This window comes from Thiomicrorhabdus sp., from assembly GCF_041583835.1.
Lineage (GTDB): Bacteria > Pseudomonadota > Gammaproteobacteria > Thiomicrospirales > Thiomicrospiraceae > Thiomicrorhabdus.
In genome coordinates this window covers 1-57,671 of sequence record NZ_JBFHFC010000009.1, presented here as the reverse complement: position 1 = coordinate 57,671, position 57,671 = coordinate 1, and the positions used below count along the sequence as shown (strand labels likewise).

The window sequence follows — 57,671 nt, the reverse complement described above, 5'->3', positions numbered from 1 at the left end:
AGTCTTTAACTTCCATTGCCACCTTTTCATCTGCTAATGAAAGGCTACGGTGATCGCGATCTAAAGCAACGCTGATATTTTGTTCGCTCATGTCTACTTAATCCTTTTAACCCGATTCAACGCCGGATAATCGGGTTATCTTTAAAATACTTTAACTAAATTCAACTTATTTACAAAAATTAATTGTCTAGGGATTTATATTTTTCACGTAACTTATTACGAATCATAATAGCCCCTAAGTTTAAGCCTAGAATAATCAAAACCAAAAGTAATGAAGTGGCATAAACCAATGGCTGTGAAGCCTCAACGTTAGGGCTCTGGAAGCCAACGTCATAAATATGGAAACCTAGGTGCATAAACTTACGATCTAAATGTACGAACGGCGCCACCATATCCAATGGCAATTCAGGCGCCAGCTTGACTACCCCGACCAACATCAGCGGTGCAACCTCACCCGCCGCACGGGCGATCGCCAAAATCAATCCCGTCATGATCGCAGGCATGGTCATCGGCAAAATAATACGCATAATCGTTTCGGACTTAGTCGCACCCAAGGCTAAACCACCTTCACGGAGCGCACGCGGAATTCGAGACAAACCTTCTTGGGTCGACACGATGACCACCGGCAAGGTCAACAAGGCCATAGTCAAGGAAGCCCATAAAAGACCCGGACTACCAAATGTAGGACTCGGCAACGCATAACTATAGAAAAGTTCGTCAATCGACGACCCCATAATATAGACAAAGAAACCTAAACCGAAAATACCGAATACGATTGAAGGAACACCTGCCAGGTTATTAATCGAAATCCGCACCATTCTCAGAACGATACCTTCTTTGGCATATTCGCTCATGTAGATTGCGGCGATGACCCCCATAGGCGTTACAAAAACGGCCATCAACATAACCATGGTGACCGTACCGATAATGGCCGGGAACACCCCGCCTTCCGTATTCGCTTCGCGCGGATCATCCAACAGGAAGTTACCGACCGAGTTAAAGAAGAATCCAACTCTTTCCATCAGACTAAAGTTGTTCGGCTGCCAGAAATGTACGATTTTCTTAACAGGAACGGTCAAAGTTTTGTTACCGGCAATCGCTAATTCGACAGAGCCAAGCGTATCCGTCTGCTTGTATAAGTCCTGAGCGGCCTGATGATGTTTATCAAAATCCTTTTGATACTCAGCACGTTCTGCGTTTAATCGAGCTGCCTCTTCGTCATTGAAATCACCGTTGGCACGTAGCTTCTTCTCTTCTAAACGCAAGCCTTCAATCTTGTAGTTAATCGCACCGATTTCAATTTTTTCAATGTATTTGATTTCGCTGTGTAACTCGGTTCCTTTTTTGACTTGCTTTGAAAGCAACGCCAAACTCTCTTGCGGATCGGAGACGGTTTTACCATCAATGGTAACAGACTTGATATGTCCGTAAACGTTGCCATATTCATAACGTTCGACTACGACAATGTCTTTCTCAAGCGTGTCGATACCGCCAACGATGTCCGCACTGCTCACCCATCTAAAATCGATACCGTAAACGTCACGGTTACCCACCTTAAATAGATACTGAGGAATTTCTCTTTTGCCGTGCGGCGCAGCAACATCGTCGATCTCTTTGACCTTAGAATCGTGCAACTCGCCGATTACGACTTCTCTATCGCCGTTTTCATGCTGAACTTCAACATGGTAAACGTCATGAGGCCAGAAATGAATCAAGCCTTTATAGGAAATCATTGCCAACAATCCAAACACCAATACGACGCTAATACTGACAGTAGAGGCACTAAACCAGATCCAATGTTCGCCTTTTTTAAACCATTCTCTCATGCCATAAACTCCTAAAGCGATCCGTATTTGCGACGCATACGTTGACGAACAACCTCTGCCAAGGTATTGAATATAAATGTGAAAATAAACAGTACCAGACCGGACAGGAACAGTACTCGATAGTGTGAACTGTCAACCGCGGCTTCCGGCATTTCTACCGCCAAGTTCGCCGACAACGTTCGCATCCCTTCAAATAAGTTCGTTTCCATCAACGGTGTATTACCGGATGCCATCAACACGATCATGGTTTCCCCTACACCGCGTCCGAAGCCAAGCATAATGGCAGAGAAAATCCCCGGACTGGCCGTCGGCAAGACAACACCAACCAATGTCTGCCATCCGCTCGCACCCAGCGCCAAAGAACCGTTGATCAAATAACTAGGCACGTTATAGATTGCATCTTCAGTCACCGAGAAGATCGTCGGGATCAAAGCAAAGCCCATTGCAAAACCGATAACCATCGCATTACGCTGGTCAAAATCAATTCCGGCGTTGAACGTTAGCCAGTGACGCATATCACCATCGAAGAAAGCATTTTCTAGCGGCGCACTGAGTTGCAATGATATCCAACCGAGGAAAATAACCACAGGAATCATCAATACCGCTCGTTTACCCACAGGCAATCTTAAGCGAATCGATTCAGGTAACTTAGACCAGGCAAGACCAAAAGCCACGATCCCTATCGGCACGATAATCAACAACGAAAAGAAACCTGGCAGATGCGATTCCATATAAGGCGCCAGCCACAATCCCGCCAAGAAACCAAGGATTACGGTTGGAAGCGCTTCAATCAACTCAACAGAAGGTTTAACCCATTGACGTGTCTGCTTATCCATAAAGAATGCGGTAAAGATTGCTGCCAATACGGCGATTGGAACCGCAAATAACATCGAATATAAAGCCGCCTTGATCGTACCGAACGTCAATGGCGTCATCGAGAATTTAGGCTCGAAGTCCGCACTGGCAGAAGACGACTGCCAGACGTAAGCCGGTTCGGAATAACCTTCATACCAGACTTTGCCCCATAAACTTGAAACCGATACATCCGGGTGATGATTTTCGATCAAGTAATGTACCAGCTGGCCGTCGGAAGTTTCCACTAAGGCACCGTTAGCACGGTTGGAAATCATGACAAAACCGGTCGAACCGTTTTCAATTACTTGTGTACTATTAAGATGACGATCCGCAGTAGAGTGGTACAGATTGAATTGGCCCGAAGCATCGGTAGTCGCAAACCCCTTACGGTTCTTTTCAATCGCTATGCTATGAATCGGCGAGTCACCGACCTTAAAGCTGCGAATCTCATGAATGGCAAAATCATTGTTGTTATCGCGAACCGGGAACCATTGGATCACGTTTCCTTTATCGGTTCCTAACATCAAGGAATAGTCACCCAACAAGAAACGGACGGTGGTCAGGTGTTCGCCGGACGGTAGCATATTCACATGCTGAACCAGCGCAGGACTTTCGATATCGCTTAAATTATAGTAGTCGGCCACACCGTCTTTTGAAATGACGTATAGGTTGCGCATACTACCGTCCAATTCAAGCCAGTCGGCTGCATTTTTACTTTCAAACGCACCGACATATCCCTCTTCCAAAGTGATCGTATCGGAAAGCATCGATTCAATTTTAGAAAACTGCTTAATAACGATTTGATCCGAACCTAACTCTTTATAGGCAAACACCAAGTCAGAATCATTTTGCTTCACCGCCAGCTTTTCGATCGGCGCCGAAGCCAACTCGATGGCTTCCTCGCCAAACGGATATTCGACCTTAGGTGTGATCGTACGGACATTGTTTGGATAACTGACGTCGTATCCATACTTGGCAATAAGTACCGTCCCATCGGATAATGAAAACGCCAAAACATTACCAATTTCCGAAACCACCGTAAAGCTCGTAATGTGCTGACCGCTTAAAGGCAAAGAGTCCAAAGAAATCTGCTTACCGTTGGCGACATCAAATCCGAACAACTTCCCCGATGCCGTAAAACGCAAGGCCGTTTCCTGATATTCATCCATGCCGTAATACAGCGTTTTTTCGTTTTGAGTGCCGGGAATACCGTACTGAGCATGTTTTTCAACCGTCGCCGGAACAAAAAGCGGTAACACCACATACAACAAGAAAAACATAATCAACAGAACGGACAAAATAACACCGATTCCGCCAATACTTATTCCAAATGTTGAAGCTGCATCCTTTGCATTTCGACGCCTAACGCGTTTCTCAAATTCAGGACCTTTTAACGCTTTATCCAACGCTATCTCTGCACGACTACTCATATTACTTCCAACCTATAGTAAACCTATCAGGAACTGACATTACTCATCAATGGCGGTACTATACCTTTTTAATATGACAATTACATTTCAATTTATTGCGTAAAAGGGTATTTTTTCCCCAAGAAAACCCATATCATAAAACATACGATTCACCTCTGACAATGCACCAAAACTTAACGTCAGCACCATAAAAGTTCAACTTTTGTGCACACTCAACCCAGGACGCACTACCGCCTACCCCACCAAAAACAAAGACCAATCAATGACTTGAAACAAATATAAAAAAGATTGGAAATTTGGCACGGTTCAAGCTAATATCTCTTACAAGTTTATTTTCATAAAACCATGCTAGAAAGGACATAAATAATGCCACAAGCAATCTTAGACTTAATCAAAGAGAATGACGTTAAATGGGTTGACCTACGCTTTACCGATACACACGGTAAAGAACAACACGTTACCATTCCATCCAACAAAGTAGACGAAGACTTCTTCACTGACGGTGAAACATTCGACGGTTCTTCTATCGCTGGCTGGAAAGGGATCAACGATTCAGACATGCTTCTGATGCCTCAAACTGACGGTTATTACATGGATCCGTTCACCAATGATCCAACTTTGATTATCCGTTGTATGATCGTTGAACCGGCAACAATGGAATCTTACGAAAAAGATCCTCGTGGTATCGCTAAAAAAGCGGAAGCTTACCTAAAATCGACTGGCATCGCAGATTCAGCTTTCTTCGGTCCTGAACCTGAATTCTTCATCTTCGACGACGTTCGTTGGGGTGCTGACATGTCTGGTTGTTTCGTAAAGATCGACGGTAACGAAGCGGCATGGAACACTGAAAAAGTTTATTCAGACGGTAACATGGGTCACCGCCCGAAAGTTAAAGGCGGTTATTTCCCGGTTCCTCCAGTTGACCAACTTCACGAAGTTCGTGCAGACATCTGCGCAATGGCTGAAGAGATGGGGCTTAAGCTTGAAGCTCATCACCACGAAGTTGCGGCCGGTGGTCAGTGTGAATTGGCAGTTGCCGGTAACACTCTAACTGCGAAAGCGGATGAAGTTCAAATCCTTAAGTACGCTGTTCACAACACGTGTCACGCGCTTGGTAAAACGGCTACTTTCATGCCTAAGCCAATCGTTGGTGATAACGGTTCTGGTATGCACATCAACATGTCTCTATCTAAAGATGGTAAAAACATCTTTGCCGGTGATGTTTACTCAGGTCTTTCTCAAGAAGCAATCTGGTACATCGGTGGTTTGATGAAGCATGCTCGCGCATTGAACGCTTTCACCAACCCTGGTACTAACTCTTATAAGCGTTTGGTTCCTGGCTTTGAAGCGCCTATCTTGCTAGCTTACTCTGGTAAGAACCGTTCAGCTTCTATCCGTATCCCTTATGCTCCATCTGAGCGTGCACGTCGTGTTGAGCTACGTTTCCCTGATCCAACAGCGAACCCATACCTAGCGTTTGCGGCTTCTATGATGGCAGGTCTTGACGGTATCCTTAACAAGATCGACCCAGGCGAGCCTGCAGAAAAAGATCTATACGACCTAGAACCGGAAGAAGAAGCAACCTACAACACTGTTTGTGCTTCTCTAGACGAAGCGCTTGAAGAACTTGATAAAGACCGTGAGTTCTTGAAGTTAGGTGGTGTATTCACTGATGAAGCGATCGATTCTTACATCGCTCTTAAGATGGAAGAAGTTACACGTTTCCGTGCAACAACTCACCCAATCGAGTTCGACATGTACTATTCTTCTTAATCAAGAAGCAATGGAACACAAAAAAGCCCGCTTTATGCGGGCTTTTTTTTATTGCTCTTATTAAATATATCTTATTAAACATAGATATATCGTCACCTCATTTCCGTCAAAACGTTGCTATCCTTTTAAACCTAACAACTAAGTCGAACAAGGACTAACTAAACCAGGATTTGACGATCATTCTGCTTACGATTAGCTCTCCATCAACTTCTGCCAAATAGATACTACCCTCTCCCTCTCCGACGGATAACAATCGACTTCGACAATCGCCTTATGATTTTGCAACGCAAGACGATGATATTTCGAACGATAAACCTTATAGGATTTAACTAAACTATCAACCTCTTCAACAGACAATAAACCGACACGCTCAATCGCCTCTAAAATTCGAATATTGTCCGTGTATTCAGAGAGCTCTGGATAATCGTGCGAAAATGCCAACACCAGGTACTGGACCATAAACTCGATATCGACAATACCGCCTCGCCCATGCTTCAAATCAAAAGCATCCCCATTCGACTTATCCAGTGAATCACGCATCTTCTGACGCATTTCAACCACGTCTTCTTTCACTTTTTGCGGGTCACGTTGTTTTTGCAAAAACATGTGTCGGAACTCATTGAAGGCATTTCGCGCATGCTCGTCACCGACAACCGGCCGCGCTCGGACGAAAGCCTGATGCTCCCAGTTCCATGCCTTATTTTCAATATAAGACTTGTATGCCTCAAGATCGGTCACCATCAAACCGGATGCACCGTTCGGTCTCAGACGGGTATCCACTTCATACAAAACTCCGGCCGGCATCAACGTCGTCATTAACGAAATCACTTTCTGCCCCATGCGCACGAAATACAACGAATTTTCCAAACTTCGACCGCGCTCGTTTACCGCCGTCGCACTGGGACTCACCCCCTCGTACAACATGACAATATCCAGATCCGAACCATAGCCAAGTTCGATACCACCGACTTTTCCATAGCCTAAAATCAAGAATGGATTACGCAGATAAGATTCATCCAAACCACCCGGCATGCCGTTTTTATCCTGCATATAACGCCAAGTAAAGGCCACAACCCCATTCAAAACCGCTTCCGCAATCCAAGTCAAGTAATCACTGACCTTCATAATCGGCACATTCCCGGTCACATCCGCAGCCGCCACTTTGAACACTTGCGCATGGCGCCATTGGCGGATCTGTTCCATGAAGCGCTCCTCGTCACTGCCAACCTCTTCCAATAAATGCTGAACTTCACGATTCAATTGCAGCAAATCCAAAGGCGCATAAAGGCTACGCTCATCCAACAACTGATCCATCAGCGCCGGGTACTTTGCCAACATATCCGCCATCCAAGGACTGATTTCGCACAACGAAACCAAATGCTTCAAAGCGATCGGATTTTCCTTCAACAGCACGAGATACACACTTCGCTGAACGACATTTTCGACCACCTTAAGCACACGAACAAACGTCTGTTCGATGTACCCCTGTTTCAGCAAAGCTTCAATTAACAGCGGCATAAATGCATTTAGGCGCTCTACACCGTCTTTACTCAAACGACCGACTGATCGACTCAACTTGAAATCGTTCAAATGCTTCAAAAACGAAGGGACGTCAGCTTCGGAAATTTCAACATCATGCAACCCCTCTACCGAAGTCGTATCACCCAACCAAAAATTGGTCAGTTCCCCGACTTCTTCACTTGCCGCTTCCTCAGCAAACACTTCGACAAATTGCGCCTGCACATAATCGCGATGTTGATTTAAAACATTCAAGAACCCGGTGTAATCTTCAAAACCCATTGAATTCGCCAACACCAACTGCTGTTGTTCGCTGACCGGCAACTCGTGTGTCTGTTGATCCATCCACTCCTGCAATCGGTTTTCGGCACGACGCAAGAAGATATAGGCCGTCATTAATCCATCGTAAACGTCTTGGTCAATAAATCCCAACGACAGCAACTGTTGCATCATCGGCATTAAAGAACGCCCCTGCAGGTTGCGGTCCCGTCCACCATGAACCAACTGAAATGCCTGCACGATAAATTCAATCTCGCGAATACCGCCCGGCCCTAGCTTAACGTTATCCTGCATGCCTTTTTTCTTAACTTCGGCCGAAATCATCTGCTTCAACTCTCGTAAGGATTCCATCGCGCTAAAATCGACGTAACGACGATAAACGAAAGGCCGCAAAATATTAAATAACTGCTGAGCCTCTTGCTTATCGCCCGCCATCGCTCTCGCCTTGACCAAAGCATAACGCTCCCAAGCCCGGCCGTGAATTTCGTAATAATGCTCGATTCCGGCAAAACTCGACGCCAAAGGACCCGCATCACCAAATGGTCGTAAACGCATATCGACCCGGTAAACAAACCCGTCTTCCGTCACCTCAACCAGCGATTTGTTCAGCGCCTGACCCAAACGTACAAAAAATTGATCATTTGAAATACTTTTTCTGGCTCCTTGAGTTTCGCCGGATTCGGGATAGACAAAAATCAGATCGACGTCCGAAGAAAAATTCAACTCCTGACCGCCAAGCTTGCCCATACCCAATACGATCATTTTTTGCGGCTTACCGGACTCGGAACCGATAGGCGTACCATAACGCTCGCAGAATTTCTCATAATGCCAATCCAAGGCCGCCGATACCAACGCATCCGCCAGATCGGAAACCTCACTTATCGTCTCCTGCAAATCGGCCAAACCGGTCAGATCACGGATAGCAATGCGTGCCATCACTTGGTTTCGCTGCTGGCGCAAATGGCGCTTCAAAACCACTTCATCTTCTGACTGCCTGACTAAAGCGTAGACTTTTTGATACAACTCACCCTCTGCCATACGCTCTTGCCAGTATTCAGACTCGAGCACCTGTGGATAACGTCGCCCGACCATTTCAACAAAACGACTCCACTCCACGGCATTTTGCAAGCTGTATTCCATACCTATTCCTTTCATCATTCACAGTAAACTTTTCAATCTAACATTATAAGTCGATTCGGATAATTGATTACTCTTTTATACAAGTCGAGTACGTAATTCAATCCAATGCAATCACAGACATTAGCCCCTCCCTCCTCAAAGGAAAACGGGCCGTATTTACGACACCATCAATCCAAACGATAGATATACAAGCGAGTTTGCCGTGCATCGGACAGCTCCCACACCTCACTTGGCTGAACGCCTGAAACTGCAAAACTATTACTGACAAAAACGGAACCCGGAGACATTTCGGCCCTAACCTTCTCCCACAACCTCGACATCGGTTCGCTCGACAAAAAAGCGTAAACTAAATCGTAATCTCCCAGATCCACTTTCCATAAATCCGTTGCGTAGACTTCACCACCGCGCAACCACGAATTAAGCTTGGCAATAACGAATGGAATCGGAGCGGTCTCGACACCGACAGCACGATCCACATTGACCTGCTGACTCATAAAAACAACATTACCGCCCAGACCGCATCCCAAATCTAAAAAACGTACATTTCGAGTTCGCTTAATCAGCACTTTAAGCGCTTCACGTGTTGTTGAATTCGTTAAATATAAAGGCACACGCTCTTTCCCGGCGTTTTTAAAAACCAACCACAATAATATAAAAGCAACCAACCCGACCCACGGTGGCACTTCCAACAACACGGCAGCATACAAACCTACCGGCATGAAAAACTGAATCCATCGCCACCAACAGGGCAAGCCCAATCGACACGTCAAACCCGCCGCCAAGAGACCCTGTGCAATGACAAGCCCCCACACTGGAGAGGGAGGCGACACGATATATTGAAGTCCGTACACCATAGCCGCCAACACAACCAAAGCCAACAACTGAATAGCCAGCGCCCTTATCACTTTAAGCAACTTACCTCACCCCACATTAACATGCACCAGATTTAACAGAACTCGCACCATTAAACAGCAACAATACGAACAAATCCCACTTACTCTTTAAAAAAACCAACGATTATAGGTATAACATAATGATTAAACAGAGTTTTATACACAGATGGCACGCATATTGTTATAACCAATCCGAAACATCTATATCAATCAAATCAGAGAGGTTAGTATGAAACTGGTTGTTGCAATTATCAAACCTTTTAAACTCGATGATGTACGTGAAGCATTGCACGAAGTTGACGTGCACGGCATGACCGTTACTGAGTCAAAAGGTTTTGGACGCCAAAAAGGGCATACCGAGATCTATCGCGGAGCTGAATACGCAATAGAATTTTTACCAAAACTACGCCTAGAAATCGCCGTGTCTGATGACAAGGTTGAGAGCGTTGTTGAAGCTATCGGCTCAGCAGCACGTACGGGCAAAATCGGAGACGGAAAAATCTTTGTTATGCCGATTGACCAAGCGATTCGTATTCGTACTGAAGAAACTGGCGATATCGCGCTTTAATTAACGAGAGGGAAATGATTATGGAACAAATTACTCATCTCAGCTATGCACTAGACACATTTTACTTTTTAATGTCTGGTGCCCTAGTCATGTGGATGGCCGCCGGTTTTGCCATGCTGGAAGCCGGTCTGGTACGTACAAAAAACACAACTGAAATCTTAGCTAAAAACGTTGGGCTTTTCGCTATCGCCTGTATCATGTACATGCTGGTTGGTTACAACATTATGTATGGCGACAGCATCAACTCTTACATCCCTGGTATCAGCTTCCTTCTAGGTGCTGACAACGCAGTTGCGGATGTTTTGGCTAGCAATGGCGACACTTATTACTCAGGTATGTCTGACTTCTTCTTCCAGGTCGTGTTCGTAGCAACTGCAATGTCTGTTGTTTCGGGTGCCGTGGCTGAACGTATGAAGTTAATGTCATTCTTCGTTTTCGCAATCGTTATGACCGGTTTCATCTACCCAGTAGAAGGTTTCTGGAAATGGGGTGGCGGTTTCCTTGACGGTCTTGGTTTCCTAGACTTCGCAGGTTCCGGTATCGTTCACATGACTGGTGCTGCTGCAGCCCTAGCCGGTGTAATGGTTCTTGGCGCTCGTAAAGGTAAATACGGCGAGAACGGTGAAGTACGTGCAATCCCTGGTGCTAACCTACCTCTAGCCGCTTTAGGTACTTTCATCCTATGGCTAGGTTGGTTCGGTTTCAACGGTGGTTCTGAGCTTAAAATCTCTAACATCGAAGAAGCGAACGCAGTTGCAATGATCTTCGTTAACACAAACATGGCTGCGGCTGGTGGTGTTATCGGTGCCATCATCATCTCTAAGATCCTATTCGGTAAAGTTGACCTAACTATGATCTTAAACGGTGCACTAGCAGGTTTGGTTTCAATCACTGCTGAACCACTAACTCCAACTCCTTTGGAAGCGACTCTAATCGGTCTTGTAGGTGGTATCATCGTAGTATTCACTATCCTAGCAATGGATAAGAAGTTCAAAATCGACGATCCAGTCGGTGCGATCTCCGTTCACGGTGTCGTAGGTATCTGGGGTCTGATCGCTGTAACGTTCACTAACGCAGATGCTTCTATCGGAGCTCAGCTAACAGGTACTGCAGTTATCTTTGCTTGGGTATTCATCACAAGTTTGATTACTTGGAGCATCATTAAAGCGGTAATGGGTGTTCGAGTAACTGAAGAACAAGAGTACGAGGGTGTTGACCAGTCTGAATGCGGAATGGAAGCTTACCCAGAGTTCGTTAAACGTTAATTGAACTCAACTCTAAAAATCTTAAACTACTCCTCTGTAATTTAAGTTTAGCCCCGATTTATCGGGGCTTTTTTTATTTAACAATCCTAAAAAATTAAACCTTACATTCCAACCAAGCTTAAGCAGACAACTCATTTAGCTAAACACTATAAATTTCTGAGTTTATATAACCATTTCAAAAACAGCATCTTCAAACTAGGCTTCACTTCAATCGGATGCCGGTACTTCAACAATACGGCTTTCTCATTCGGATTATATAAAGGATGGTTCACCCACCCCATCAAGTCCTCATAAGCAATTCCCGAATCCAGTGCGACCAACTGCCACGGATAATTCTGCTCTCCATACTCGGGAACCGGGCCGCTCGAATTAAAAGTTAACGGAATCTTCTGTTCGAGAATTACGGGCTTTGCTTTTCCCGACTCCATCCAAATTCGGACAACCTCTCCCTCTTCCAACAAAGTTCCATAGGGTAAAAACTGATAATTCGCATTCAAACTCATAACCGGATTATCCACCAACGGCGGCCCTTCCGGGAACTTAAATTGACAGTAACCCCCTGAACAACAAGACATTTTTCTTTCCTTTGACCTTTAAAAGGCGTACAATTTATTTTATATAACGACCATTTTAGTTTTAGGAGTTAGGTTATGGCAATCGAATCTTTTGGACCGATTCCCGCAAGCGCTTACACATCGAGCCTATCGTCTGTCAGCAGCATGGCATCAGGCAGCCAAATAAACCAGTCCAGCGATAACCCTGCCGGTCAAGCGGTCGTAAGTACATTAACTTCGCAAATCAACGCTCAAGACATGGCAAGCCGCAATGCCAATGACGGTATTTCCATGATACAAACAGCGGATGCCGGAAGCCAAGCGATCAACAACAGTCTGTTACGCATGAACGAACTGGCTATTCAAGCACAAAACGGCACATTAAATTCACAGCAGCGCAGCATGCTCAACCAAGAATTCCAACAGAATCTTGAAAATGTGAACAGTATCGCCAACAACACCAGCTTCAACGGCATCAATCTACTTAACGCCGATACATCCAGTGTCGACATTGCTATGACCGATTCCTCGAGCACGCTGAATTTTCCGAATATGACCATCGACTCACTCGGCCTGAGCGGATTGGACATTTCTAATCCAGCCAATGCCGGTCTTGCTCTCCAGGGGTTGAACTTGGCCAACGAACAAATGCTGAACAACCGTAGTCAATTCGGCGCTCAACAAAATGGCTTAACCTCTGCGGTTAACAATATGAGCAATCAGAACTTGAATGCACTCAGTACCCGCAGTCAAATTAGCGACACCGATTTTGCCAGAGCTATTGCCGAACAGGTTCGTCAAAGCATTCTTAACGAAAGCACGGTAATGATGCAGGCACAAAACAATCAATCCCGCGGAAATGTATTACAACTTCTAGGTAGTTAATGTGCGTTAAACATACGCACAAAAATTAATCCTTCTTCCTCCTAGAAGCATTAACCGGTCATCATTTGACCGGTTTTTTTTGTCTTTTTTTAAAATATTCTTCCAACATCAAACAACCACCGCTGCTCTTTGCTATAATTTTGGGCTTATTACTATATAAAATTAAGAGACCGATGGAAAAGCATTTCGACCCCAATACAATTGAAACAAAGTGGTATCAAACCTGGGAAAATAAAGGCTATTTCAAGCCGAAATATGACGAATCAACGCCCTATTCAATTATGATTCCGCCGCCGAATGTCACCGGTAGCTTACATATGGGACACGCTTTCCAAGATACCATCATGGACACCCTCATTCGCTACAACCGAATGCAAGGCCACGATACGCTTTGGCAACCGGGCACCGACCACGCCGGTATTGCTACTCAAATGGTTGTAGAGCGCCAACTTGCGGCCAAAGGACTTAGTCGCCACGATGTCGGACGCGAAGCTTTCATTGATAAAATCTGGGAATGGAAAGAAGAATCCGGAGGTACTATCACCAAACAGCTACGTCGTCTAGGTGCCTCTCCAGACTGGTCTCGAGAACGATTCACTATGGACGAAGGACTTTCCAATGCCGTTAAGGAAGTCTTCGTTCAACTTTACGAAGAAAATTTAATCTACCGCGGTAAACGTTTGGTTAACTGGGATCCTGTATTACATACGGCCGTATCGGACTTGGAAGTTATTTCCGAAGAAGAGCAAGGTAACCTATGGCACATGCGCTACCCGTTAAGCGACGGTTCCGGCCACTTGGTCGTAGCAACCACACGTCCGGAAACCATGCTCGGTGACCAGGCAGTCGCCGTCCATCCAGACGACGAACGTTATAAGCACCTGATTGGCAAAACCATCACCCTACCGTTGGTCGGAAGAGAAATCCCGATCATCGCCGACGATTACGTCGATCTTGAATTCGGAACCGGTTGCGTCAAGATTACGCCTGCCCATGATTTCAATGACTATGAGATGGGTAAACGCCACAATCTTCCAATGCTAAACATCTTTACGATTGACGCCGCCATTAACGAAGAAGCCCCGGAAAAATATCAAGGTCTTGATCGTTATGAAGCACGTAAGCAAATCGTAGCGGATCTTGAAGAACTCGGATTGATGGAAGACATCAAACCACACACCTTGATGGTTCCGCGTGGCGACCGCTCGCATGCAGTTATCGAACCTTTATTGACGGATCAATGGTATGTTGCGGTTGAAGAACTGGCGAAACCGGCTATCGATGCCGTTAAAAACGGCGACATCGAATTCGTACCGAAGAACTGGGAAAACACCTATTTTGAATGGATGAACAACATCCAAGATTGGTGTATCTCGCGCCAAATCTGGTGGGGACATCGTATCCCTGCGTGGTACGACAACAACGGAAAAGTTTACGTCGGTCGCTCCGAAGAAGAAGTTCGTACAAAACACAACTTGGCTGCGGACATTGAATTAAAGCAGGATGAAGACGTTCTGGATACATGGTTCAGTTCCGCCCTATGGACGTTCTCAACCCTAGGCTGGCCTGAAAAAACCCCGGAATTGGAAAAATTCCATCCGACTTCGGTTCTAGTCACCGGTTTCGACATCATCTTCTTCTGGGTCGCTCGCATGATCATGATGACCTTGAAATTCACCGGTGAAGTACCTTTCAAACAGGTTTACGTTCACGGCTTGGTACGTGACGGCGAAGGGCAAAAAATGTCCAAATCGAAAGGTAACGTTCTTGACCCGATCGATCTGATCGACGGTATCGAACTGGAAGACCTGGTTGCCAAACGCACCTACGGAATGATGCAGCCGGAGAAAGCGGCAAAAATCGAAAAAGCGACCCGCAAGCAATTTGCCGACGGTATTCCCGCATACGGAACCGATGCGATGCGCTTCACGTTCGCCTCTCTGGCTTCTACCGGTCGCGATATCCGCTTCGATCTAAACCGTGCCGAAGGTTATCGTAACTTCTGTAACAAACTGTGGAACGCAACGCGTTACGTTCTGATGAACACCGAAGGTTACGACACCGGTGTTGACGAAAACGCAGCATGCGAATTCTCGTTGGCTGATCGTTGGATTACTTCTCGCCTACAGGAAGTGGAAGCCGAGGTCGCCAAGCATTTCGAAAGCTATCGTTTTGACCTTGCCGCCAACACGCTATACGAATTCACTTGGAACGAGTATTGCGACTGGTACCTTGAACTTTCAAAACCGATCCTAAATAACGCAGAAAGTTCCGAAGCGGCTAAACGCGGAACCCGTAAAACTCTGGTACGAGTTCTGGAAGCCATGCTTCGCTTGCTACATCCGATCATCCCTTTCATCACCGAAGAAGCCTGGCAGGCGGTTGCACCTTTAGCTGGAAGACAAGGTGAAACCATCATGCTTGAACCTTATCCTCAAGCCGATGAAAGCAAAATCGACACAGGGGCGGTAGCAGAGCTTGAATGGGTCAAACAATTTGTAATCGGTGTGCGTAAAATCCGCTCTGAAATGGATATCGCACCAAGCAAGGCATTGCCTGTTCTATTAGCAGGACTCAATGAAAATGACCAAACCTGGTTAAACAACAACCAGATGTTCTTACAAAGTCTGGCTAAGCTTGAAAGTATTACCGTCCTAGAGAACGAAGCGGATGCACCGGAATCAGCCGTCAGCCTGGTTGGCGAAATGAAAGTTCTGATCCCAATGGCCGGCCTAATCGATAAAACCGCCGAACTCGCTCGTTTAGACAAGGAAATCAACAAGCTTGAAGGCGAAATCAAACGCTTAAGCGGCAAGTTGAGCAACGAAGGCTTTGTCGCTAAAGCACCGGAAGCGGTCGTGGCCAACGAGCGCCAAAAGCTTAGCGATTACGAAACAGCACTGAAAAATTTAAAGGTTCAATATGAAAAGATCCAGCAGCTTTAAATCATTTGCCTTAATCCCGGCCCTTCTACTCGGCGCAGGAACAGCGGCTATTCCTAATTCGGTCATGGCTGAGCCAACCACCGGCAGCGCACGTTATATAACCGATTCGTTTGAAGTGCCTATGCGTACCGGTGCGAGTCATAAACACCGTATTACACGCATGCTGCCATCCGGCACCGCCGTCAAGCTGCTTGAAGTAGATGAATCCGGATGGGCTAAAATCGAATACAAAGGTTCTACCGGCTGGATGCCTTCAAACATGCTGGAAAACCAACCGATTGCAAAAGACAGACTGGAAGTTCAGATTAAAAAGACCACCGCTGTCGAATCGAAATATAACGACTTAAAGCAAGAATTAACCACGTTACAGACGCGTTATGACGAAACCAGCAACGAGCTAAAGACCGTTAAACAAGAAAAGTTCGAGGTCACTCAAGAATTAAACCGCCTGAAAGATATTTCAAGCAATGCGGTTCAACTTGACCAACAGAACCAAGAAATGAAAGCCCGCCTTTCTCGATTGGAAGATGAAAACGCCATCATGCGTGAACAAATCGACCAATCGGAAGACGCCATTAAACGTCAATGGTTCCTGACCGGCGGAGGTGTACTTTTGCTAGGTCTATTACTAGGCCGATTCTTCAGAGTACCTAAGAAACGTCAGAAATGGGGCGAATTCTAATCCCTTTTCAATGCCATAAAAAAAGCCCTCTTAAAAGAGGGCTTTTTTATTTTCGGCAGAACAACCCGAACCGGATTATTAACGCGATAGAATCTGAATCAATTCCTTGGCCGGCACATAACCCGGAATCAAACTGCCATCATCTAAAATAATATTAGGCGTACCATTTACACCAAAATATTGTGCTTTCTGAAGGTGATCGGCAATCGGATTTTTACAGGTTGCATTTGCCACAGGCTTTCCTTGCATTGCCTCATCCATCGCTTTCGCAGGATTTTCGGAACACCAAACGGATACCGCTTTATAGTATGAAGGAGAACCGAAGCCGGAACGTGGATAAGCCAAGTAACGCACCGTAATCCCCGCTTCATTCAAAGCAGCGACTTCTTTGTGCAGTTTATGACAATACGGGCAATCAATATCGGTAAATACGGTCACGAAATGCTTCTGATCGCCTTTGGCCGGATACACAATCATTGAATCCGTAGGGATTTTTTCCACCGCCAGTTTTCTAGCGGCCGATTTTGCTTGATCCGTCAAATTTTCGCGTGTTTCAAGATTGATCAAGCTACCGTTAAAGGCATATTTACCATCAGCCGTCATATAGATGACCATAGGCCCGACAGACACTTCATACAAACCCGGCACGACACTCTGTTTAATATTCGCCTCCGGTGCATTAGGAACAATCTTCTTCAACTGGTCCTGGATGACCTGTTTATCATCAGCGAAAGCCGTATCCGCCATTAAAGAGATGCTTAACAGCATCGCCATACTTTTTAACAAATTCATTTATACAATTCTCATATCTGACTTAATTAGGTTGACGCACTATAACACACTCAGACCAATTGACAATATGGACTAACCGCGTGGATGGTGCTGTTGATGTATTCGGTGCAGGCGCTCTTTAGCGACGTGGGTATAGATTTGTGTTGTTGACAGGTCGCTATGCCCCAATAACAATTGAACCGTCCTCAGATCGGCTCCGTGATTGATCAGATGCGTCGCAAAGGCATGGCGCAGACTATGCGGAGAAAGCTTTCCCTGAATACCGGCATCAAACGCAAGATTCTTTACCCTATGCCATAACGTCTGTCGTGTCATCGGACGGCCGATACGCGATACAAACAAAGTATTGACCCACTTCTGCTTCACTAATTGCGGGCGGGCGGACTGTAAATAACGCTCGATCCACTCAATCGCCACTTCGCCAATCGGAACAATCCGCTCTTTACTCCCCTTACCCGTGACTTGAACCAATCCAGCCGACAAATTCAACTGCTCAAAAGGCAACTCGACCACTTCGGAAACCCGTAAGCCAGATGCATACATCAATTCCAAAATTGCACGGTCGCGCAAGCCTAAAGGGGTTGTCGTATCCGGCCGATTCAACAGGTCTTCAACCTGGTTCTCGTTCATGACGCTCGGAATACTTCTCGGAATCTTCGGTGACTTCAATAACGCGGTCGGATCGGCCTGAAAGTGGCCGTAAACCACTCCCCATTGATAAAAACGCTTTAACGTCGACAATAGGCGAGCATTACTTTTTTCTTTACGTCCTTGAGCCTGCAGATGCAACAAAAAAGCCTCGACCTGCACCTTTGTGGCGTCAACCACCGACAAATCTTCATGACTCTCTTTCCACCAAGCCTGATAAATTTGCAAATCTTTTTTATAAGCTGCAATCGTATTAGGACTCAACCCTTCGGAAAGGGTAAGGAAGTTTAAAAAGTCTTTAAAGACGGTAAGCAATTCAAATGAAAATTCTTTAGTACGCATAGATAAGAGTATACCAGCACGAAAAATATAATCGCTTCATCCAGAAACAAAAAACGCCCAATAAAGGGCGTTTTTAATCTCAGTCGCAATTGAAAAAGAATTAAACTTTTTCTTTGATACGAGCTGCTTTACCAGATAGGTCTCGTAGATAGTAAAGCTTGGCACGACGAACAGCACCACGACGCTTAACTTCAATGCTATCAACTAACGGGCTGTAAGTTTGGAAAGTACGCTCAACACCAACACCGTGTGAGATCTTACGCACGATGAAGTTAGAGTTGATACCGCGGTTTTTCTTCGCGATTACAACACCTTCATAAGCCTGAAGACGTTCGTTTTTACCTTCAATAACTTTAACTTTAACAATCACTGTGTCACCAGGAGCAAATGTAGGGATTTCCTTAGTCATTTGTTCCGCTTCAATACGCTTGATGATATCGCTCATCTTTAAGCTCTCCGATTTTTTGTTTGGCCTTTCTCTTTAAACCAAACCCGAAAATGCGACCTTAGCCCATTTTCTCTTGCATTCATCCAACATTCGCTAGGCCAGCTAGCCAGAGGTTGAACCCTAATTGTTTAACAAGTCAGGCCGCCGCTTCTGCGTACGATCCAACTTTTGTTCCTGTCTCCAGGCATCGATTTTAGCGTGATTGCCTTCCAACAACACACTGGGAACCGCCATTCCATCCACCACTTCAGGGCGAGTGTAATGCGGACAATCCAGTAGACCGTCGGAAAACGAATCCTGTTCGGCGGATTGGTTATGGCCGAGTGCACCGGGAATTAAACGAATGATGGCATCCATCAACATCATCGCCGGCAACTCTCCGCCGCTCACCACAAAATCGCCAATACTGATTTCCTCGTCCACTTCGGAAACCAGCAATCGTTCGTCGATCCCTTCATAACGACCACATAATAAAGTGATCTGATCAAATTGAACCAACTCGGCAACTTTTTCTTGAGTTAACGGTTGACCTTGGGGCGACAAATACACCACATGAGTCTTAACCGCACTCTCCGCCTTAATGGCGCTGATGGTATCTTTAAGTGGCTGATACATCATCACCATCCCTGGGCCACCGCCGTAAGGGCGATCATCCACAGTCTTATGTTTATCAGTCGTAAACTGACGTGGATTCCAGGTTTTTAAATCATACAATTCAGATTGCAGTGCTCGACGACTCACCCCCGATTCCGTCAATGCACTAAACATTTCCGGGAATAAGGTAATCACATCAAATCTCACTGTTCCGCTTCCACTTCCCAGTCAACAACAATCTTTTTGTTTTCAATGTCCACCGAACGAATGAACTCATCCATAACAAACGGAATCAATTCATTATGCGGACCTTCAACTCGTAGCACATCGTGCGCACCGGTTTCCACCAAGTCGCTAACCTTGCCTAAAAGTAAACCCGATTCGGTAAAGACTTCGCATCCGATCAGGTCGATCCAGTACATCTCCTCACTTGGATTAACCAATTGAGAACGTTCGATTGCGATTTCACACCCCATATACTCTCGGGCGACATCGCGATCCGGAACATTTTCCAGTAAAGCGACCAAAGCTTTTCCGCCCTGCTGCACTTTACTGTCTAAAACTTTAACCTGCTTCCACTCGCCTTTACAGCGAAGCCACCATGGCGAGTAAGACAGGATATTGGCTCTCGGGTCGGTGTGGGAAAAAATCTTCACCCAACCCTGAACGCCAAAAATACCACTGATTTGGCCAACAATTACTTTCTCGTCAGCTTGACTACCGTCAGACATAAATTATCGGCTCGATCTATTGGCAATTAAGCGCTTTTGATAACACTTTTTACACGTGGGCTAACTTGAGCACCTTGAGAAATCCAGAAATCGATACGCGCCTGATCCAAACGGACTTTTTCTTCATTGCCGCGTGCGATTGGGTTATAGAAACCAACCTGTTCAATGAAACGACCAGTCGGCGTATTGCGCTGATCAGCTACTACTACTTTGTAAAAAGGACGCTTTTTAGAACCACCACGGGCTAAACGGATAACAACCATTTTTTTCTCCAATATTTAAATCAGGCGATGAAGAGGAGTCTCTCCAACAAATTCTTCTTGTTTAAAAATCCACCCACAAACGGGCGAAAAGCGGAATTATACAGACAAAAAACTGCTTTTTCAAACAGTTATCCAAGAAATAACTAATTTTTTAGGTACATAGAAACGGTAGCAATGATTGAAACTATTGCTACCGTCTTGATTGATATTTAAGAACTTAACGCATTCCCGGTGGTAAACCACCCATGCCGCCCATTCCAGGCGGTAATTTACCCGCCATTCCGCGCATCATGTTTTTCATACCGCCTTTGGAAACTTTCTTCATCATTTTCTGCATCTGGGTAAATTGCTTCAACAATTTATTAACGTCTTGTACCGACGTTCCCGATCCCACTGCAATACGACGCTTTCTAGAACCTTTTATGACCGCAGGAAAGGCGCGCTCATGACGCGTCATCGAGTTAATGATCGCTTCAAGACGACGGAATTCACCCTCCGCCTTATCGCTGTCCAACTGTCCTTTCAACTGACCCATACCCGGCAACTTACCGATCAAACCACCGACACCGCCCATACGTTGAATCTGCTGCAACTGTTCTAAAAAGTCTTCCAAATCAAATTGGCCCGACTTCTGGATTTTCTGGGCGAACTTCTCGGCTTTCTTTTTATCGATTTTCGCTTCCGCTTCGTCGATCAAACTCAGTACGTCGCCCATCCCCAGAATTCGACCGGCCATACGATCCGGATGGAACGTTTCCAACGCATCGGTCTTTTCACCGGCACCGATAAACTTAATGGGCTTGCCGGTAATCTCACGGATCGAAAGTGCAGCCCCACCACGGGCGTCACCGTCGGTTTTAGTCAGAATGACACCGGTCAAAGGCAATGCATCATTAAATACCTTAGCGGTATTGGCCGCATCTTGCCCGGTCATCGAATCGACAACAAACAATGTTTCACACGGATTGATATTGCTATGCAGATGCTTAATTTCCTGCATCATTTCGTCATCGATATGCAAGCGACCTGCAGTATCGACAATCAACACATCGGCAAATTGTTTGCGTGCTTCTTGATGTGCGTTCTTCGCAATATCAACCGGATCCTGATCCGCAGAAGAAGGATAAAAAATAACATCCACCTGTTCTGCCAGGGTTTCCAACTGTTTGATTGCCGCCGGACGATAAACGTCCGCGGACACCACCATCACTTTTTTCTTTTCGCGCTCTTTTAGCCACTTAGCCAACTTAGCGACGGAAGTGGTTTTACCCGCCCCTTGCAGACCGGCCACCATAATCACCGCCGGCGGCTCGACATTGAAATTCAATGTCGACGCTTCGCTACCCATGATTTCGGTCAACTGCTCTCGAACGATTTTAATAAACGCCTGACCCGGATTCAGACTGGTTGAGACCTCTTGCCCGACAGCACGTTCCTGCACCTTGGTAATAAAACTTTTCACTACCGGCAAGGCAACATCCGCCTCCAACAATGCACGGCGTACGTCACGCAAAGCGTCCTTAATGTTATTTTCAGTTAAACGACCCTGGCCTTTTATGGCTTTGAAGGTTTTCGTCAAACGTTCAGATAAATTGTCAAACATGCCTGTTGATACTCCTACATAGACAGCCGCCGAAAGCGTCGCGGATTCTGACTGAATCCTCAACCGGAAAACGGTACAGTCTTCTATTCAAACTTTAATTCCGCTATTATAACGAATATTGCGTTCAATAGTTGAGCATACAATCTCCGCAAGACCACAAATGTGGATTCGGAATCGGCTCAAAACAAACCAACTCATTATTAAGGTTGCAATTACATGATTCTAAGCGGCTTCAGCGCACTGGTTGCGAGTCTACTTTATCTCTACGTCAGCTTTCTGCTTTGGCAAAAAATTCAACCACACACATTGCATCCACTTAGAAAAAAAATTCTCGGCATTGCCACTTTGGCCGTGTTGCTGCATGCCATAGCACTCAGCGCAACCCTAATTGACGGCACCCAAATTCAATTTGGATTCGGCAACGGTCTTTCATTAATTGCCTGGCTAGGCAGCTCGATTCTGCTTGTAACCAACATCAACAAACAGACTGAAACCCTCGGAATCTTTATTTTCCCATTAGCCGCTTTAACGACTTTATTACCATTCGGTTTGCATGAAATGCACCCGCTACCTTACCAACTCGGTAGCCACGTATTGATTTCGATTTCGGCTTACAGCATTATGGGACTGGCCACGGCGCAAGCCATTCTCTACAGCATACAAGAACGCCGTTTCCGTAAAAAACAACTGTCCACTCTGTTAAATGCCCTGCCACCTCTACAGACGATGGAAAAAACACTCATACAGTTGATCATCATCGGTTTTGTCTTCCTGAGTTTCGCTTTATTGAGCGGTGTCTTCTTCATTGAAGATATGTTTGCCCAGCACCTTATCCACAAAACCTTTTTCGCCATCATCGCCTGGCTGGTTTACGGTACGTTTTTAATTGGCCATTTCCAACGAGGATGGCGTGGACAAAAAGCGGCCAAATACAGTATTTGGGCCTATATCTTTCTGATCCTCAGTTATATCGGAACCGAACTGATCCTATATCAAATGACTCGATAAATCCGAGAATCCATTTAAAAATAGAGGGTTAGAATCAATTTTCTTAACTCTCTTACCCGACAAATTTGCGATTAACGCTTTTTTATGAGCGTATTAATAGTTATAATTCTCATCCAATCCATAACTAATTGAACCCCATTGAACTCCCTAGAACTTCCTATACTGTTTGGCATATTATTGCTACTCATCATTTTGTCCGCTTTGTTTTCAAGTTCTGAAACGGGCATGATGGCACTTAACAAGTACCGACTGAAACACCAAGCAAAATCCGGAAACAAATCCGCCATTAAAGCGCAAAGATTACTCAAATCTCCGGACCGCCTCTTAGGTGTGATTCTGCTGGGCAACAATTTCGTCAATATCTTCGCCTCGTCTATCGCGACCATTATCGCCATGCGCCTATTAGGTGAAGCCGGTATCGCTTTGGCAGCGGGACTGCTTACCCTGGTCATTTTGATCTTTGCAGAAGTCGCACCGAAAACCCTTGCGGCTATTTACCCTGAAAAAATTGCTTATCCGGCTGCTTATTTCCTGGAACCGTTATTAAAGCTGTTGTCTCCGATCGTTTGGTTCGTCAACTTCTTCGCTAACGGCTTCCTGAAAATGTTCCGCATTAAGCTTAAAGAAAGCGATCATCACGAATTAAGTCAAGAAGAGCTGCAAACCTTAATCGATGACGCGACCGGTCAATTGCCGGGAGAGTATCGCTCCATGTTGACGAGCATTCTCCAACTGGAAAGCGTCACCGTAGAAGACGTCATGATCCCGAAACAGGAAGTCTACGGTGTCAACATCGACCAACCGATCGAAGCTATCTTGAAAGCGATCCAAAAATCGCCTTACACTCGTATTCCCCTATACCGAGGAACTATCGATGACGACCTCATCGGCATCTTGAATTTGCGCAGAGCGCTTCCGACCTTGATGCGCAACGACGTTACCCTTAAGGACCTGGTTAAACTGACGAGACCGGCGTATTTTGTTCCGGAAACTACGTCGCTCAATATTCAGCTAGGTAAATTCAACCTTAACAAACGTAGAATGGCCCTGATCGTCGATGAGTACGGAGATATCCAAGGTCTATTAACCATGGAAGACTTGCTTGAAGAGATTGTAGGGAAGCTGTCGACCGATGCCAAGTCTAAGCAACCAGAGATGATTGCTGTAAACGAAGACGGCTCCTGGTCGTTTGACGCCGGTGAATTCGTACGAGACCTGAATAAGCAATACAACTTCACCCTACCTACGGACGGCCCTAAAACCTTAAACGGACTGATTCAGGAAGAACTTGAATCCTTGCCGGAGGTGGGCACGTGTATTCGCATCGACGACTATGTTCTGGAAGTATTGGAAACTTCTTCCAACGCCATCGAACAAGTTAAGTTGATTGATCTTTCCCGAAACTAAGCGAGCGTAACCATGCCCCACCCTTTTGAACAGACGACGACTTGGAATCAACTTAAACAAGGCATCATCGACCTGGCAAAACAGGAAGTATTATCACGCTTTGAAAAAGTCTCGGCACAGACCAAAGATGACGGCTCCTTATTAACCGAAGCCGACACACAGATGCAAATTAAAACCGCCGAATTTCTAATGCAGAACTGGCCGCAATTTGCTTTCTTAGGTGAAGAATCTTCACTGGAGGAACAGCAAGCAGCCATGGAAAGCGAGCAAGGCTGCTGGATTCTGGATCCGGTTGACGGCACCAGTAATTTCGCCTGCGGCATTCCATTCTACTCTGTTTCATTAGCGTTAATCATTCAAGGCGAACTCGTTGCCGGGATGGTTTACGATCCGAGTCGAAACGAAATGTTCGCTGCACGTAAAGGATTCGGCGCCGAACTTAACGACCAAAAACTCAAAGCCGATACGGCTAAAACCGCTTTAAAACAGTGTAGCGGTATCGTTGACTTCAAACGTCTCAAAGCACCCTTATCGACTAATTTGGCACAATTTCCGCCTTACTCCTCTCAGCGCAGTTTCGGTTCGGTTGCATTGGATTGGTGCTGGATAGCGGCCGGGCGCGGTCAGATCTACCTACATGGCGCACAAAACATTTGGGATTATGCCGCCGGTTGGTTAATTCTCGAAGAAGCCGGCGGGAAAAGCAGTACTTTGGACGGTGAAGTCGTAGTCGTTCCTAAAGTGATTAAGCGCTCCGCTCTCGCAGCGACGACGCCGGAACTGTTTGCAGAATGGCAAACCCATCTGCAGTCCGCATCAAAATAATAAACTTCAAGCCCGGGAAGTGACACCTCCCGGCTACCAAACGATTCTCAAGACTCACACATCCGCCGATAACGTTTTCATAACGCGATTGAATCAGCGATTAAATCAGTACTTCCATACGACCTGGGCACTAAAAATATCAACCGACGTATCGTATGATCCTTTAAGAACATTCGGCCCTAAAGGCGCGGAACCCGTCGAATATTCAACGTCGCCTTTGTCGCCGAACAGATGACTGTATCCCATATCCACAGACACCTGATCACTAAAACGGTAATTACCCCCCAATGACACCCAGGTACGATCACTGTCGGGCGTTCTCGGAGAACGACTGTATTTATCTGGAACCGGCGTCTTATCAAGCGCCACACCGGTTCGCACCTTCCATCGGTTGTTTAATTGATAATATCCGCCTAATGCAAAGCGCCAACTGTCTTTAAAATTCTGATTCGTTTCGGAATCCGGCGCGCCATTATCAAACTCGACCACCAATTCATCATATTCACTCCAACCCGTCCAAGTCGTACTTGCCAGTAAATGTAGGCGTTCACTGGCTTGATGATCGATTGCAAAACTCGCACTGGCCGGCAGGTTTACCGTCGCCGAAGCTGAAGCATCATAGAATATATTCGCTAACGTCGGTGAACCGGCAAGTGGGAGCGGTACAGTTTCATTGACGTTGCTGTAATCTACGCGCCCTTTCACTTTATGCGTCAGTGCAGAACGATAAGAAAGCCCCAAGCGGGTCGTATCATTAGGCTTATAGAGCAAGCCCAAGTTATATCCATACGCCCAGTTCGTACCGGTCACCTTTGCATTGGCGTCGCTATCACCCAAAGCGGACTGATTCATTTTCTGCTCAAGTATCACGTCCAGATATTGGGCATTAAGCCCAAATCCAAGCGACAAATGCTCATTCACTTTTCTTGCAATGCTTGGATTGATATTGATGGTCTTCAAATCCGTTTCGGTCGCATGGTAACGCCCGACCCAATCCGAATCATAAGAGACGTGCTGGCCAAACGGCACATTAATCCCCAGCCCGACCTGATAATCTCCAACAGTATCGCTCCAGTACAAGTTCGGAACCAAACCAACGGTCGCCCCGTTATCGCCGTTACCGGAAATCAAGTTACCCTCTACAAAAGCATAAGAACCGTTATTTGAAAACACGGTTTTAGGCATAATCACATGTGTACCCGCAATGAATTGACGGCCCTTAATCTCTGTCAAACCGGCAGGGTTAAACCACATAACACTGGCATCTTCGACATTTGCAGCCGCACCGGCATAAGACAAACCTTGTCCGCTTGCGCTCTGCTCAATCAAAGCAAACCCTGACCCCAAAGCGAACCCGGGCGTTAAAACAGTCAGTGCTATCGCAGACGACAATTTGAAATGCTTCATATATGCTCCAAAAGAAAAATCGAATTTAAGTAATTCTATCACCCAAAAAAAATTAGATGATTGATTCTCCCATAGGGCCAATAAAAGTAGTCAATAGCCTAACATAAAGAAATGGTCTGCCACAGAAAGCCAGGTTAAATAACCAATCAACTTAAACCAGCAAACCTTTTAGAGAAGATGACTTATAAGATATCCAAGGCGCCCTGCAAACTTTTAACTCCGCAGATTTCCATTCCCGGGATCCCGTTTTTAGGCACATTTCCAATCGGCACGATCGCACGTTTAAAACCGTGCTTAGCGGCTTCGATAATACGCTCTTGTCCGCTTGGAACCGGCCGAATCTCCCCCGCCAATCCGACTTCGCCGAATATAATTAAATCCTGGGCCAACGCCCGATTCTGCATACTCGAAAGAATGGCGCACAATAACGCCAGGTCCGCACAGGTCTCACTGACTTTAACGCCGCCGACCACATTCACGTAAACGTCTTGATCGCCCGCCTGAATACCACCATGACGATGCATCACCGCTAACAACATGGCAATACGATTCTGATCCACTCCCACGGTCACTCTGCGCGGCGAACCGTATGGCGACTCATCCACTAAAGCCTGTATTTCAACCAACAACGGTCGGGACCCTTCCCATACGACCATTACCACCGAACCGGGAGCCGGTTCCTCTCCACGGGATAGAAAAATGGCGGAAGGATTTTTGACCTGCTTCATGCCCTTGTCCGTCATCGCGAACACGCCTAACTCATTTACGGCACCAAAACGGTTTTTAATCGCCCGCAACGTTCTAAAGCGGCTATCCGACTGCCCCTCTAAAAAGACGACGGTATCGACAATATGTTCCAATACGCGCGGACCGGCGACTTCACCTGACTTGGTGACATGGCCGACTAGAAAGATGGCGACATTATTCTGTTTTGCGTAACGCGTCAGAAAGGCCGCCGTTTCCCTTACCTGAGAAACTCCGCCTGCAGCACTGCCGATTTCGGCCAGCTGCATGGTCTGAATCGAATCGACCACCATTACCTTAGGCTGTTCCTCATGCGCCGAATGCGCGATGGACTCGACATCGGTTTCAGTCAGTAAACGTAAGTTTTCATCCGGCAACTGCATACGTTTAGCACGCATCGCGACCTGTTGTAACGACTCCTCACCGGTCACATAAAGGACTTTATGCTCTAAGCTGAGAGCACACATGACCTGCAGCAGGATCGAGGACTTACCGACACCTGGATCGCCACCAATAAGCACGACAGAACCCGGAACGATACCGCCGCCCAAAACCCGATCCAGCTCGGACATACCGGATGCAATTCTCGGAACTTCCGCCAAATTAACTTCATGAACGGCTTTGACCTGATTCTCTGTCGTACCCGCATAGCCTGAAACGGCTTTGGCAACCTTACTTTTAGCGCTACTTAACTTGATTTCTTTTAGCGTATTCCAAGCCTTACAGGCCATACACTGCCCCTGCCATTGACTATGTTCAGCACCGCAATCGGTACATACATACGCATTCTTTGGTTTCGCCATTTACATCCTTCCTCAAACTTCCTTTTAAGCATTTTACTCTGCTCTAAACGAAAAAACCCGCTTAAAGCGGGTTTATCGGACTAGTGAACAAGCTTAATGCTTAATATCTCTCCAGTACTCTTTTTTCAGTATGTAAGTCAATAGTAACAACACCAACAAGAATGCAATTACTTTCCAACCCAAGTCGGTGCGTTGCAACTTAGCCGGCTCACCGACGTATTCCATAAAGTTGGCGATATCACGAGCAGCCTGCGCATAATCTTCTGAGGATGCATGACGCTGAATACCTTCCAGAACGTTAGGCATTGAGGTGCCTGCTAAAGCATGGTTATCCCACTTGCCCTGCTCGTCCTGGTAATAACCGCGAAGGAACGTATAAATGTAATCCGTACCGCGCAAACGTGCCATTAAAGACAGATCAGGCGGTTCTACGCCCAAGACTTCCATAGCAACGCCCGGCAACATGCGAGTTTCAACATTATCCACCACATTATTCAGGTTGTAGGCCATCTTATCGATGATCTCATCGTTACTCCAGCCCACATCTCTGGCAATACGGTTATAACGCATATACTTCAATGAGTGGCAAGCCATGCAATAGTTTGAAAACAAGATCGCACCGCGCTTTAAGGAGTCCTGATCGCGAAGATTGTTCTCGGCAGGTTCCAATTCAATTGAAGGACCTCCGGCTGCATGAGCAACTACCGGAAGTGCCAAGAATAAACTAAAAATCCATACAAGTTTTTTCATTATTGAACCCTCTCCGGTACTGGCTTGGTCTTCTCATTCACCGAGGTAAACGGCAGCAGGAAGAAGAAAGCAAAATACAACGCAGTGAAAATCTGAGCCGCCTTCGTTAATTCAGGTGTTGCCGGCTGAGTTCCCAAGTAACCCAGAACAACAAAACTCACGACGAAGATAGTCAATAACACCTTGTAAGAAGTACCACGGTAACGGATCGATTTAACCTTACAACGATCCAGCCACGGCATTGCAAACAACACGGCGATCGCACCACCCATTGCAACAACCCCCAGGAACTTATCCGGTACGGCACGCAAGATCGCATAGAAAGGCGTGAAATACCAAACCGGAGCGATATGTGCCGGTGTCTTCAATGGATCTGCCGGTTCAAAGTTAGGCGGTTCAATGAAGTATCCGCCACCTTCAGGCCAGTAGAACACCACAAAAGCAAACAGCACCATGAAGAAAACCGCACCCATAGAATCTTTTACCGAGTAATAAGGGTGGAACGGAATTCCGTCGATCGGCAGACCGGCTTCATTCTTATACTTCTTGATTTCAACACCGTCCGGGTTATTGGAACCGACTTTATGCAACGCTACGATATGCATAAACACCAGAATCAATAAGACCAAAGGCAAAGCAATAACATGCAAAGCAAAGAATCGGTTCAAGGTCGCATCGGAAATTACGAAATCACCACGAACCCATAAAGCTAAATCAGGCCCGACAACCGGAATGGCGCCAAACAAGGAGATAATAACCTGAGCTCCCCAGTAAGACATTTGACCCCAAGGTAACAGATACCCCATGAAAGCCTCAGCCATCAACACCAGGAACAGGAACATACCCAACAGCCAGACTAACTCTCGAGGTTCTTTATAAGAACCGTAAAGCAGCCCGCGCAACATATGCAGATAAATCACGATAAAGAATGCGGACGCGCCTGTAGAGTGCATATAACGAATCAGCCACCCCCACTCGACATCACGCATGATGTATTCGATCGAATTAAACGCTTCGGCCGCGCTCGGCTTGTAACTCATCGTTAACCAGATACCGGTAATAAACTGGTTTACCAATACCAATAACGCTAGAGAACCGAAAAAATACCAAAAGTTAAAATTCTTAGGCGCGTAATACTCACCTACATGCTCGTTCCAGGTGCTCACGATCGGATAACGACGATCCAACCAACCTAACAAAGAACCTTTCTTTTGTTCTGGAGCCTGATCTGCGGAATGTTTATTCGACATTAGGCAACTCCTTCTTTTTGTGGGTCTTCACCGATTCGAATCAGATGCTCTGATAAATAATGATGCGGCGGGATTTCTAAATTTGTCGGAGCCGGAACAGACTGAAATACTCGTCCGGCCAAATCAAAACGTGAACCGTGACATGGACAGAAGAATCCGCCTTGCCAATCCGCACCGACATCAGGAGAACCGATTGCAGGACGGTACAAAGGCGCGCACCCTAAATGGGTACAGATACCCACGACAACTAAATATTCAGAATTGATGGCACGTGACGGGTTCTGACAATAAGTCGGTTGAATGGATTCCTGAGACGCAGGATCACGCAATTGTGCGTCCAGTCCTGGAAGGCGTCCCAACATATCTGCCGTACGTCTAACAACCCATACTGGTTTTCCACGCCATGAAACCGTAAGCATTTGACCCGGCTGAAGCTGGCTGACATCTACGTCCACCGGCGCACCTGCCGCTTTTGCTTTTTCACTTGGCTGCCAAGAGCTGACAAACGGAACGGCCAGAAAAGTGGCTCCCGCAGCACCTACAACACCTGTCGCCCCTGTTAGGATTTTCCGGCGCTGAATATCAACACCTTTACTCTTATGTTCTTTCGTCGACATATTTGTCTTCCTATTATTCACAAGCAAATACCCCTTATTTTACCTAAAGGAGAGCAAAACTTGAATCATTATCTATTTATATAACACCAAATAAATTTTATCTATGACCGATTTCATAATTTTATAAGGACTTTTACACAGGGTTTGGTATATCCACAAAATGGCACTTCAAACCGAATTTTTCAGCCAAATGCTCACCAAGCATTTTAATTCCAAGACGTTCGGTTGCATGGTGACCCGCCGCAAAATAATGAATCCCACCCTCTTGGGCTAAATGGGTTGTCTGCTCGGAAACTTCCCCACTGATATAAACATCCGCGCCCCACGCCAACGCTTGATCTATGTAGTTTTGTGCACCGCCGCTGCACCAAGCGACCGTTTCCACCTCCTCCGGACCTCCGGGAAGATGCAACACCGCTCTTTGCAACGAATCAGACACCGTACTTGCAAACATTTCAACCGGAACAGCCTCGGGAAGCCGCCCCAAGCGGACTAAGCTCGGTTCAGGCGTAATATCCTGCAACTGCCAAAGCTTCCCCAAAATGGCATTATTACCAAGCTGGGGATGCCCATCCAGCGGTAAGTGATACCCCAAAAGATTAATATCGTTTAGCAGAAGAGATTTAATTCTTTTCTGCTTAAAGCCGACTATCTCAACCGGTTCGCTTTTCCAGAAATAGCCGTGATGAACCAGAATAGCATCCGCACCCAGACGAATCGCTTCGTCTATTAAAGACTGACAAGCAGTAACACCCGTGACAATCGTATTTATTTCCGACTTACCTTCAACCTGCAAACCGTTCGGGGCATAATCTTTGTAGTCTGCAATTCGTAAATAATCCCGTAGATAATCGACCAAATCATTTCGTAGCATCTTTACGTCCTCACGGTTATTTCGAAAATTTAAACGACGTTCAGTTTCTTTAACCCAAAAAAAACCACCAAACTTGGTGGTTTTTTTTATTTTAGATAAGAACGGATTCAGTTTTTCACTCGGTAACGAGCAGAGGCTGCGTGTGCCTGCAAACCTTCGCCGTCAGCTAATACACCAGCAACTTTACCTAAAACATTCGCACCCTCTTCCGAACACATGATCAGACTTGAACGTTTCTGGAAATCGTAAACACCAAGAGGCGAAGAGAAACGAGCCGTACGCGAAGTAGGTAAAACGTGGTTTGGCCCCGCACAGTAATCACCTAGAGCTTCTGCTGTATAACGGCCCATGAAAATCGCACCGGCGTGACGGATTTTAGGCAACAATGCCTGTGGATCCTCAACCGACAACTCCAAGTGTTCAGGAGCGATAACATTGATCATTTCCAACGCTTGAGATTCATCGTCAACGACAATAATCGCACCACGGTCATCCAACGCCTTACGGATAATTTCCTGACGCGGCATGGTTGGCAATAAACGGTTCATGCTTTCATAAACTTTTTCGGCAAATTCGGCATCTTGAGTCACTAGAATTGATTGTGCATCTTCATCGTGCTCTGCTTGCGAGAATAGGTCAACCGCAATCCAATCCGGATCGGTTTTACCATCACAATAAACTAAAATTTCAGACGGACCGGCAATCATGTCGATACCGACCGTACCAAACACCATACGTTTAGCTGTAGCGACAAAGATATTACCGGGACCGACGATTTTATCGACAGCCGGTACGGTTTCCGTTCCGTAAGCCAACGCGGCTACGGCCTGAGCTCCGCCCAAGGTGAAAACTCGGTCAACACCGCAAATCGCGGCAGCGGCCAATACCATATCGTTCACTTCACCGTCCGGCGTCGGAACGACCATGATCAAAGTCTCGACACCCGCTACTTTAGCCGGAATCGCATTCATGATAACCGATGATGGATAGGCTGCTTTCCCGCCCGGAACATATAATCCGACGCTATCCAAAGGCGTTACTTGCTGCCCCAACATTGTGCCGTCAGCTTCGGTATAACTCCAAGATTCGGTAACTTGATTTTCGTGATACGCTTTTACACGCTCGGCAGATAATTCCAATGCTTCACGCTGATCGGCAGGAATGGTTTCCAACGCTTTTTTGATTCGTTCCATCGGAATTTCCAATTCCGCACCGCTTTTCAATGCCAAACGGTCAAAACGTTCGGTGTATTCCAAAAGCGCCGCATCACCTTCCGTGCGAACTTTGTTTACGACCTCTTTAACAATATCGTTAACCGAGTCATTAGAAACGGTTTCCCATGCTAAAAGGGTATCTAATTCTTCTCTAAAGCCTGCTGCGTTAGCAGATAAACGACGAATATTAAGCATTTTGACTCTCTATCACTGTTTGGAATTGTTTAACAATTTCATTAATCTGGTTGAATTTGGTTTTATAGGCATGCTGATTCACAATCAAGCGCGAACTGATATCCGCAATATGCTCCATTGGAACCAATCCATTCGCTCGAAGCGTATTTCCGGTGTCCACCAAATCCACAATACGGTCAGCCAAATCAATCAGTGGTGCGATTTCCATCGATCCATACAATTTGATCAGGTCAACCTGCTCACCTTTCTCTGCGTAATAAGCCTGCGCAGATTTCAAATATTTGGTTGCGATCTTCAAGCGATGTCCATGAGGCTTTTCAACTTCGGGACCTGCTACCATCAACTTACACTTAGCAATTTGCAAATCCAATAATTCATATAAATTATCGGCCGGTGCCTCCATCAAGACATCCTTACCGGCAACACCGATATCCGCCGCACCATGTGCAACGTAAGTCGGCGCATCGGTCGCACGTACGATCAATAAACGAACATTATCGTGATTCGTCGGGATAATCAACTTACGGCTTTTGCTCGGATCCTCCAAAGGCTCTATTCCCGCCGCTTCCAACAAAGGAACCGTGTCCTGATAGATACGCCCTTTGGAAAGCGCTATAGTCAGTGTTTGTTTCATAATCTACATCAACAACTTAAAATTAAAATTCGGTGTATTTCGCGGCGTTATTTCAGCCCCGATTTAATTGGTCAAACGGTAAATATGTGCACCTAATTTGTGGAATTTTTCTTCGATCAATTCATACCCTCGATCGATATGGTAAACCCGATTTACCACTGTCTCGCCTTCAGCCACCAAGCCCGCCAAAATAAGGCTGGCCGAAGCTCGAAGGTCGGTTGCCATAACCGGCGCACCGGTTAATTTTTCCACGCCTTTGATGTACGCCGTATTACCCTCGACACGAATGTCCGCCCCCATTCGAATCAGTTCGGATACATGCATGAAACGATTTTCAAAAATGGTTTCTTTAATGCTCGACTCACCTTCGGCCAACACATTCATCAATAAAAACTGTGCCTGCATATCCGTAGGAAACAAAGGATATGGATCCGTCACAATATTAACCGGCTTCAGTTTTCTGCCGCGCATATCCAGGGTAATACTGTCACCTTCGACTTCGATTAACGCTCCGGCCTCTTGAAACTTTTCCAAAACCGCCGTCAAGTGATCGGGATTCGCTTTTGTTACCGTCACTTTACTCTGAGTGACCGCCGCAGCCGCCAAATAGGTCCCCGCTTCGATTCGATCGGGAATCACCTCGTAATGGACACCTTTTAGACTATCAACACCCTCAACGACCAATACGTCGGTACCGATACCAGAAATTTTTGCACCCATTGCATTGAGGAATTCGGCAAGATCCACTACTTCTGGTTCGCGGGCCGCATTTCGTAAGTAAGTCGTACCTTCTGCGAGAACCGCCGCCATCAGCAAGTTTTCGGTTCCTGTTACCGTCACCGGGTGCATGGTAATATCAGCCCCTTTCAAGCGTCCCGCTTTTGCAACAATATACCCCTGTTCGACACTGATATCCGCACCCATCTTCTGCATCCCTTCAATATGAATATTGACAGGACGGGAACCGATCGCACAACCACCCGGCAGAGAAACCCTTGCCTCACCGAAGCGAGCCAATAAAGGACCCAATACCAAAATTGACGCCCTCATAGTCTTCACTAATTCGTATTCCGCCTCTTTGACGGTCACGTTAGAAGCATCGATTTCGATATTGAGACGCTCGTCGAACATGACTTCAACTCCCATCGAAGCCAGAAGCTGTATAGTCGTAGTCACATCTTTTAAATGAGGGACATTTGACAAAGAAACCGGGGTTTCTGCCAATAAGCACCCCATTAGAATTGGCAACGCCGCATTCTTGGAACCTGAAATTTCAACTTTCCCTTCCAGGTGTCCGCGACCATTTATGACTAACTTATCCATACTTATACAATAAAACTCAATTTAACTTAAAAGATTACTTCACAAGGGTTTTAATCGACAGAGCATGCAACTCGCCTGTCTCAAACTGAGTCTTAAAAATATCATTTACCATCCGGTGCCTCTGAATCGGAGACTTTCCTTCAAATTCAGAACTGGTGACAATGATTGAAAAATTACAATCGGCACCGGAGGTTTCAACTTGACTACCTGGAATAGCTGACTGAATCAGCTCTTTAATCTTATCTGGCGACATACACTTATCCAAAAAATTTATTTGCGTATTTTAACGCCTTTATTCAATAAAATCAGATTTATCGCGGATATTAAAACCAGGAAAGCCAGCGTCACCCATAAACTCAAGGAAGCCGCAACGTCAGATTGTGCAAAAAAACCGTAACGAAATCCGTCGACCATATAAAAGAACGGATTGAAATGAGAAACCGTCTGCCAAATCTCCGGCAAAGCGTGGATCGAATAAAACACACCACTTAAAAACGTCAGCGGCATAATGATAAAGTTCTGAAATGCGGCCAATTGATCGTACTTATCGGACAAAATTCCGGCCAGCATACCCAAACCACCCATCATCGCCGCACTCAAGACGGCAAACAACAGCACCCATGCCGGAGAGTCGACGGAAAGATCAAATCCAAGTATACCGATCAATAAAATACCCACACCGACAGCCAAGCCGCGGATTACCGAAGCGCCGATAAAGGCAAGGTAAAATTCCAAAGGCGAAATAGGACTCAACAACGCAAAAGTCAAATTCCCGTGCATTTTAGACTGAATCAAACTGGAAGAAGTATTGGAGAAAGCGTTCTGCAATATTGCCATCATCACCAATCCGGGAATCAAAAACTGGCTATAACTCAAACCGCTGAACACTTCAATCTGCGTGTCGATTACCTGACCGAACACCAACAGATACAGCAACGTCGAAACCACCGGAGCAAAAACCGTCTGTACGACTACTGAATAAAAACGCTTAACCTCTTTAACAAACAACGCCCAACAACCGGCAAAATTAAATTCCATCATGCCTGCGCCGCTCCTGTTAATGCCATAAACACCTCTTCCAAAGACGCATCGCGACTCCGAATATCTTTCACTGCAATGCCGCTTTGATGAATCATTCCCAACATATCCGACATGCCCAACTCTTTCTCCAACTTAAACAGGTAACCTGACGCATCGGACTCGACCAGCCGTGACTGCAACGATTCACTCAAAGGGCCGCTTCCATCTTCTACCGCAACACGAACATAACGGAATGGATGAGTAGAGAGCAATTCGCTGGTTGTGTCCAATGCCTTGACTTCGCCTCTTTGCATGATCGCCACTTTCTCGCACAAGGCTTCGGCTTCATCCAGATAGTGCGTTGTCAAAATGATCGTATGCCCCTTTTGATGCAACTCTTTGGCAAACTCCCACAAGGTATGTCTCAGATCGACATCCACCCCGGCAGTCGGCTCATCCAGCACTAAAACCTGAGGTTTGTGCACCAATGCCATCGCAATCAAAACACGTCTTTTCATCCCGCCGGACAACTCGTTAGTAATCGAGTCCACCTTATCGGACAGGGCAAGACGCTCAAGCAATTCGTCAATCCACAATTTTTGCTGTTGCCCTTTAATCCCGAAATAACCGGATTGCAACTCCAACAATTGACGAATATTGAAAAACGGATCTGAAATTAACTCTTGAGGAACCAGTCCCAATAAGCGGCGGGCTTGACGATAATCTTGAATTACATCATGCCCATGCACCTTAATTGAACCCGACGAAGGCACTAACAACCCCGACATCGCATTAATCAAAGTCGATTTGCCTGCCCCGTTCGGACCCAGAAGACCAAAAAAAGCGCCCTCTTCAATGTCGAAAGAGATTCCTTTCAGCGCCTCAAACTCGCCGTATTGTTTCGTTACTTGCTCAAACCGCACTGCAGATGACATCTTTCTTCCAACGTCCTTAAATACTACTTTTTAAATACTAAAATAATGATTGCTGTAAATTCAAACGAACGCATTACACAAAAACCGACTGCAATAGTCAAATATTGAGCCGGAAAATAGACTATATGTGCAATGCACCTTCTAGATCGTAAAGATGAATCAAGGTTTTCAATTCATCAGGAAGGGCAAAAACCTTCAAGGGAGATTCCATTTGAGACTGCCAAGCCAACAACATTGCAAGAGCAACACTGTCCGCTTGAGTCACATTACTGAAGTCGACACCTAATACCGGTTTCTTGTCGCGTACTACCTGACGAAGAATCTTCGGCGCCGTCTCCACAGTTACCACGGGCGGCAGAGACAACGTCTCGGCATCACGCCATGAAACCATTTGCTCTTGCTGCTTTTCAGCCATCTAACGAAACCCCGTTAAACTCTTTGTTCTTTTCTTTCATGTCGGCGATCACCGCATCCACACCAAGCTTTTGGAACTCGGAATCATACGTTTTACGGTAGTTCAAAAGCATACTAACCCCTTCGACGGTCACGTCGTAGATCAACCACTTTTTACTATCCTTATCCTGATAAGCTCGGTAAATCACATCGGTCTTATTGCCGTCAGCCTGCTCCACTTCCGAAGCCACGGTTACACGCCCGGGTTTTTCAACCACTTTAGGTTTAACCGTCACGCGATTGATTTGCAGTTTAAGCAAACTTTGTGAATAAGAACGCATCAACGTAGTCGTAAATTCTTCAACAAATGCATTCTTTTGCGCATCCGAAGTCGTTCTCCAATATCGCCCCATCACATAACGCGCCATTTTCGGCGTATCGACATAAGGTAAAACGTAATGCTTCGCGAACTCTTTGATTTTCGATGGATTACCTTCCAATTCGGCTCTCTGTTCATTCAATGCAGCAATCACACTTTCCGACAACTTAGAAATCATCACTTCTGGGTCATCCTGAGAAATCGCTTCCTGAGCCTGACTAAACGTTGCCACCCCAAACGCCAGCGCGATCCCAACTACCCACTGCAAAAACACGCCACGCAACGACGTTGTTTCAATACGATTCATAATCACTGCCCCTCACTAAACTTAACCAAAAACTGACCAATCAGGTCTTCCAATACTAATGCCGATTGCGTCAAATCCAGTTGATCGCCATCTTTCAAAACTTCGTCATCGGCACCGGGAACCAAACCGACATACTGATCTCCCAGCAACCCGGAAGTCAAAATCGCTCCAGACGTATCGATAGGCAAATCATCAAATTCTTTAAATACGCTCATCGACACTCTTGCCTGGAAGGTTTTCTGATCGACACTGATCCCCACGACTCGGCCGACTACGACGCCACTGATCTTAACCGGTGCTCGAACTTTCAAACCGCCGATATTATTAAACAACCCGGAAATCTGATAGCTAGGCTTCTCCTTCCAGCTACTAAAGTTACTGACCTGAAAAGCGATGACGGCTAGGGAAACTAACGTCATAAAGACAAATGCCCCTACCCATACTTCAACTGTCAATTGCCGTTTCATTCCACAATTCCTTTCTTATTTCCAATGTCCTTAACTAAACATTAAAGTAGTTAAAATAAAGTCTAAACCTAATACGCCCAGAGAAGAATGCACTACCGTACGGGTAGTGGCACTACTCACCCCCTCGGAAGTCGGTATCGCATCAAATCCTTGAAACAGGGCAATGATGGCAATCAAAACGGCAAACGCTATCGATTTGATAATCCCGTTCATGACATCTTCCTGCCAATCAACAGAACTCTGCATTTGCGACCAGAAAGAACCTTCATCTACGCCTAACCAGCCAACGCCAACCATGTAACCGCCCAAAATCCCCATTGCGATAAACAACAACGAAAGCATCGGCAATGTAATAAACGCAGCCGCAAATCTTGGGGCAAAAATAAATTTCAACGGGTCAACCGCCATCATTTCCAGAGCCGATATCTGTTCGGTCGAACGCATCAACCCGATCTCGGCGGTCAGTGCCGAACCGGCTCGACCGGCAAATAACAGTGCCGCCACAACCGGCCCCAACTCTCTCAACAAGGAAAGTGCCGTCATCGTCCCGACCGCTTCTGCGGAATTATAGTCAACCAATACATTATACCCTTGAAGGGTTAATACCATTCCAACAAACAGACCAGCAGTCAGAATGATCGGGAGAGAAAGGACCCCGGCCACATAAATTTGTTTAACCAACAATTCAAAACGAATAAAGGCGAAAGGCATCGCCGGAACCAATGAAATTACAAAAAAAGCCATTCGTCCCAAGCCGGACAACAAGGCGATAAAACGACGCCCCAACCCGGCAAGGCGAGTAAAGAAAAGATCAACCAGTTTCATTACTTAACCACCCCATTTAGCATTGCTTGCTGATAAGTCTCTTTTGAATAATGAAACGGAACCGGACCGTCAGGCAACCCTTTAATAAACTGATTAACGTAATCGGACTCACTGTTCAATATTTCGTCGCGCGTCCCCTGGGCTATAATCCGCCCTTCCGAAAGCACGCAAACGTTATCCGCAATCGATAACACCTCATGCACATCATGCGAAACGATGACGCTGGTCAGCCCCAGACTGTCATTCAACTTACGAATTAATTCTACGAGCACGCCCATCGTAATCGGATCCTGACCGACGAAAGGCTCATCGTAAAATATCATTTCCGGATCCAGTGCGATTGCGCGCGCCAAAGCGACGCGACGCGACATACCGCCGGATAATTCCGCAGGCATTAAATCACGCGCACCTTGCAGCCCCACCGCTTGAAGCTTCATCAACACTAATGGGTAAATAATCGATTCGGGCAAATCGGTATGTTCCCGCAACGGGAAAGCGACATTATCAAATACGCTCAAATCCGTCAGCAGAGCGCCACTTTGAAAAAGCATCCCCATCTTTTGGCGTAATTCATAAAGCTTGCTGCGCTTTAATCGGTGAACGTCCTGACCTTCGACCAGGATCTTTCCTGCCGCCGGCTTCAATTGCCCGGCAATCAACTTAAGCAAAGTGGTTTTACCCGTTCCACTGGGACCCATGATCGCCGTTACCTTTCCTCTCGGAATAGTCAGATCCAAACTATCAAAGATCGTTCTACTCCCTCTGGAAAAACTCAGTCCCTGAATGTCAATCAGTGTATCGGATTGCATCACCACTCCACTTAGTATGCCAATTAAACCATCCCGCCATGCCTGGGTTTACTAAACCGCAACCAGGCCTATCGATTTTTACGTATCCCATTTTAAATCAGTTTGCCCAATTACAAAGGAAATTTAACAAACGAATTTTAATATCCCAACAGCTCGCCAATAACCTTTAAATTAGTTACCTGCGCCATATCAATAGAGTCCCCACCTATAAAAAAAGGCGCGCCAAGCAAGCCCGGTGGGAAACTACCAACAAAGTCTTGCAACAGTGCCGTCTGCCATTTACCGTCTTCTTGCAAATTTTCAACATATCCAAAAGGAGCGCCCGATAAAATGCTGCCCTCCACTTCCCAGTGCCACCCCGGCAACTGTAATGACTTCGAAACCAGACTCACAGGAACACCTTCCAACGAACGCTCCGGCAACCAAGATTCGGAAAACACCACGACGCCACAAAGAAAACTGCCCAGAACCTGCTTAACCAACAACAACTGTTGAAGTTTGTGTTGATCGACAGGTTCCTTTAACTCCAGATAGAACGCAAAATCTTCTTCAACATTATCTGCATAATCTTCCAGCTCCTCATCACGCCATTCCAACCACTGTGATTGAGGCACCAACACCACATGAAAAGCATTACCGTAATAATCCAACTGCCACTCTTGCGGCATGTCATCCGGATAAAACGTTCCCTGCCAATCCGCGTGCAACCACCCAACGGCACCAACCTGCAAATTATCCACAAACTGCTCCCATCTTCGCAAAATACATATAAAAAATTCGGCCTTTTTTTTGACTGTGCATAGTTTACCACCGAGAAGCTTTAACATAGCTACACATAAAATAATTTTATCAAACGCTGTTACATTAGTTATAATTGCAGGTTAACATTTTTCTCAAAAGTACTTACGAAATGGCAATATCCTTATTAATTCCAGCATTAGCACTCATAGTCGGTCTTGCACTATTGGTATGGAGTTCTGACATTTTCATCGACGGCTCGGCCAGCACGGCAAACCACCTCTCCATCTCTCCTTTAGTTATCGGCGTTGTCGTATTAGGCTTCGGAACCTCAATGCCCGAAGTCGTTGTTGCCACATTAGCCTCGCTGGATAACAGCCCTGGATTGGCGGTCGGAAATGCTATCGGCTCAAACATCGCCAATATCGGATTAGTACTAGGGGTTACCGCCATCATCGCACCTATCGTAGTGAAGTCGAGTTTAATCCGACGCGAACTTCCCGTACTGCTCGCCATCTCGGTCGGCGCTTATTTACTACTGCTTGACGGCCACCTTGACGTCATGGACGGAATTATTCTGGTTTCCGCACTGGTGATCGTGATGATTTGGATGATCAAAGTAAATAAAGAAGTTGATCCTCAAGACCCTATCGCCAGCGAAACAACCCAAGTCGTTGACACCATGCCGGACTTTCCGCTTAAAAAAGCCATTTTAATGTTGATCGGTGGCTTGGTCATCTTAATGATCAGCGCCAAGATCATGGTTTGGGGTGCGGTTGAAATCGCCCATTTCTTTGAAGTACCAGAAGTGGTCATCGGCCTAACCATCATCGCAATCGGAACCAGCCTACCCGAACTTGCAGCCGCCATTACCGCAGCTCGTAAAAATGAAGCGGATCTGATGATCGGTAACATAGTGGGCTCGAACCTATTCAACATCCTTGCCGTTCTGGCGGTTCCCGGACTATTGGCTCCGTCGGTTTTAGAACACTCCGTCCTAACCGAAGACATCCCCGTCATGCTAGGATTTACCTTAGCCATGCTACTGCTTGCCCTGCCTTATAAAGGCCACGCCGTCATCAACGCACCTAAAGGCATTCTTCTAACCTTGGCTTTTGCCGCGTATTTGTTTACCCTTTACCTACGCTCGACAAGCGCCTAAATTAAAATCCGCCGAAAGGAAAAGCCATGTTCTCGGAAACCCTGATTGCAAAAGCCAAAAAAATCAAATTACTGATCCTGGATGTGGACGGCGTTTTGACGAACAACTTCCTCTACTACAGTGACGACGGTCAAGAGCATAAAGCCTTCTACACCCGAGACGGTCACGGCATGGTTCTGTTGCAAAAATCCAATGTGGACATCGGCATCATCACCGGAAGAAAATCACAGTTGGTGACCAATCGCATGCGCGACTTGAAAGTCAAACACGTCTACCAAGGGGTACCGGATAAACTACCGACTTTCTTAAAACTCATTGAAAAACTTGGCTTGGAATTCGATGAAATCGCCTATATCGGCGATGACATCCTAGACCTTCCGATTCTTACTCGTGTCGGTCTGTCGGTCACACCGGCGGACGGCGATCCGGAAGTCAAATCACGCGTCAATCATGTTTCCGAATTCAATGGCGGACAAGGCTGCGTCAGAGAAACCTGCGAACTGATTATGAAATCCCAAGGCAGCTGGCAACAGCACATGGATTTTTTCCTGCGAGAAACGCTGTAATCGGGTATAAAATAGACGCATCCACAAAAACTTAACCCATGAATTAACCGGATCAGGAGATGCAAATGCTTAACAGCCGCTTTATCTTATTTGCACTCATTCTATCCGCCCTAGCGTTATGGATCGCTTTCCAGCAAAACACATCGACCTCGACCGTCAGCCGCTCTTCATCACTGCAAACAACCGATTACAGTTGGCAGCTTTTTAATGCTACGACATGGCAGTTCGACAAAACCGAAAACCACAAAAACACCGTTACCCAAGCAACCAGCGTGTTTTATCAGGAATCGCTGAAAAAAAGCGAACTGTCCAACCCACGAATTGTAATCGCCGAACCGCAGCAAACCGTCACGATCAGTAGTCAACGCGGCGAAACATACAATGAATCGCAAGTGGATCTCAGTGGCAATGTCGTCATCACGCAATACGATTTACCCTACGCCAAGATTACCGACGAATCGCAAAATAAAACCTTAAAAACACAGTCCATCACTTATAATGCGAGTACCCAGCAGGTTAGCTCAGCGGACGATGTGACCATTACGCAACCGGGCGCCGTTACGACGGGAACCGGGCTCAAAGCAGACATTCAAAAGAAACATTTTCAACTCTTGTCGAATGTGAAAGGACAATACATCCCGCAAGCAAGTCAGGAACAATAAAGCGAGACAACATGATTGATTTAAAGTCATTTTCATCCTGGTTATTATTTACTATAGGTATTACAGCGGCCAGTCTGACAACGCCCATCCACGCTGCAGACAATACGCCGGACGAAGAGCAACCGATCCATATCAGTGCCGATGCGTTGGATATTCAAGATCAACAAGGCATTAGCGTCTATACCGGCGATGTCGAAGTGATTCAAGGCAGCCTGACGTTAACCGGCGACAAAATCACCATCCATCACCCGAAACGCGAAATAGAATGGATACAAGTAGACGGTAAACCGGCTAAATTCAAACGCTTCGATCAAGTCGAACAGTCTTGGATTAAAGGCAAGGCAGACTTCATCGATTATCGAGCCAACTCAAAAACCGTTCTACTCAGAGGCGACGCTCAAGTCGAACAACCCGGCAAACAAATGATTACCGGTCCGGAACTGCATTACGACATGAAAAACAAAACCCTACAAGCTAACAGTACCCAGCAAGAGAAAAAACGCATCTCCGTTACCATCATGCCTGAAAGCACACAGCCCAAGTAACCGGAAATAAACAGGAAATCGTCTCGTGTCGCACTTTTATGCCAGAAACCTCGCAAAAAGCTATAAAAAACGTACCGTAGTCACCTCCGTCGACTTAGATGTTTATAACGGTCAGGTAGTGGGCTTGTTAGGCCCGAACGGAGCCGGAAAAACCACTACGTTTTATATGATGACAGGGCTAATTGCCAATGATGGCGGAGAGATTTATCTCGGTAATGAAGAGATTAGCCAGCTACCGATTCACGAACGCGCCAAACGCGGAATCGGCTACCTGCCTCAAGAAGCTTCCGTATTTCGTAAACTCACCGTTGAAGAAAACATTCGAGCCATTTTAGAAATGCGCACCGAACTCGACTCCGATAAACGCAACCTGATTTTCGAACACCTGATTGACGATCTTCAGATCGGACACATCCTCGAACAACCCGGACAAGCTCTATCGGGCGGAGAACGCCGCCGCGTTGAAATCGCCAGAGCGTTGGCAATGGAACCGAATTTCATACTACTGGACGAACCTTTTGCAGGCGTCGATCCGATTTCGGTCAAAGACATCCAAAACATCATTCTCCACCTCAAAGACAAAGGCATCGGCGTGCTCATCACCGACCACAACGTCCGCGAAACACTTGGAGTTTGTGATTATGCCTACATCCTTCACGCGGGTACGATATTGGCCTCGGGCAAACCCGACGAAGTCCTCTCCAATGCTGACGTCAAAAAAGTTTATTTGGGCGAAGATTTCATTTAACCCAACGGTATCCCAGAAAGCCTTTTATCCTAAAAAAGACCCTCTTCCCAATAGAATTTTCAATCAATAAATATCGATTTAGACACGGTTGATGTTATACTGAAAGTGATTAAAAACTAAAGCGCCTTTATCAAGAAATTGCAAATAATGGCTGATAAATAAAGCGCTTTAAGCTTAAATTTTGGCATCGCATGACACAAGAATAAAGGAGCGATACAATGCAAATCAACATTACCGGTCATCACATGGACCTTACTGATGCAATACGTGACTACGTAACTGAAAAAGTCGGAAAATTGGAACGTCATTTCGACCACGTAACCAATGTTCACGTTATTCTAACAGTTGAAAAACAACTTCAAAAAGCAGAAGCGACTGTCCACGCATCAGGTGCAGATTTATTTGCCCAACATGACACTGAAGATATGTATGCTTCTATTGATGGTTTAGTCGACAAGTTAGATCGCCAAATCATTAAGCACAAAGAAAAAATGAGCGACCATAACCAGAAATCTGGCGGTGTAAAAAACATGGCATAAGTTGACTTTTACATCAAATCGTTTTGATTTTCTAAAACGCCCACATTATTGGGCGTTTTTTTTGCCTGATCCTACCTACAACCCCTATTACTAGGCCATTTTTCATTAAATTGTTATAAATGCCTGCTAAAATACCTTAAAATCAAACGCAAATTCTACATTTAAGCAAGGAGGCGCCATGGTACAAAGCAACACCGTTACGGACAAAGCGCAGCTTACAGCCCAACTCCTTGCCGCAGTACAGGAACAAAATCCGAGCCAAGTTCCTGAATTAAGCGCCCAACTGGTCGCAGAAGACCTTGCTGAAATCCTCGAATCCTTACCTCCCAAAGGACGTCACTTTCTATGGGAATTGATCAGTTCCGACGCTCAAGGTGAAATACTCGCCCATACCAATGATGAAGTACGTGCCAGCCTGTTAGAACAACTGGCACCGCACGAAATCACCGAAATTGCGGAACACCTCGAAACCGACGACATCGCCGACATCGTTCAATCGCTTAACGACGAAGACCAACAAACTTTATTAGAATCACTGAACGAAGAAGATCGTAGTGCGGTAGAGATGGCACTATCCTATCCTGAGGATACCGCCGGCGGTTTGATGAGTACAGACTTTATCGCGGTTCGTGCGGACGTGACCTTGGATGTTGTTCTGCGATACCTGCGAAAATTAGGGGAACTTCCAACCTCAACCGTGGATCTATTTGTCCGCGACCGCGAAGACCATTATGTAGGTACCCTTAAAATCAATGCGTTGATCACCCACGATCCGGACACATTGGTTTCGGATTTGGTGGACACTCAAAAACCAACGATCAGAGCCTATACGCCAGAAAAGGAAGTGGCTTATATCTTTGAAAAACACGACCTGATCTCGATCGCCGTGCTCAATGACCACAACAAAATTTTAGGTCGTATCACAATCGATGACGTGGTCGACATCATCCGTGAAGAAGGTGAACACGCTCAATTAGTCAGCGCCGGTTTGAACGAAGACGAAGATATCTTCGCACCGGCCACACTTGCGGCTAAACGCCGTACTTTCTGGCTGGGGATCAACCTGCTCACCGCGATTTTCGCTTAATCGTTATCGGTCTGTTTGATGCATCGATCGAAAAGATCGTGGCCTTAGCGGTCTTGATGCCAATCATTGCCAGTATGGGGGGCATCGCCGGAACCCAAACTGCCACCATCGTTATCAGAGCATTGGCCACGGGCAAACTCGGCAGTAACAACAGTCGCTCGCTACTCATAAAAGAAACTACCGTAGGCGCTTTAAACGGACTCATTTGGGCTTTTTTAACCGGTACAGCCGTACTTCTATGGTTCCAGGATCTGGCACTTAGCTTAATTTTCGCTTCTGCCATGATGATCAATCTACTCGCCGCAGCATTAGCCGGAGCGAGTATTCCATTGATTCTACAACGTATGCGTATCGATCCTGCTCTCGCTTCAGGATTGATGCTGACCACAGTAACCGATTCCTTAGGCTTTTTCGTTTTCCTTGGCCTGGCAACGATTGTTCTGCTTTAAAAGGGCAGTCCGAATCGAAAAGCAGACCTCACATCTTCCTTGAACCCTCGGCTTTAAACGCGCTATCTATTACGATTCACAGGCTTTAAAAATAATTGAGATTCATTCAATTAGCTTGAAAATTTTAAAAATTTACCTATTAATAGTAACAATAAAGATTATTTACGTCCGATAGGACAATCATTCCATTACGGGAGAACGTTATGAACAAAAAAATAATCGCTGCCATCGCGGCAACCACCGCGTTAAGCGTAATGTCCGGCTGTTCAACCAATCCGAATAAAACAGCTGAAGAAAGAGAACAAGAAAAAAACATTATCACCGTTGCAGCCGGTATCGGCGGCATCTTGGCTGCAAACGCCCTTGGTGTAGACAATAACGTCGGAAAAGTAGCCGTCGGTGCCATTACAGGGATTACCGCTAGAGCGGTTTACGATGAAGTCTACGCCGATACAGCCAACGACCCAAACAACAATGTAGAAGCGGTTAAAATCGGCGATCAGGACTACAACCACGTTAACGTCCAAAACGTCAACTTCCGTTCCGGTTCGGCCGAATTAGAACCCTATGAACTGACACGCTTAACACCGGTTATCAACGCACTGAATAAACACCCGAACACGCGCGTTTATGTTGAAGGACATACGGATTCAGACGGTTCTACCGCCTATAACCAGCAACTATCCGAAAACCGCGCTAAGGGCGTCGCCTTACACCTAATGCGCAACGGTATCGCAAGTAATCGCATTACCACTTACGGTTACGGTGAAGAACGTCCGATTGCCAGCAACGCCACTCCGGAAGGCAAACGCCAAAACCGTCGCGTAACGTTCCTGATCAGCGAAATTTAATGCCAAATCCGGATCAAACCGGTCTTTGACATAGGAATAAAAAAGCCCTGCCGGAATGCATTCCGGCAGGGCTTTTTGTTTGCAAAGGCTATAAAACCTAATTAATGTTCGCGAGTCGCAACAAACTTCAAATTAGGCCAACGCTCTTCAGTCAAGGATAGGTTCACACGGGTCGGCGCAATATACACTAATTGATCCGCTGCATCGTATGCCACATTATCGCGCACCTTAGCAAGGAACTTATCGATCTCGGCCTTATCGCCGAGAACCCAACGCGCCGTATTGACATTGACCGGTTCGAAAATACAACTTACGTTGTATTCATCTTTCAAACGCTGTGCAACCACTTCAAACTGCAGGATACCGACCGCACCCAAAATCAAATCATTGTTGGCTATCGGACGGAACAACTGAGTCGCACCCTCTTCAGATAATTGGGTCAAACCTTTCTGCAACGCTTTCATCTTCATCGGATCCTTCAACTGGGCACGACGGAACAACTCCGGTGCAAAGTTAGGAATTCCGGTGAACTTCAAGTTTTCGCCTTCCGTGAAAGTATCGCCGATCTTGATCGTACCGTGATTGTGCAGACCAATGATATCGCCGGGATACGCTTCCTCTGCATGCTCTCGCTTATTCGCCAGGAACGTGATCGCCTTAGCGATTTTCACATCCTTACCGATGCGCACATGCTTCAACTTCATTCCCTTTTCGTACTTCCCGGACACGATGCGCATAAAAGCCACACGGTCACGGTGCTGCGGATCCATATTCGCTTGAATCTTGAAGATGAAACCAGTCAACTTCTCTTCATTCGCTTTAACCAAACGGGTTTCTGTATCCCGGTCTTTAGGTGGCGGAGCATACTTGGCAAAACCGTCTAACAATTCTTGAAGCCCAAAGTTATTCACGGCAGAGCCGAAAAACACTGGTGTCAGCTCACCGCTTAGGAAGGCCTCTAAATCGAACTCATGACTGGCACCACGAACCAAGTCGATCTCTTCACGTAGCTCTTCTGCCTGACTGCCAATCAACTCGTCAAGACGCGGATTATCCAAACCTTCGATCAGTTCACCTTCACCCGCACGCTGGCCATCTGCCTGTGCAAACAGACGGATGGTATCGTTATACAGATGATAAATCCCTTTAAAACGCTTCCCCATCCCGATCGGCCACGTCATGGGTGCGCAATTAATTTTCAAGACGTCTTCAACTTCGTCCATCAAATCGATCGGTTCACGACCTTCACGGTCCAGCTTGTTGATAAAGGTCAAAATCGGCGTATCACGCAAACGACAGACTTCCATTAACTTGATGGTACGATCCTCAACCCCCTTGGCAACGTCGATGACCATCAAAGCTGAATCCACCGCCGTCAAGGTACGGTAGGTATCCTCAGAGAAGTCCTCATGCCCCGGAGTATCCAGCAGGTTCATCATCACGTCTTTATAAGGGAACTGCATCACGGATGAAGCGACAGAAATACCACGCTCCTGCTCCATCTTCATCCAGTCGGAAGTGGCCGCACGATCCGTCTTTCGGCTCTTGACCGCGCCGGCCATCTGAATCGCACCACCGTATAACAACAGCTTTTCGGTCACAGTGGTCTTACCCGCATCCGGGTGGGAAATAATCGCAAACGTTCTGCGCTTACTGGTTTCCAATTGTAATGACATTTGTTTTCTCTCAAATAAAAAAGCCAGATAGCGCGCTATCTGGCTTACTCCCGGCGGAAAAACCGCCAGGCCTGTTCATTTTCTTACTGCTTTGCTTTCGCCGCCAACTCACGGGCTTCACGTTTTGCTTCCTGCTCCAGGAACAGACGCTGTAACTCCGCTTCTTCGGCTTCGCTGTCCACACCCTCTTTCGGTGCTTTCATCAAGTCTTCTTTAGAAACACCTAACAGAATCGCAATCGCACTGGCAATATAGGTTGAAGAATAAGTACCCACAACCACCCCGACAATCAACGCCAGCGCAAATCCGTGAATGATTTCACCGCCGAGGAAGAATAACGCCAATAACACCAACAAGGTAGTCAAGGACGTCATAATAGTACGCGACAGCATCTGGTTAACCGCTGAATTCGTGACATCGACCGGCTCGCCTTCACGCATAGTACGGAAGTTTTCACGCACACGGTCAAATACAACGATGGTATCGTTCAAAGAATAACCGATAACCGCTAGAATCGCTGCCAATACCGTCAGGTCGAACTGAGTTTGCGTCCACGCAAAAACACCCACGGTAATGATAACGTCGTGAACCAAAGCCGCTACCGATCCAAGCGAAAAACGCCACTCAAATCGTAAAGCGACATAAATCAAAACCCCGATCAATGCATACAACACAGCTAAAGCACCGTCTTCAGTCAACTCGTCACCGACTTGCGGACCGACAAACTCAACGCGACGCAGGGTAATCTCACCCTTGGTACCTTCTTTCAAAGCATCCATCACCTGGTTGCTCAACTGTGCGGAATTCAACCCTTCTCGAGGTGCAATACGGATCAACACATCGGTTGCGGAACCGAAATGCTGAGCAACGGCTTCGTCGTAACCCGCTTTACTTAAATCGGTTCTGACCTCATTCAAATCAACCGCTTCCGGATAAGAAAGTTCAATTAGGGTACCGCCGGTAAAATCGATACCGAAGTTCAATCCCTTAATCCAAAGCCCGGCAAATGAGCCGATAATCAATAACACCGAAAACGCCATCGCCAGATGGCGCTTCCCCATAAAATCAATTTCTTTTTTCATTGTCATTTCACTCATGTCGGCATCCTAAATTGACAGTTTCTCAACGCGCTTATTACCGTACATGACGTTAATGATGGCACGAGTTCCCAATATTGCTGTAAACATCGAGGTCAAAATCCCGATGGACAAAGTGATCGCAAACCCTTTAATCGGACCGGTTCCGAAACTGAACAACACAATCGCCGCCAACAACGTCGTGATGTTGGCATCAGCAATGGTCACGAACGCTTTTTCGTAACCGGCGTAAATTGCAGTCTGAATCGAACTGTTTCGTAATTCCTCACGAATACGTTCAAAAATCAGTACGTTGGCATCCACCGCCATACCAACGGTCAGAACGATACCGGCGATACCCGGCAAGGTCAAAGTCGCTTGCAACATAGACAATACGGCGACAATAATCACCAAGTTCAGTGTCAACGCCAAGTTGGCCACCATCCCGAAAGTTTTGTAACGCCAGGCCATTAAAACCAATACCAGAATAAAACCGACGACGACAGACATGAAGCCTTGATCAATGTTGTCCTGCCCCAAACTCGGTCCGACGGTACGCTCTTCAACGATCTCCATCGGTGCCGCCAATGCTCCGGCACGCAACAATAACGCTAAGTCCTGAGCTTCCTGAGGCGAATCCAAACCGGTGATCTGGAAACGGTTTGAGAACTGACCGCGAATAACCGCGGCGTTAATCACGTCCTTGGTGGTAATACGTTTCTTAACCTTTTCACCGTTTTGCTCGACGGTCTCAACGCGATTTTCGATAAAGACCACCGCCATACGGTTACCGACGTTTTTCTTGGTCGTCGCCAGCATTTTACGTCCGCCCGCTCCGTCCAACGTAACGTTAACCATCGCAGAACCTTGCTGCGGATCAATGCCGGACTGGGCGTTAATAACGTTCTCACCACTTACGATCACGTTACGCTGCAAAAGAATCGGCGTACCGTCACGGAACTTATAAAGCTTAGAACCGTGAGGGGCATAGCCCGACTGTTCCGCACGTTCCGCATCGCCGCGTTCTTCAACCAAACGGAATTCCAAAGTCGCCGTCGCACCCAAAATTTCTTTCGCACGTGCCGTATCCTGAACCCCCGGAAGCTGCACGACGATTCGTCGATCGCCCTGCTGTTGAATCACAGGCTCAGCAACTCCCAACTCGTTGATACGGTTACGTAGCGTCGTAATGTTTTGTTGTAACGCAAACTTCTTGGTATCTGCAATCGCTTTCGGAGACAGGCTTAATTCAACCATCGGTGAAGCGGTATCCGGCATGGCCGTCGCTTTCAATTCATCGGCATATTCATTTTGCAAAACCTGTAAACCGGCCTGCATGGTTTCAATATCCTTGAATTTCACCCATAGTTTTTCGTTTTCATACTCGGCGGCTAAATAACGCACTTTATGAGTACGCAGGACATCCTTAACCTCGTCCACATAACGCAAATAGGCTTTGCCTACCGCCGCGTCCATGTCAACATCCATCAAAAAGTGAACACCACCTCGCAAATCCAGCCCCAGATACATCGGTTTTGCACCAACCGCCGTTAAAAAGGCCGGAGTGGCAGGCGCCAGGTTCAACGCCACCACCGCTGTACGGCCAAGCGATTCTTTCAATAACGACTTCGCTTTTAGCTGATCTTCGGTATTCTCAAAACGAATTAAGAAGTTGCCGTTTTCAAACACGGTCGACTTGATTGCCAAGTTGGCGGAGGAAAGTACTTGATCGACCTGCTGTTGCGTCTCGGAGGTAAACGTCACGGATTTCGCCGGTGAAATCTGAACCGCGGGATCATCCCCGAACAGGTTCGGCATAGCATAAATCAAACCGATAACAGTCGTTAAAACCAACAGCACGTATTTCCATGCCGGATAGCGGTTTGCAATCAATTTTTGTTGTGTTTGAAACATAGTTGAAATCCAGGTTTTTAAGGATTATGAAACAACAAAAGGGGCTATTGCCCCCTTCTAATTAGCGAAAGACTTATTCGCCTTTTAAAGTACCTTTTGGAAGTAAGCGCGAAATGTTCTGACGCTCTACTTTTACGATGATATTGTCTGCAATTTCCAGATCACAGAAGGTTTCGCCCAAGTCGCGAATCTTACCGGCCAGACCGCCGTAGGTAACGACTTCGTCGCCTTTCTTCATCGCCGCCACAAGCGCCTTATGTTCTTTTACTTTTTTCTGCTGTGGACGAATCAATAAGAAATAGAACACCACAAACAATAAGACTAGTGGGATCAAACCTTCCCATCCGCCGCCTTGCGCCGCTGCTGTACCTTCCGCCATTGCATCGCTAATAAAAAAGCTCATCTATTTTCCTCCTAACTAAATCATATAAAAGCTATTTGCTGTGGCACATATTGTGGCACAGCTAATCGTAAAAATCTGCTAAAAATCACCGGGCCGGTTCATTTTATTGCAATTCACAATAAAGGCCCGATAAACTCGACCACTAAAGCGCCGGAACCGGTTCTCCGATTCCTTCATAAAACGACTCTACGAAAGCATCCAGTCTATTTTCAGCAATCGCGTCGCGCAACCCGCGCATCAATGTCTGATAGTAGTGCAGATTGTGAATTGTATTCAAACGCGCGCCCTGAATTTCACGACACTTATCTAAATGATGCAAATAAGCACGTGTATAGTTCTGACAGGTGTAACAATCACATTCCGAATCCAACGGCTCCAAACTGATTTTATGCTTGGCATTGCGAATTTTGACCACACCTTTAGACGTGAACAAAAAGCCGTTACGTGCGTTTCGCGTCGGAATCACGCAATCGAACATATCGATACCGCGACGCACCGCCTCGACGATGTCCTCCGGCTTGCCCACCCCCATCAAATAACGAGGCTTGTCTTTCGGCATATGCGGTTCGGTATAATCCAGGGTCGCCATCATCTCTTCTTTTGGCTCACCGACCGACAAACCGCCAATTGCATAACCGTCAAAACCGATCTCTTTTAAACCTTCGATTGATTCGATACGCAGGTCTTCATACATTCCGCCCTGTACGATACCGAACAACGCGGCCGGACTGTCGCCATGCGCGTCTTTAGAACGTCTCGCCCAACGCATCGATAACTGCATCGACTCTTTCGCCACTTCGTGAGAGGCTGGATAAGGCGTGCATTCATCAAAGATCATGACAATGTCGGAACCCAACTTACGCTGAACTTCCATCGACTCTTCCGGCCCCATGAAAATCTTTGCGCCGTCCACAGGACTATTGAAGGTCACGCCCTCTTCCTTGATTTTGCGCATTTTGCCGAGGCTGAATACCTGAAATCCACCGGAATCCGTCAGAATCGGCCCTTCCCAATGCGTAAAGTCATGCAGGTCACCGTGCAATTCAATGATGTCGGTTCCCGGACGCAAGGCGAGATGAAACGTATTACCGAGAATGATTTGCGCACCGGTCGCTTTCACTTCTTCCGGCGTCATTCCTTTAACAGAACCATAAGTTCCAACCGGCATAAACGCCGGCGTTTCCACCGTACCGCGAGCAAATTTAAGTCGGCCTCTGCGGGCGCGACCGTCTGTATTATCTAATTCAAATTCCATTCTATTTCCTTGTTAACCCAGGTTCATCCCTGGGCATTGGTCGCGGACGTTTTCGGCAAAATCAGCATGGCATCGCCATAACTGAAAAAGCGGTATTTCTCCGCAACGGCATGCGCATAAGCGTGCATGGTATGCTGATACCCCGCCAATGCGGATACCAACATAATCAATGTCGACTCCGGCAGATGGAAATTGGTCAACAATCCATCTACCTGCTTAAATTCATAGCCCGGCGTGATAAAGATATCGGTTTCACCCTGATAAGGTTCGATCTCTCCCGACTTGCTAAAACTCGTCGCACTTTCCAAACAACGAACACTCGTCGTTCCCACGGCAAAAACCCGTCCACCTTTGGCGCGTGCCTGCTTGATCTGCTCGACCAGTTTAGCGTCCACTTCCAAATACTCTGAATGCATGACATGCTCCGCAATATCATCCACTTGAACCGGCTTGAAAGTGCCCGCGCCGACATGCAAGGTAACAAAGCCAAGCTGCACGCCTTTGGCTTGAATTTCATGCAATAAATCTTCATCAAAATGCAACCCTGCGGTCGGAGCGGCCACGGCACCCGGCTTACTGGAATAAACCGTTTGATAGCGGTTTTTATCTTCCTGCTGATCTTCCGGACGCTCAATGTATGGCGGCAAAGGCATATGACCGTGTGCTTCGATCAGCTCCAAGGCCGTTTGATCGGACAGTACCTTAAGAATAAACAATGCATCTTGACGACCCAACACTTCAACCTCAAAGGCATCCTCAATGATCAACCGGGCACCCGGTTTCGGCGCATTGCTCGAACGCACATGACTTAAGACGGTACTCTCATCGACCACTCGCTCGATTAATAACTCCACTTTGCCGCCGGTCGATTTTTGACCAAACAGTCGTGCCGGAATCACCTTGGTGTTATTGAATACCAATAAATCATCCGCTTTCAAATAATCGAGGAAACTGGGAAACTGTGCGTCAGTGATACTCTGCCCGACTTCGGCATTAGGATTTAACACCAGTAGTCGACTACCGCGTCGTTGTGCCGCCGGCTGTTGAGCAATTAATTCGTCGGGTAATTCAAAGAAAAAGTCTTGTCTTTTCACGCGGGGAAAATCACCACAGCTTGAAGAATTCAAACCTAAACGGCGTCCATAAAATAAAGCGTGCTATTTTCGCTTAAATCCCACCTGCTTTCAAGCGCTTAGACCAGATAGACCAATAAACGCCCCGGCCGTTGCAACCAGGGGTACGGATTTTCGTTAAAGGATTTTAAAAATAGGACGAATGCCAATCCGGACTATTGAACACGTGTTCCTTGTGGAATGAAACTCTCGCCGCCGCCAATATGGCTCAAAGAGATATTTTCCGGCGCGACCGGTCTGCTAAACAGGTAGCCTTGCCCGATATCGCACCCTAAGTCCGCCAACAATTGACGCTGCTCTTCCGTTTCAATACCTTCGGCAACCACCACCAAATCAAGATCATGTGCCAGATTAATGATCGATTTGGCGATTGCATACTGACGTTTGTCTTCCAGTATATTCACGACAAATGCACGATCCACCTTTAAGGTGTCCAGCGGGAAAAGCGTCAAGTAATGCAACGATGCGAAACCGGTTCCAAAGTCATCCAAAGCAATTGAAAAACCTTCCGCCTTTAAATGCTGAATTTTTTCAATGCTGCGCTCAATGTTATTTAACAGTATGGTTTCAGTCAGTTCTATCTGTACCGAACCTGGATCGACACCCAATCGTCTGAATTGATTGATCGCTTGGTTACAGAAATTATCGTCGGCAAACTGGCGTGCAGAAACGTTGATCGAATATTTCATCTTCACCCCCAAGTCCTGCCACTTAATGATCTGCCGCCCTGCCTGAGAAATCATCATTTCGCTCAACGACCAGATCAACCCGGTCTCTTCGGATACCGGGATGAACACGGCCGGAGATGGCGCTTGGCTTCCGTCTTGAGTGATCCAGCGAGCCAATACTTCAACCCCGATAGTCTGGCCGGTTTTCATATCCACCAACGGCTGATAGTGCGGCTGGATCAAGCCTTCATTCAGCGCATTCTTAAGTTGAGACTGAAGCCCCACCATATTAAACGCATGTTCGGCCATCTCGTGCGAGAAAAACTTCATGTTCAGACCCTCGTTCTTGGCCTGAAACATTGCCGCATCCGCATTCTTAATCAAAGTTTCAGCCGACATACCGTCCCGCGGATAGACCGCCACACCGACACTGGTGCCGATACTCAGACTGTGCCCTTGAACCATAAAGGGTTCTTCCAGAATCTGATTCAACTTATTAACACAGCGCTGGATCGCGGTTGGCGAAACATCCCCGTGTTTGACGATTACAAACTCATCACCGCCAAAACGGCTAATCACACCCTTCTGAGCACTCATGCAACTGGTTTGAAAACGCTCGGCAACCTGGCGCAGCAGTTCATCGCCAACCGTGTGACCGTGCGCATCGTTCACATACTTAAAGCGATTCAAATCCAGGAACATGACCGCAAACTCCTGAACCTCTTCCGCAATCTGATCCTTCAAGATCGAATCGGCCAAATAATCGGAAACGTATCTACGGTTCGGCAAATTAGTTAAAGGATCATAAAAGCCCAATTTTTTGAGTTTATCATCGGTCAAATGGCGTTCCGTCACATCGATATTAGTCGAACGCACACCAATTATCTCACCCTTAGAATCATAAACAGCACCGCACAGATGTTGAATCCAACGTACTTCACCGGATTTAGTCACAATACGAAACTCGATATTTTCAGGCTTACCATGATGGTTCACATTATGAACATGCCCGCCCCAATTCACCTTGTCATCCGGATGAATGATTCGATCCATAAAACTCGGGTTATCGTAAAATTCTTTTTGAGAATACCCGGTTATTTCCGTCACGGCCGGAGAAACGTATTCGTATTTCCCTTCAACCGTGCGGATATAAGTAAATTCCAGAGAAAAATCGACCGCTGCCTTAAACAAGGAACGCTCACGCATTACCTTTGCCTGCAACAAATTAACCTTAACCAGCAAAATCGCCACTAAAATCGAGGCCAGTGCCGGCATGATAAAATAGGAAGGATGCATATCGGCTTGAATCTGGCTGAATTGGATATAAGCGAAAGGCATAATAAATGCCATACCCAACAGTAACGACTTAAGATAAATCATCCACTTATCTTTATTTTCAATGTTCTTGAATATTGCCATTCAACGAAACCCTCATACAACGGCGGGCAAAAGCCCCATAATTTTTTTTGAATGTGGATTATTAATAATTCCTATAACGCAGTCAAAACACTAATTTTTATCACAGCACTAAAATTGCCAATAACAAAAGCATGGATTTAATATAAACCTCGCAAACGGGAAAATGGCATTAAAAAAATTCACTAAAAGTGGCGTCTCGGGTTGACAGTAAATTTTCTTCCCCCTATAATGCGCATCTTCACAACAAGCCAGTGTGGTGAAATTGGTAGACACGTCGGATTCAAAATCCGATGCTAGTGATAGCGTGGCGGTTCGAGTCCGCCCACTGGTACCATTTTTAAGTTCTTAACTTAAAAATACACTTTCTATTGTACGACCGTAGCTCAGTTGGTTAGAGCACCACCTTGACATGGTGGGGGTCGGTGGTTCGAGTCCACTCGGTCGTACCAACGTTTACTTAAAATTTCATTAGCTTGCGAGTTATTTTCAAATTTAATTCCTTTCGTTCCTTCGCGAAGAAGTACATAGGAAGCAAGAAATTTACATTATTTGTATCGATG

Annotated in this window: 56 protein-coding genes and 2 tRNA genes (1 of these 58 running past the window's edge); 20 read left to right on the top strand and 38 right to left on the bottom strand. The window is 46.3% G+C overall.

Annotated elements, in window-relative coordinates; all coding sequences use genetic code 11:
• The 3 genes from pstB to ABY044_RS06675 form a co-directional block, all read right to left on the bottom strand.
• A protein-coding gene (gene pstB / locus ABY044_RS06685; RefSeq protein ID WP_373019449.1) for a phosphate ABC transporter ATP-binding protein PstB crosses the window boundary here: on the bottom strand, positions 1-91 show its beginning. The gene continues 728 nt to the left of window position 1, outside the view; the window shows 91 of its 819 coding nt (coding positions 1-91); its start codon is at positions 89-91; its stop codon lies beyond the left edge, outside the window.
• Between the two features lie 88 nt (positions 92-179).
• Complete coding sequence (pstA, locus tag ABY044_RS06680) at positions 180-1,826, bottom strand: phosphate ABC transporter permease PstA (RefSeq protein ID WP_373019448.1); 1,647 nt, start codon at positions 1,824-1,826, stop codon at positions 180-182.
• Between the two features lie 11 nt (positions 1,827-1,837).
• A complete protein-coding gene (locus ABY044_RS06675; RefSeq protein ID WP_373019447.1) occupies positions 1,838-4,111 on the bottom strand; it encodes an ABC transporter permease subunit in 2,274 nt (757 codons plus the stop codon).
• 366 nt (positions 4,112-4,477) lie between these two features.
• Between ABY044_RS06675 and glnA the strand changes: the two genes are divergently transcribed.
• Complete coding sequence (gene glnA, locus ABY044_RS06670; protein WP_373019446.1) at positions 4,478-5,884, top strand: type I glutamate--ammonia ligase; 1,407 nt, start codon at positions 4,478-4,480, stop codon at positions 5,882-5,884.
• 192 nt (positions 5,885-6,076) lie between these two features.
• Here glnA and glnE read toward each other — a convergent pair whose 3' ends face one another.
• Both glnE and ABY044_RS06660 read right to left on the bottom strand, forming a co-directional pair.
• A complete protein-coding gene (gene glnE, locus ABY044_RS06665; protein WP_373019445.1) occupies positions 6,077-8,821 on the bottom strand; it encodes a bifunctional [glutamate--ammonia ligase]-adenylyl-L-tyrosine phosphorylase/[glutamate--ammonia-ligase] adenylyltransferase in 2,745 nt (914 codons plus the stop codon).
• A 167-nt stretch (positions 8,822-8,988) separates the two neighbouring features.
• Complete coding sequence (locus ABY044_RS06660) at positions 8,989-9,726, bottom strand: hypothetical protein (RefSeq protein ID WP_373019480.1); 738 nt, start codon at positions 9,724-9,726, stop codon at positions 8,989-8,991.
• A 217-nt stretch (positions 9,727-9,943) separates the two neighbouring features.
• On the opposite strand from ABY044_RS06660, the gene ABY044_RS06655 reads away from it, so the two are divergent.
• Positions 9,944-10,282 carry a P-II family nitrogen regulator gene (locus tag ABY044_RS06655; protein ID WP_373019444.1) on the top strand — a complete coding sequence of 113 codons (339 nt, stop codon included), beginning with the start codon at positions 9,944-9,946 and terminating at the stop codon, positions 10,280-10,282.
• A 20-nt stretch (positions 10,283-10,302) separates the two neighbouring features.
• Positions 10,303-11,547, top strand: a complete 1,245-nt coding sequence (locus ABY044_RS06650) for an ammonium transporter (protein WP_373019443.1) — start codon at positions 10,303-10,305, stop codon at positions 11,545-11,547.
• A 146-nt stretch (positions 11,548-11,693) separates the two neighbouring features.
• Here ABY044_RS06650 and ABY044_RS06645 read toward each other — a convergent pair whose 3' ends face one another.
• A complete protein-coding gene (locus tag ABY044_RS06645) occupies positions 11,694-12,122 on the bottom strand; it encodes a hypothetical protein (RefSeq protein WP_373019442.1) in 429 nt (142 codons plus the stop codon).
• 75 nt (positions 12,123-12,197) lie between these two features.
• On the opposite strand from ABY044_RS06645, the gene ABY044_RS06640 reads away from it, so the two are divergent.
• From ABY044_RS06640 to ABY044_RS06630, 3 genes are all read left to right on the top strand, one after another.
• Positions 12,198-12,986 (top strand): flagellin, encoded by a 789-nt coding sequence (locus tag ABY044_RS06640; RefSeq protein ID WP_373019441.1) that lies wholly within the window; start codon positions 12,198-12,200, stop codon positions 12,984-12,986.
• 173 nt (positions 12,987-13,159) lie between these two features.
• On the top strand, positions 13,160-15,931 hold the full coding sequence (locus ABY044_RS06635) for a valine--tRNA ligase (protein ID WP_373019440.1): 2,772 nt from the start codon (positions 13,160-13,162) through the stop codon (positions 15,929-15,931).
• Positions 15,909-16,613 (top strand): TIGR04211 family SH3 domain-containing protein, encoded by a 705-nt coding sequence (locus ABY044_RS06630; protein ID WP_373019438.1) that lies wholly within the window; start codon positions 15,909-15,911, stop codon positions 16,611-16,613. Before ABY044_RS06635 ends, ABY044_RS06630 begins: the two co-directional genes overlap by 23 nt.
• 78 nt (positions 16,614-16,691) lie before the next feature.
• On the opposite strand, the gene ABY044_RS06625 is transcribed toward ABY044_RS06630, so the two are convergent.
• The 7 genes from ABY044_RS06625 to ffh form a co-directional block, all read right to left on the bottom strand.
• Complete coding sequence (locus ABY044_RS06625; RefSeq protein WP_373019436.1) at positions 16,692-17,405, bottom strand: DsbC family protein; 714 nt, start codon at positions 17,403-17,405, stop codon at positions 16,692-16,694.
• 72 nt (positions 17,406-17,477) lie between these two features.
• Complete coding sequence (xerD, locus tag ABY044_RS06620; protein WP_373019434.1) at positions 17,478-18,395, bottom strand: site-specific tyrosine recombinase XerD; 918 nt, start codon at positions 18,393-18,395, stop codon at positions 17,478-17,480.
• A 100-nt stretch (positions 18,396-18,495) separates the two neighbouring features.
• A complete protein-coding gene (rplS, locus tag ABY044_RS06615; protein WP_373019432.1) occupies positions 18,496-18,840 on the bottom strand; it encodes a 50S ribosomal protein L19 in 345 nt (114 codons plus the stop codon).
• A gap of 123 nt (positions 18,841-18,963) precedes the next feature.
• On the bottom strand, positions 18,964-19,644 hold the full coding sequence (gene trmD / locus ABY044_RS06610; RefSeq protein WP_373019430.1) for a tRNA (guanosine(37)-N1)-methyltransferase TrmD: 681 nt from the start codon (positions 19,642-19,644) through the stop codon (positions 18,964-18,966).
• Complete coding sequence (gene rimM / locus ABY044_RS06605; protein WP_373019428.1) at positions 19,641-20,168, bottom strand: ribosome maturation factor RimM; 528 nt, start codon at positions 20,166-20,168, stop codon at positions 19,641-19,643. The genes trmD and rimM overlap by 4 nt, the downstream gene beginning before the upstream one ends.
• Positions 20,169-20,194: 26 nt before the next feature.
• Positions 20,195-20,431 (bottom strand): 30S ribosomal protein S16, encoded by a 237-nt coding sequence (gene rpsP / locus ABY044_RS06600; RefSeq protein ID WP_373019426.1) that lies wholly within the window; start codon positions 20,429-20,431, stop codon positions 20,195-20,197.
• A 217-nt stretch (positions 20,432-20,648) separates the two neighbouring features.
• The gene (gene ffh, locus ABY044_RS06595; protein WP_373019424.1) at positions 20,649-22,034 is read right to left on the bottom strand and encodes a signal recognition particle protein; all 1,386 of its coding nucleotides are present in this window, start codon (positions 22,032-22,034) and stop codon (positions 20,649-20,651) included.
• A gap of 216 nt (positions 22,035-22,250) precedes the next feature.
• Between ffh and ABY044_RS06590 the strand changes: the two genes are divergently transcribed.
• From ABY044_RS06590 to ABY044_RS06580, 3 genes are all read left to right on the top strand, one after another.
• Positions 22,251-23,042 carry an inner membrane protein YpjD gene (locus ABY044_RS06590; RefSeq protein ID WP_373019422.1) on the top strand — a complete coding sequence of 264 codons (792 nt, stop codon included), beginning with the start codon at positions 22,251-22,253 and terminating at the stop codon, positions 23,040-23,042.
• A gap of 177 nt (positions 23,043-23,219) precedes the next feature.
• Positions 23,220-24,449, top strand: coding sequence for an HlyC/CorC family transporter (locus ABY044_RS06585; protein ID WP_373019420.1), 1,230 nt, complete (start codon positions 23,220-23,222; stop codon positions 24,447-24,449).
• Between the two features lie 12 nt (positions 24,450-24,461).
• Positions 24,462-25,274: an inositol monophosphatase gene (locus tag ABY044_RS06580; RefSeq protein ID WP_373019418.1), complete on the top strand. Its 813-nt coding sequence runs from the start codon at positions 24,462-24,464 to the stop codon at positions 25,272-25,274.
• 105 nt (positions 25,275-25,379) lie between these two features.
• Here the strand turns inward: ABY044_RS06580 and ABY044_RS06575 are convergent, their stop codons facing one another.
• From ABY044_RS06575 to ABY044_RS06490, 18 genes are all read right to left on the bottom strand, one after another.
• Positions 25,380-26,681, bottom strand: a complete 1,302-nt coding sequence (locus ABY044_RS06575) for an OmpP1/FadL family transporter (RefSeq protein WP_373019416.1) — start codon at positions 26,679-26,681, stop codon at positions 25,380-25,382.
• A gap of 182 nt (positions 26,682-26,863) precedes the next feature.
• Positions 26,864-28,228, bottom strand: a complete 1,365-nt coding sequence (gene radA, locus ABY044_RS06570; protein WP_373019414.1) for a DNA repair protein RadA — start codon at positions 28,226-28,228, stop codon at positions 26,864-26,866.
• A 93-nt stretch (positions 28,229-28,321) separates the two neighbouring features.
• The gene (locus ABY044_RS06565; protein WP_373019412.1) at positions 28,322-28,978 is read right to left on the bottom strand and encodes a cytochrome c1; all 657 of its coding nucleotides are present in this window, start codon (positions 28,976-28,978) and stop codon (positions 28,322-28,324) included.
• Positions 28,978-30,228, bottom strand: a complete 1,251-nt coding sequence (locus ABY044_RS06560) for a cytochrome bc complex cytochrome b subunit (RefSeq protein WP_373019410.1) — start codon at positions 30,226-30,228, stop codon at positions 28,978-28,980. Before ABY044_RS06560 ends, ABY044_RS06565 begins: the two co-directional genes overlap by 1 nt.
• Positions 30,228-30,845 carry a ubiquinol-cytochrome c reductase iron-sulfur subunit gene (petA, locus tag ABY044_RS06555; RefSeq protein ID WP_373019408.1) on the bottom strand — a complete coding sequence of 206 codons (618 nt, stop codon included), beginning with the start codon at positions 30,843-30,845 and terminating at the stop codon, positions 30,228-30,230. The genes ABY044_RS06560 and petA overlap by 1 nt, the downstream gene beginning before the upstream one ends.
• A 133-nt stretch (positions 30,846-30,978) precedes the next feature.
• Positions 30,979-31,719 (bottom strand): Nif3-like dinuclear metal center hexameric protein, encoded by a 741-nt coding sequence (locus tag ABY044_RS06550; protein ID WP_373019406.1) that lies wholly within the window; start codon positions 31,717-31,719, stop codon positions 30,979-30,981.
• 107 nt (positions 31,720-31,826) lie between these two features.
• A complete protein-coding gene (gene hisD / locus ABY044_RS06545) occupies positions 31,827-33,128 on the bottom strand; it encodes a histidinol dehydrogenase (RefSeq protein ID WP_373019404.1) in 1,302 nt (433 codons plus the stop codon).
• Positions 33,121-33,762, bottom strand: a complete 642-nt coding sequence (gene hisG / locus ABY044_RS06540; RefSeq protein ID WP_373019402.1) for an ATP phosphoribosyltransferase — start codon at positions 33,760-33,762, stop codon at positions 33,121-33,123. Before hisG ends, hisD begins: the two co-directional genes overlap by 8 nt.
• Positions 33,763-33,825: 63 nt before the next feature.
• Positions 33,826-35,085: a UDP-N-acetylglucosamine 1-carboxyvinyltransferase gene (murA, locus tag ABY044_RS06535; RefSeq protein ID WP_373019400.1), complete on the bottom strand. Its 1,260-nt coding sequence runs from the start codon at positions 35,083-35,085 to the stop codon at positions 33,826-33,828.
• Between the two features lie 34 nt (positions 35,086-35,119).
• Positions 35,120-35,338, bottom strand: coding sequence for a BolA family protein (locus ABY044_RS06530; protein ID WP_373019398.1), 219 nt, complete (start codon positions 35,336-35,338; stop codon positions 35,120-35,122).
• A gap of 17 nt (positions 35,339-35,355) precedes the next feature.
• On the bottom strand, positions 35,356-36,126 hold the full coding sequence (locus tag ABY044_RS06525) for an ABC transporter permease (RefSeq protein WP_373019396.1): 771 nt from the start codon (positions 36,124-36,126) through the stop codon (positions 35,356-35,358).
• Positions 36,123-37,040 carry an ABC transporter ATP-binding protein gene (locus tag ABY044_RS06520; protein WP_373019394.1) on the bottom strand — a complete coding sequence of 306 codons (918 nt, stop codon included), beginning with the start codon at positions 37,038-37,040 and terminating at the stop codon, positions 36,123-36,125. Before ABY044_RS06520 ends, ABY044_RS06525 begins: the two co-directional genes overlap by 4 nt.
• 121 nt (positions 37,041-37,161) lie before the next feature.
• Positions 37,162-37,455, bottom strand: a complete 294-nt coding sequence (locus ABY044_RS06515; RefSeq protein ID WP_373019392.1) for a lipid asymmetry maintenance protein MlaB — start codon at positions 37,453-37,455, stop codon at positions 37,162-37,164.
• Positions 37,448-38,119, bottom strand: coding sequence for a phospholipid-binding protein MlaC (locus tag ABY044_RS06510; RefSeq protein ID WP_373019390.1), 672 nt, complete (start codon positions 38,117-38,119; stop codon positions 37,448-37,450). Before ABY044_RS06510 ends, ABY044_RS06515 begins: the two co-directional genes overlap by 8 nt.
• A gap of 2 nt (positions 38,120-38,121) precedes the next feature.
• On the bottom strand, positions 38,122-38,586 hold the full coding sequence (mlaD, locus tag ABY044_RS06505) for an outer membrane lipid asymmetry maintenance protein MlaD (RefSeq protein WP_373019388.1): 465 nt from the start codon (positions 38,584-38,586) through the stop codon (positions 38,122-38,124).
• 30 nt (positions 38,587-38,616) lie between these two features.
• Positions 38,617-39,411 (bottom strand): lipid asymmetry maintenance ABC transporter permease subunit MlaE, encoded by a 795-nt coding sequence (gene mlaE / locus ABY044_RS06500; RefSeq protein ID WP_373019386.1) that lies wholly within the window; start codon positions 39,409-39,411, stop codon positions 38,617-38,619.
• A complete protein-coding gene (locus tag ABY044_RS06495; protein ID WP_373019384.1) occupies positions 39,411-40,220 on the bottom strand; it encodes an ABC transporter ATP-binding protein in 810 nt (269 codons plus the stop codon). Before ABY044_RS06495 ends, mlaE begins: the two co-directional genes overlap by 1 nt.
• Positions 40,221-40,357: 137 nt before the next feature.
• Positions 40,358-40,960: a hypothetical protein gene (locus ABY044_RS06490; protein ID WP_373019382.1), complete on the bottom strand. Its 603-nt coding sequence runs from the start codon at positions 40,958-40,960 to the stop codon at positions 40,358-40,360.
• Positions 40,961-41,130: 170 nt separating this feature from the next.
• Here ABY044_RS06490 and ABY044_RS06485 point away from each other — a divergent pair, with 170 nt between their 5' ends.
• The 9 genes from ABY044_RS06485 to ABY044_RS06445 all read left to right on the top strand — a co-directional run bounded on the left by ABY044_RS06485 (position 41,131) and on the right by ABY044_RS06445 (position 47,567).
• Complete coding sequence (locus ABY044_RS06485; RefSeq protein WP_373019380.1) at positions 41,131-42,120, top strand: calcium/sodium antiporter; 990 nt, start codon at positions 41,131-41,133, stop codon at positions 42,118-42,120.
• Between the two features lie 26 nt (positions 42,121-42,146).
• Positions 42,147-42,686 (top strand): KdsC family phosphatase, encoded by a 540-nt coding sequence (locus ABY044_RS06480; RefSeq protein WP_373019378.1) that lies wholly within the window; start codon positions 42,147-42,149, stop codon positions 42,684-42,686.
• Between the two features lie 59 nt (positions 42,687-42,745).
• Positions 42,746-43,348, top strand: coding sequence for an LPS export ABC transporter periplasmic protein LptC (gene lptC, locus ABY044_RS06475; protein WP_373019376.1), 603 nt, complete (start codon positions 42,746-42,748; stop codon positions 43,346-43,348).
• A gap of 11 nt (positions 43,349-43,359) precedes the next feature.
• Positions 43,360-43,893 (top strand): lipopolysaccharide transport periplasmic protein LptA, encoded by a 534-nt coding sequence (gene lptA / locus ABY044_RS06470; RefSeq protein WP_373019374.1) that lies wholly within the window; start codon positions 43,360-43,362, stop codon positions 43,891-43,893.
• 25 nt (positions 43,894-43,918) lie between these two features.
• A complete protein-coding gene (gene lptB / locus ABY044_RS06465; protein ID WP_373019372.1) occupies positions 43,919-44,641 on the top strand; it encodes an LPS export ABC transporter ATP-binding protein in 723 nt (240 codons plus the stop codon).
• 218 nt (positions 44,642-44,859) lie between these two features.
• Entirely contained in the window at positions 44,860-45,180 is a 321-nt protein-coding gene (hpf, locus tag ABY044_RS06460) for a ribosome hibernation-promoting factor, HPF/YfiA family (RefSeq protein WP_373019370.1), read from the top strand.
• Positions 45,181-45,358: 178 nt separating this feature from the next.
• A complete protein-coding gene (locus tag ABY044_RS06455) occupies positions 45,359-46,267 on the top strand; it encodes a magnesium transporter (protein ID WP_373019368.1) in 909 nt (302 codons plus the stop codon).
• 38 nt (positions 46,268-46,305) lie between these two features.
• Positions 46,306-46,716: a magnesium transporter gene (locus ABY044_RS06450; protein ID WP_373019366.1), complete on the top strand. Its 411-nt coding sequence runs from the start codon at positions 46,306-46,308 to the stop codon at positions 46,714-46,716.
• Positions 46,717-46,919: 203 nt separating this feature from the next.
• Positions 46,920-47,567: an OmpA family protein gene (locus ABY044_RS06445; RefSeq protein ID WP_373019364.1), complete on the top strand. Its 648-nt coding sequence runs from the start codon at positions 46,920-46,922 to the stop codon at positions 47,565-47,567.
• Positions 47,568-47,668: 101 nt separating this feature from the next.
• Here the strand turns inward: ABY044_RS06445 and ABY044_RS06440 are convergent, their stop codons facing one another.
• The 7 genes from ABY044_RS06440 to ABY044_RS06410 all read right to left on the bottom strand — a co-directional run bounded on the left by ABY044_RS06440 (position 47,669) and on the right by ABY044_RS06410 (position 57,111).
• Entirely contained in the window at positions 47,669-49,243 is a 1,575-nt protein-coding gene (locus ABY044_RS06440) for a peptide chain release factor 3 (RefSeq protein WP_373019362.1), read from the bottom strand.
• Positions 49,244-49,326: 83 nt separating this feature from the next.
• Positions 49,327-50,340 carry a protein translocase subunit SecF gene (secF, locus tag ABY044_RS06435; protein ID WP_373019360.1) on the bottom strand — a complete coding sequence of 338 codons (1,014 nt, stop codon included), beginning with the start codon at positions 50,338-50,340 and terminating at the stop codon, positions 49,327-49,329.
• Positions 50,341-50,349: 9 nt separating this feature from the next.
• On the bottom strand, positions 50,350-52,233 hold the full coding sequence (secD, locus tag ABY044_RS06430) for a protein translocase subunit SecD (protein ID WP_373019358.1): 1,884 nt from the start codon (positions 52,231-52,233) through the stop codon (positions 50,350-50,352).
• A gap of 73 nt (positions 52,234-52,306) precedes the next feature.
• Positions 52,307-52,636, bottom strand: a complete 330-nt coding sequence (gene yajC / locus ABY044_RS06425; RefSeq protein ID WP_373019356.1) for a preprotein translocase subunit YajC — start codon at positions 52,634-52,636, stop codon at positions 52,307-52,309.
• A gap of 142 nt (positions 52,637-52,778) precedes the next feature.
• The gene (gene tgt, locus ABY044_RS06420) at positions 52,779-53,891 is read right to left on the bottom strand and encodes a tRNA guanosine(34) transglycosylase Tgt (protein WP_373019354.1); all 1,113 of its coding nucleotides are present in this window, start codon (positions 53,889-53,891) and stop codon (positions 52,779-52,781) included.
• 23 nt (positions 53,892-53,914) lie between these two features.
• Positions 53,915-54,985, bottom strand: coding sequence for a tRNA preQ1(34) S-adenosylmethionine ribosyltransferase-isomerase QueA (queA, locus tag ABY044_RS06415; RefSeq protein WP_373019352.1), 1,071 nt, complete (start codon positions 54,983-54,985; stop codon positions 53,915-53,917).
• Between the two features lie 194 nt (positions 54,986-55,179).
• Positions 55,180-57,111 (bottom strand): putative bifunctional diguanylate cyclase/phosphodiesterase, encoded by a 1,932-nt coding sequence (locus ABY044_RS06410; RefSeq protein ID WP_373019350.1) that lies wholly within the window; start codon positions 57,109-57,111, stop codon positions 55,180-55,182.
• Between the two features lie 247 nt (positions 57,112-57,358).
• Between ABY044_RS06410 and ABY044_RS06405 the strand changes: the two genes are divergently transcribed.
• Positions 57,359-57,445, top strand: a tRNA-Leu gene (locus ABY044_RS06405).
• Positions 57,446-57,483: 38 nt separating this feature from the next.
• Positions 57,484-57,560 (top strand) — tRNA-Val (locus ABY044_RS06400).
• Positions 57,561-57,671: the final 111 nt, after the last annotated feature.

Coding starts and splice junctions, on each gene's coding strand:
- rimM (WP_373019428.1), bottom strand. CDS start 20,168: ATGTCTGACGGTAGTCAAGCTGACGAGAAAGTAATTGTTGGCCAAATC.
- ABY044_RS06455 (WP_373019368.1), top strand. CDS start 45,359: ATGGTACAAAGCAACACCGTTACGGACAAAGCGCAGCTTACAGCCCAA.
- secF (WP_373019360.1), bottom strand. CDS start 50,340: ATGAGTGAAATGACAATGAAAAAAGAAATTGATTTTATGGGGAAGCGC.
- petA (WP_373019408.1), bottom strand. CDS start 30,845: ATGTCGACGAAAGAACATAAGAGTAAAGGTGTTGATATTCAGCGCCGG.
- secD (WP_373019358.1), bottom strand. CDS start 52,233: ATGTTTCAAACACAACAAAAATTGATTGCAAACCGCTATCCGGCATGG.
- glnE (WP_373019445.1), bottom strand. CDS start 8,821: ATGGAATACAGCTTGCAAAATGCCGTGGAGTGGAGTCGTTTTGTTGAA.
- ABY044_RS06650 (WP_373019443.1), top strand. CDS start 10,303: ATGGAACAAATTACTCATCTCAGCTATGCACTAGACACATTTTACTTT.
- ABY044_RS06575 (WP_373019416.1), bottom strand. CDS start 26,681: ATGAAGCATTTCAAATTGTCGTCTGCGATAGCACTGACTGTTTTAACG.
- xerD (WP_373019434.1), bottom strand. CDS start 18,395: ATGCGTACTAAAGAATTTTCATTTGAATTGCTTACCGTCTTTAAAGAC.
- glnA (WP_373019446.1), top strand. CDS start 4,478: ATGCCACAAGCAATCTTAGACTTAATCAAAGAGAATGACGTTAAATGG.
- ABY044_RS06630 (WP_373019438.1), top strand. CDS start 15,909: ATGAAAAGATCCAGCAGCTTTAAATCATTTGCCTTAATCCCGGCCCTT.
- hisD (WP_373019404.1), bottom strand. CDS start 33,128: ATGCTTAATATTCGTCGTTTATCTGCTAACGCAGCAGGCTTTAGAGAA.
- ABY044_RS06485 (WP_373019380.1), top strand. CDS start 41,131: ATGGCAATATCCTTATTAATTCCAGCATTAGCACTCATAGTCGGTCTT.
- ABY044_RS06550 (WP_373019406.1), bottom strand. CDS start 31,719: ATGCTACGAAATGATTTGGTCGATTATCTACGGGATTATTTACGAATT.
- ABY044_RS06445 (WP_373019364.1), top strand. CDS start 46,920: ATGAACAAAAAAATAATCGCTGCCATCGCGGCAACCACCGCGTTAAGC.
- hpf (WP_373019370.1), top strand. CDS start 44,860: ATGCAAATCAACATTACCGGTCATCACATGGACCTTACTGATGCAATA.
- tgt (WP_373019354.1), bottom strand. CDS start 53,891: ATGGAATTTGAATTAGATAATACAGACGGTCGCGCCCGCAGAGGCCGA.
- ABY044_RS06565 (WP_373019412.1), bottom strand. CDS start 28,978: ATGAAAAAACTTGTATGGATTTTTAGTTTATTCTTGGCACTTCCGGTA.
- ABY044_RS06655 (WP_373019444.1), top strand. CDS start 9,944: ATGAAACTGGTTGTTGCAATTATCAAACCTTTTAAACTCGATGATGTA.
- yajC (WP_373019356.1), bottom strand. CDS start 52,636: ATGAGCTTTTTTATTAGCGATGCAATGGCGGAAGGTACAGCAGCGGCG.
- radA (WP_373019414.1), bottom strand. CDS start 28,228: ATGGCGAAACCAAAGAATGCGTATGTATGTACCGATTGCGGTGCTGAA.
- ABY044_RS06410 (WP_373019350.1), bottom strand. CDS start 57,111: ATGGCAATATTCAAGAACATTGAAAATAAAGATAAGTGGATGATTTAT.
- ABY044_RS06530 (WP_373019398.1), bottom strand. CDS start 35,338: ATGTCGCCAGATAAGATTAAAGAGCTGATTCAGTCAGCTATTCCAGGT.
- ABY044_RS06560 (WP_373019410.1), bottom strand. CDS start 30,228: ATGTCGAATAAACATTCCGCAGATCAGGCTCCAGAACAAAAGAAAGGT.
- ABY044_RS06510 (WP_373019390.1), bottom strand. CDS start 38,119: ATGAATCGTATTGAAACAACGTCGTTGCGTGGCGTGTTTTTGCAGTGG.
- murA (WP_373019400.1), bottom strand. CDS start 35,085: ATGGATAAGTTAGTCATAAATGGTCGCGGACACCTGGAAGGGAAAGTT.
- ABY044_RS06495 (WP_373019384.1), bottom strand. CDS start 40,220: ATGCAATCCGATACACTGATTGACATTCAGGGACTGAGTTTTTCCAGA.
- ABY044_RS06515 (WP_373019392.1), bottom strand. CDS start 37,455: ATGGCTGAAAAGCAGCAAGAGCAAATGGTTTCATGGCGTGATGCCGAG.
- ABY044_RS06635 (WP_373019440.1), top strand. CDS start 13,160: ATGGAAAAGCATTTCGACCCCAATACAATTGAAACAAAGTGGTATCAA.
- ABY044_RS06640 (WP_373019441.1), top strand. CDS start 12,198: ATGGCAATCGAATCTTTTGGACCGATTCCCGCAAGCGCTTACACATCG.
- rpsP (WP_373019426.1), bottom strand. CDS start 20,431: ATGGTTGTTATCCGTTTAGCCCGTGGTGGTTCTAAAAAGCGTCCTTTT.
- ABY044_RS06645 (WP_373019442.1), bottom strand. CDS start 12,122: ATGTCTTGTTGTTCAGGGGGTTACTGTCAATTTAAGTTCCCGGAAGGG.
- ABY044_RS06580 (WP_373019418.1), top strand. CDS start 24,462: ATGCCCCACCCTTTTGAACAGACGACGACTTGGAATCAACTTAAACAA.
- ABY044_RS06480 (WP_373019378.1), top strand. CDS start 42,147: ATGTTCTCGGAAACCCTGATTGCAAAAGCCAAAAAAATCAAATTACTG.
- ABY044_RS06440 (WP_373019362.1), bottom strand. CDS start 49,243: ATGTCATTACAATTGGAAACCAGTAAGCGCAGAACGTTTGCGATTATT.
- pstA (WP_373019448.1), bottom strand. CDS start 1,826: ATGAGAGAATGGTTTAAAAAAGGCGAACATTGGATCTGGTTTAGTGCC.
- mlaE (WP_373019386.1), bottom strand. CDS start 39,411: ATGAAACTGGTTGATCTTTTCTTTACTCGCCTTGCCGGGTTGGGGCGT.
- mlaD (WP_373019388.1), bottom strand. CDS start 38,586: ATGAAACGGCAATTGACAGTTGAAGTATGGGTAGGGGCATTTGTCTTT.
- ffh (WP_373019424.1), bottom strand. CDS start 22,034: ATGTTTGACAATTTATCTGAACGTTTGACGAAAACCTTCAAAGCCATA.
- lptC (WP_373019376.1), top strand. CDS start 42,746: ATGCAAATGCTTAACAGCCGCTTTATCTTATTTGCACTCATTCTATCC.
- lptA (WP_373019374.1), top strand. CDS start 43,360: ATGATTGATTTAAAGTCATTTTCATCCTGGTTATTATTTACTATAGGT.
- rplS (WP_373019432.1), bottom strand. CDS start 18,840: ATGAGCGATATCATCAAGCGTATTGAAGCGGAACAAATGACTAAGGAA.
- ABY044_RS06520 (WP_373019394.1), bottom strand. CDS start 37,040: ATGTCATCTGCAGTGCGGTTTGAGCAAGTAACGAAACAATACGGCGAG.
- ABY044_RS06675 (WP_373019447.1), bottom strand. CDS start 4,111: ATGAGTAGTCGTGCAGAGATAGCGTTGGATAAAGCGTTAAAAGGTCCT.
- ABY044_RS06625 (WP_373019436.1), bottom strand. CDS start 17,405: ATGAATTTGTTAAAAAGTATGGCGATGCTGTTAAGCATCTCTTTAATG.
- ABY044_RS06590 (WP_373019422.1), top strand. CDS start 22,251: ATGATTCTAAGCGGCTTCAGCGCACTGGTTGCGAGTCTACTTTATCTC.
- ABY044_RS06525 (WP_373019396.1), bottom strand. CDS start 36,126: ATGATGGAATTTAATTTTGCCGGTTGTTGGGCGTTGTTTGTTAAAGAG.
- hisG (WP_373019402.1), bottom strand. CDS start 33,762: ATGAAACAAACACTGACTATAGCGCTTTCCAAAGGGCGTATCTATCAG.